Genomic DNA, 52,249 nt, shown 5'->3' with positions numbered 1-52,249 from the left:
GCGACGCGCTCGGGTTCCGCGCAGTCGAAGGTGACCTGGACCTGTCTGATCGGTGGCATGGGCGCACCGTAGCAGCGGGGTTGTGTTGCTCAGTTCCTTTTTTGATCCGCACGTTGCAGGGGGTACGGCCCCTACTCAGTTCCCGCCGTCCGAGGTAGCTTCTCGGGCACCGACGCCTGGTTTTCTGGCGTGCTTGTCTGTGAGAGGCGTCTGTGCAGCTGGGGCGATCACCGCTGAGGAACGTAGCCCACGGAGGTACCGCGGCCGCATGCCCATCCTCAGCCACTGGCCGACCTGGACTCCACGTGCCTTGTAGTCGGCGGGGTGCTGGTGCTCTCGGCCTGCTCCCGATTCGTTGGCGAGTACGGCTTGACCTTCGCTGATGGGGGCCAGGAGGTCCCGGACACGATGGCTGGGGTTGCCGACGCACACTCGCGGCGGCCGCGGCCGCACTGCGAGGATCGGTGAAGCGGGGTTCGTGGGTGAAGCGCTCGAAGAGCGCACGGCATCGTGCCGGGCGATCAGCGATGCCCGCATGTCCATGACGCCGTCTCATCCCGGGCCGCTCGGGGAGCCACCGGTACTGGAACGTCGGAGTGGCCTTCCCCTCGCCGTACACAGAGCCACGCGAAGAATGGACTGCTACGCCCCCGCCCAACGTCTTGTCTCTGCGAGGCACGGCTGATCCACATGTGCTCAGCCACAGCAGCGGTGTCGCGCAGATCCCCCTTCGCCCGCTCAGCCGACTTCCCCCACAACACCCCAACATCCGTCATCCCGCCCACCGTTCACCCTTCGCTCCTGCAATGGGGCGGAGCCACCGACCTACCGTCCCCAAGAAGCTGACAGTGAGTCAAGATACGAGAAGAAGACGTCAATACAACCAAACGAAAACGGCCCACCCCCCGAACAAACCCCCAGCTCAACAAGTGTCGTCCCCGCGAGCGTGGGGGTGTTCCGCCGGTCACCTCCCATTCGGCGGAGTCGAGCTGATCGTCCTCGCGAGCGCGGGCACGGTGGAGATGTTGCACCCACCAGGCGACCTGGCCGGCCAGCGCGTGTGCGACCAAGAGGACGTCACTGGGCGGCAGTTCGGAGCTGGACGTGTCCACCACGGCGTCCCACGGTCCCGTCGCCCCGAGGCGCGCAAGGTCCGCCGGTTGCGTCCGATTGACGTGGACCGTCGCCACGTCGGAGGCGTCGGGACCGGACCGCCCCCGGTTGAACGTCGCCACCCCTCCCAGCCCCGTCGCCGTGCGCCAGCGGCAATCTCCTTGCCGAGGAACCACGTTCCGCCCAGTACGAGAACGCACATGCGCCCGATCATCCCGCCTGCCATCAGGGCATTCCCGGAGGTGACCGCGCGCCAAATGTGTTGATCTTGCAGCACCCGCACCCCCTACACTCCGCCCACATGACGACCTCGCCCCACGCCTCCCTCCGCCCCTTCCGCGTCGCCGTCCCCGAAGCGGACCTCGACGACCTGCGGCAGCGGCTCGACCGGACCCGGTGGCCGGATGAACTGCCGGGGGTGGGGTGGGAGTACGGGGTGCCCGGGGACTATCTGAGAGAGCTCGCCGGGTACTGGCGGCACACGTACGACTGGCGCGCCGCCGAGGAACGGCTCAACGCGTGGCCGCAGTTCATGACCACCGTCGACGGCGCGGACATCCACTTCGCGCACATCCGGTCCCCCGAGCCGGATGCCACGCCGCTGATGATCACGCATGGCTGGCCGGGGTCCGTCGTGGAGTTCGAGAAGGTTGTCGGGCCGCTCACGGATCCCGTGCGGTACGGCGGTGACCGGGCCGACGCGTTTCATCTGGTGCTGCCGAGCATTCCGGGGTTCGGGTTCTCCGGGCCGACGCGGGAGACCGGCTGGGAGTACCGGCGGGTGGCGGCCGCGTTCGGGGAGCTGATGCGGCGGCTGGGGTACGAGCGGTACGGGGTGCAGGGCGGGGACTGGGGGGCGGCCGTCTCACGGGAGTTGGGCCGCATCCGCCCCGGGGAGGTGCTCGGCGTGCATCTGAACCTGGTCCCCGGGGCCGCCGCGACCGCCGAGCCGACCGAGGAGGAACTCGCGCCGCTCAGCCCCGCCGAGCGCGAGCGCACCCGGGCGTCCTGGGAGAGGACACGGGCGTGGAACCGCGACCGGCAGGGCTACGCCGACATCCAGTCCACCCGCCCGCAGACGCTCGCCTACGCCCTGACCGACTCCCCGGTCGGCCAACTGGCCTGGATCGCCGAGAAGTTCAAGGAGTGGACCGATTCCCGCGACCGTCCCGAGGACGCGGTCGACCGGGACCACCTGCTGACCAACGTGATGCTCTACTGGCTGACCGGCACGGCCGGTTCGTCCGCGCGCCTCTACTACGAGCGGGCGCACGCGGACTACTGGGGCGCCCCTCCAGAGCCCTCCGAGACCCCCACGGCGGTGGCGTTGTTCCCCCGGGAGAACTTCATCGTCCTGCGCCACATCGCCGAGCGCACGAACAACATCGTCCGGTGGACGGAGTTCGACCGCGGAGGCCACTTCGCCGCGATGGAGGAGCCCGACCTGCTCGTGGAGGACATTCGGAGCTTCTTCCGGGACCTGAGCGGCCGGTAGACGGAGGGGGCGCGTTCCGGGAAACGAGTTCCCGGAACGCGCCCCCGTCCCACTCAGCGCCCGTCCGTGAACACCTCGCCCCTCTCCGCCTTCTCCACCAACAGCGCGGGCGGCGCAAAGCGGTCGCCATAGCGCTCCGCCAACTCCCGCGCCCGGGCCACGAACCCGGGCAGGCCGCCCTCGTACCCGTTGATGTACTGGAGGACACCGCCCGTCCAGCCGGGGAAGCCGATGCCGAGGATCGAGCCGATGTTGGCGTCGGCGACGGACGTCAGGACGCCCTCCTCCAGCAACCGCACGGTGTCGAGGGCCTCCGAGAAGAGCATCCGCTCCTGCATGTCGCGGAAGGGGATCTCGTAGCCCGGCTTGGTGAAGTGCTCGCGCAGGCCCGGCCAGAGGCCCGCGCGCTTGCCGTCCTCGTAGTCGTAGAAGCCCGCGCCGCCGCTGCGGCCGGGGCGGTGGAACTCGTCGACCAGGCGGTCCACCACCACGTCGGCCGGGTGCGGGGTCCAGGTGCCGCCCGCCTCCTCGACGGCACGGCGGGTCTCGGCGCGGATCTTGCGCGGGAGGGTGAGGGTCAGCTCGTCCATGAGGGAGAGGACCTTGGCGGGGTAGCCGGCCTGGGCCGCCGCCTGCTCGACCGAGGCGGGCTCGACGCCCTCGCCGACCATCGCGACGCCCTCGTTGATGAAGTGGCCGATCACCCGGGAGGTGAAGAAGCCGCGGGAGTCGTTGACGACGATCGGGGTCTTGTTGATCTGGCGGACGAGGTCGAAGGCGCGGGCCAGGGTCTCGTCGCCGGTGCGCTCGCCCTTGATGATCTCGACCAGGGGCATCTTGTCGACCGGCGAGAAGAAGTGCAGTCCGATGAAGTCGCCCTGCCGCTCGACGCCTTCGGCCAGCGCGGTGATGGGGAGCGTGGAAGTGTTGGAGCAGAGCAGCGCGTCCGGCTCGACGACGGACTGGATCTCCTGGAAGACCTTGTGCTTGAGCGCGGTGTCCTCGAAGACCGCCTCGATCACCGCGTCGCAGCCCGCGAGGTCGGCCACGTCGGCGGTCGGGGTGATGCGGGCCAGCAGGGCGTCGGCCTTGTCCTGGCTGGTACGGCCCTTGGCGACGGCCTTGGCGCACAGCTTCTCGGAGTAGCCCTTGCCCTTGACGGCCGCCTCCAGGGCGACGTCCTTGAGCACGACCTCGATCCCGGCCCGCGCGCACGAGTAGGCGATGCCCGCGCCCATCATGCCCGCGCCGAGGACGGCGACCTTGCGGACCGTGCGGGGCTCGATGCCCTTCGGGCGGTTGGCGCCGGAGTTGACGGCCTGGAGGTCGAAGAAGAACGCCTGGATCATGTTCTTGGAGGTCTGCCCGGCGGCCAGCTCCGCGAAGTAGCGCGCCTCGATGACCTGCGCGGTCTCGAAGTCGACCTGGGCGCCCTCGACGGCGGCCGCGAGGATGTTGCGCGGGGCCGGGTAGGGGGCGCCGTTGGTCTGCTTGCGCAGGGAGGCCGGGAAGGCGGGCAGGTTGGCGGCGAACTTGGGGTTGGCCGGGGTGCCGCCGGGGATGCGGTAACCGGGCTGGTCCCAGGGCTGCCTGGACTCCGGGTGGGCGTCGATGAAGGCGCGGGCCCGCGCGGTCAGCTCCTCCGGCGTCTCCACCACCTCGTGCACGAGGCCGTTCTCCAGGGCGCGGCGTGGGTTGTACTGGGTGCCCTGGAGCAGCACCTTCAGCAACGCGTCGGTGATGCCGAGCAGTCGTACCGTACGGACCACGCCACCACCGCCGGGCAGCAGGCCGAGGGTGACCTCGGGGCAACCGATGCGGGAGCCGGGGGCGTCGAGCGCGATCCGGTGGTGGCAGGCGAGGGCGATCTCGTAACCGCCGCCGAGGGCCGCGCCGTTGATCGCGGCGACGACCGGGATGCCCAGGGTCTCGATGCGGCGCAGGTTCCGCTTGATGGCGAGGCCGCCGTCGAAGAGGTCCTGGACGGTCTCGGGGGTGACCCGGATCAGGTCGCGCAGGTCGCCGCCCGCGAAGAAGGTCTTCTTCGCCGAGGTGAAGATGACGCCCCGGATCGAGTCCTTCTCGGCCTCCAGGCGGTCGGTGACCGCGGCGAGGGAGTCGCGGAACGCCTGGTTCATGGTGTTCGCGGACTGGCCGGGGTCGTCGAGGACGAGGGTGACGACACCGGTGTCGTCCTGTTCCCAGCGGATGGTGGTGCTCTCGGTCATGACAGTCGTCTCCGTAGAAGTCGCTTGGTTCCGCTGATTCCGCTGATTCGCTGATTCCGCTGATCCGCCGGGAGTTCAGATCCGCTCGACGATCGTGGCGATGCCCATGCCGCCGCCCACGCACAGGGTGGCCAGGCCGTACCGCTTGTCCTGGCGCTCCAGTTCGTCCACGAGGGTGCCGAGGATCATCGCGCCGGTGGCGCCGAGGGGGTGGCCGAGCGCGATGGCGCCGCCGTTGACGTTGACCTTGTCCAGGGACAGGCCCATGTCCTTGACGAAGCGGAGCACGACGGCGGCGAACGCCTCGTTGATCTCGACCAGGTCGATGTCGTCGATGGTCAGCCCGGCCTTGGCGAGCGCCTTGCGGGTCGCGGGGGCGGGGCCGGTGAGCATGATGGTGGGCTCGGAGCCGGAGACGGCGGCGGAGACGATCCGGGCGCGCGGGGTGAGACCGTACCGCTCGCCCACCTCGCGCGAGCCGATGGCGACCAGGGAGGCGCCGTCCACGATGCCGGAGGAGTTGCCCGCGTGGTGGACGTGGTCGATCTTCTCCACCCAGTGGTACTTCTGCAGCGCGACCGCGTCGAAGCCGCCGAGTTCGCCGATGTCCGCGAAGGACGGCTTGAGCTTCGCGAGGGAGTCGGCGGTGGTGCCGGGGCGGGGGTGCTCGTCGTGGTCGAGCACGGTCAGGCCCGCGCGGTCCCTGACCGGGACGAGGGAGCGCTCGAAGCGGCCCTCCTTGATCGCGGTGGCGGCGCGCTCCTGGGACAGCGCCGCGTACTCGTCCACGTCGCGGCGGGAGAATCCCTCGATGGTGGCGATGAGGTCGGCGCCGATGCCCTGGGGCACGAAGTTGGTGGCCAGGTTGGTCATCGGGTCGTTGAACCAGGCGCCGCCGTCCGAGGCCATCGGCACCCGGGACATCGACTCGACACCGCCCGCGAGCACCAGGTCCTCCCAGCCGGAGCGGACCTTGGCGGCGGCCATGTTGACGGCCTCCAGACCCGAGGCACAGAAGCGGTTCTCCTGGACGCCCGCCACGGTGTCCGGCAGGCCCGCGGCGACGGCGGCGATACGGGCGATGTCCGAACCCTGGTCGCCGACCGGGCCGACGACGCCGAGCACGATGTCGTCGATGGCGGCCGGGTCCAGGTCCGGGTACCGGTCGCGCAGTTCATGGATGAGGCCGGTGACGAGGTCGACGGGCTTGGTGCCGTGCAGGGCGCCGTTCGCCTTGCCGCGGCCGCGCGGGGTGCGGATCGCGTCGTACACGTACGCTTCGCTGCTCACTGGGGTGCCTTTCGGGAGGGTGGGCCGGTGGCCGGGCGGGGGTGTCGCGGGGGTCGCCGCTGTCAGTCGGCGCCTGCGAGGCGGTCGTCGTCGAGTGTGGGAATCCCCCACTCCCGGGCCACTTCGGACGTTCCGCTGCCCGGCAGCGCGGGCCCCGTGCGGACGGCGGTGGGAGTGGCGGAGAAACGGGGCGCGGGGGCGGGCTGGGTGAGCCCCGCGTGGTCGGTGAAGGTGCCGCGCGCGGCGAGGTGGGGGTGGTGCGGGGCCTCGGTCAGGGAGAGCACGGGGGCCACGCAGGCGTCGGAGTCCGCGAAGACGGCCGTCCACTCCTCACGCGTACGGGACTTGAAGCGGGCCGCGATCCGCTCGCGCAGCTCGGGCCAGCGGGTGAGGTCGTGGTGGGCGTCGGCGAGCCCGTCCAGGTCCAGCAGGCGCAGGAACTCGCCGTAGAACCGGGCCTCCAGGGCGCCCACCGCCATGTACCGGCCTTCGGCGGTCTCGTACGTGCCGTAGTACGGGCAGCCGCCGTCCAGCAGGTTGGCGGCGCGGCGGTCCTGCCAGGCGCCCGCCGCGAGCATCCCGTGGATCATGGCGGAGAGATGGGCGGTGCCGTCCACGATCGCGGCGTCCACGACCTGCCCGGTGCCGCTCCCGCGCGCGTGGTGGAGGGCGGCGAGGACGCCGACGACGAGGTAGAGCGCGCCACCCGCGTAGTCCCCGAGGAGGTTGGCGGGCAGGGCCGGGGGCTCGCCGGGGCGGCCGATCATGCCGAGGGTGCCGGTGAGCGCGATGTACGCCGCGTCGTGGCCCGCGCGCTGGGCGAGCGGGCCGTCCTGGCCCCAGCCGGTCATACGGCCGTAGATCAGCCGGGGGTTGCGGGCGTGGCAGTCGGCGGGGCCGACACCGAGGCGCTCGGCGACGCCGGGGCGGTACCCCTCGATCAGGACGTCGGCGCGCTCGGCGAGGTCGAGCACGCGCGCGGGGCCCTCGGGGGCCTTGAGGTCGAGGACGACGGAGCGCTTGTTGCGGTTGGTCACGTCATACGCCGGGTCGACGCCGAGGCCCGCGCCGCCCGGCCGGTCCACCCGGACCACGTCCGCGCCGAGGTCGGCGAGCAGCATCGCGGCGAAGGGGCCGGGGCCGATACCGGCCAGCTCCACCACGCGCACACCGCTGAGCGGGCCCTGCCCCGGCGTCGTTGCCGTCGTCATGCCGTCAGCCCCCAAGCGTGTGTGACACAACCGATGTAACACCGGTGATGCTAGGAAGACGTGCCACCGGGCACAAGACCTGAACGAGCGAGCGCTTAGCCGAGTGCCCGACGGGCTTCGCCCGCTTCTTCCGGGTATTCCCGGGCGCCCGCGCCGCCGCCTCCGGCCCGCCGGTCGTGGTCCGTACCGCTCACGCTAGCCTCGGCCGACCGGCGCGGCGCGGGCTGTACCACCAAGGGGTGGCACGGGCAGGAATGTCATCGACAGGGGTGTCATGAGCAGGCTGAAGACAACGGACCGTCCCCACGACACGGACCGTCCCTACGACATCGTGCTCTTCGGAGCCACCGGCTTCGTCGGCACCCTGACCGCGCACTACCTCGCCGCGCACGCCCCCGCCGGACTGCGCTGGGCCGTGGCGGGCCGCGACGAGTCCCGCCTGGAGCGGCTGCGCGCGGAGCTGCCGGGCGGCGAGGGCGTAGGGGTGCTGCGGGCGGACGTACGCGAACCGGCCACCCTCCGCTCCCTCGCCGAGCACGCGCGCGTGGTGGCGACGACGGTCGGCCCGTACGTCACCTACGGCGAGGACCTCGTCGCCGCCTGCGCGGAGGCGGGCACCGACTATCTCGACCTCACCGGCGAGCCGGAGTTCGTGGACCTGGTGTACGTACGGCACGACGCCCGCGCACGCGAGACCGGCGCCCGTCTGGTGCACGCGTGCGGCTTCGACTCGGTGCCGCACGACCTGGGCGCCTACTTCACGGTCCGGCAACTGCCCGAGGGCGTGCCGCTCACCGTGGACGGCTTCGTGACCGCGGACGCGTCCTTCTCCGGCGGCACCCTGGCCTCCGTGCTGGGCCAGTTCGCCCGCGGCGGCAGGATGCTGGCCGCCGCCCGCGACCGCGCCCGCCACGAACCCCGCCTGCTCGCCCGCCGGGTGACGACCCCGCTGGGCGCCCCCCGCTACGCCGGGGAGATCGGCGCCTGGGCGCTCCCCCTCCCCACCATCGACCCCCAGATCGTCCGCCGCTCCGCCCGCTCCCTCGACCGCTACGGCCCCGACTTCCGCTACCGCCACTACGCCGCCGTACGCCACCTGCCCGTCGCCGCGGGCGCCATCGCCGCCACCGGCGCCCTCGCCGGTGCCGCCCAGCTCCCGCCCGTCCGCCACTGGCTCTCCTCCCGCCTCCGCCCCGGCGACGGCCCCACCCCCGAACGCCGCGCCCGCAGCTGGTTCCGCGTCCGCTTCATCGGCGAGGGCGACGGCCACCGCGTCTACACCGAGGTCACGGGCGGCGACCCCGGCTACGACGAGACGGCGAAGATGTTCGCGGAGGCGGCCCTGTCGCTGGCCTTCGACGACAATCCCCCGGTGTCCGGGCAGGTGACTACGGTGACGGCGATGGGGGACGCGCTGACGGAGCGGTTGCGGGGGGCGGGGATCGGGTTTCGGGTGGTGGCTGAGCGGTAGGACAGCGGCCCTCAGCTCCCGGACCGGCCCCTCCACTACGCGGCGGCTACAAGTTGTCGGGCACGCTCGTTGAAGTCGGCGACGAGGGCGTGCCCTCCGAAGGGGATCATGCGCCGCTGTACGTCCTGAACCGCTTCGACGCTTCGTGAGGACTTCACGCGCCTTGCGAGTTCGAGCGTGCGGACGCCCGTCGCGTGTGCGGCTTCGAGGTCGCCGCGCTGGAGGTGCGACACGGCGAGGGCTGCGTGGGACATTGCTCCCCGTCGCGCTCGGTTCTGGGCGCGGGCATAGTCGATGGACCGTCGTGCGTGCTCCGCGCTGTGCCTGGGCTGCTGAAGATCGCGGAACGCGTTGGCGTGCTCGCCGTGCAGATAGGCCCCGTCGATGAACTTCGCCCACTCCGGCTCGTCCTCCCGCACCACGCGGGCGAACGCTGCTTCCGAATGCAGCACGGCCCACGCAGTCCCCGGCTCATCCCCGAGCGCGGCAAGCGCACGGGCCTCCAGAGCCCAAAGGTCCGCGAGACAGGCGGGTGACTGCGTCTCTCGTAGTCTTTGCCTCCCGGCCTCTGTCAGCCTTCGCCCCTCCACAGGGTTGCCGAGCAGGGTCGCTTGGTCGGCCATTCCTGCGAGAACGTGCGCTCCGAGCGCCACGTCCCCTGACTCTTCCGCGAGTCGGAGCGCCTGAATCAAGTAGCGCTGTGCGATGTGGTGTTCGCCGTTGTCGAAGGTCATCCATCCGAGCAGGTAAGTCTGTTCAGCAGCCGCACCACACAACGCCCTGCGTACGACGCCCGAGTGAGTACGCCGCAGGAGTGGATAGACGTGCTGATTCATGTACTCCGTGAGCACCAGGCGACCTGAGCCGCCACCTTGCATCACGTCCATTTCCTGGAAAGTCCCGAACATGTTCCGGACCTTCATCACGTCCTCCAGCCTGACGCGAGGGCCGGGCTCGGGCTCATCCCGGTCGAGCATGTTCAACAGCCAGTCGCGCGACGGCCCGACGCTGGCTGCCGCCAGGAAGGGTGTGGTGGCGAGAAAACTCCTGCGGTCCATGTCCACTCTCCCCGGCTCGACCACTGACTCGACCGTCTCTTGGAACGATGAGTCGTATGTCAGTGGCCGGTCAAGGTCGGGCGAGTCCCCCAAGCCCAGGACTACGGGCGTCCGTCTCCGCGCACGGCATCGGCCGCCGTACGCAGGTATTCCGTCAGCTCCCGGACCAGTACGGTCGGGCGTCGACGGTGGACGACGGCGATCTCGCGCGCCGGGGTGAGCCCGCGCAGCTCACGCACCGCGACCCGGCTCAGGTCCGCACCGGCGAGCACGCTTGCGGGGACGAGGGCGATACCGAGACCGGCGCCCACCAGGGCCAGGATGACGTGATAGTCGGCGGACTCGTAGGCCACGCGGGGCTCGAACTGCGCCTGGTGGGCAAGGTGTTGCAGGCAGACCCGGTTGGGGATGCCCGGGGCGCCGGAGATCCAGGTCTCGTCCGTGAGGCGGTCGAGGGTGATCCCCTCGCGTCTTGTGTCCCGGGCGAGTTGGTGGCTTGAGGGCAGTACGAGTCGTAGTGGGTCCGCGAGCAAGGGGCGCCGTTCCAGGCCCGGGTGAGGGACCTGCGGCAGGCCGGGATAGCGATGGGTGATCAGTACGTCGAGGTCGCCCGAGGTCACCAGGCCGTAGCCGTCCGGCGGTTCGATGTCCACGAGGGACAACTCGGCTTTCGGGTAACGGCTCTTGAGTTCCGCCAGCGCCCTCGGGACCAGCGCCTGGGCGGCGGTGGCGAAGGAGCCGAGCGCGAGGTGCCGCGGCTGGACGCCGAGCGCGGCGTCGACGGCGGTGCGGGCCTGGCGCAGCTCGCCGATCACCCGTTCGCCGTGCTCGACCAGGACCGCGCCGACCGGCGTCGGGACGACACCGCCCGGGCGGCGCTCCAGGAGTCGGGCGCCCAGCTCCGTCTCCAGCTTGGCGATCTGCTGGGACAGCGCCGACGGCGTGAAGGCCAGCGTGCGCGCCGCCTCCGCGATGGAACCGGCGTGCGCCACCTCGACCAGGACCCGCAGACGGTTCACGTCCAGCTCTCGCACCATGGGGCCATCGTAAGCAGTACTAACGGCGGCTTACCGATCGCCGCTTGTGCTAACGGGAGCGGCCCGCGAAGGATGGACCGTATGAAGACCCCCACCCTGGGCCCGGCCCCCGTACCCTCCGTCTCCGACGTACACGCCGCCGCCGACCGCATCCGCCCCTACATCCGCCGTACTCCCCTGCTCGACGTGGAGACCGGCGGCCGTCGCGTCCTGCTGAAGCTGGAGTACCTCCAGCGCAGCGGCTCGTTCAAGCTGCGCGGCGCGCTCAACGCGATGCTCTCCGGGCCCTCGGACGACCACGTGGTGGCCGCGTCGGGCGGCAACCACGGGTTGGCGGTCGCGACGGCGGCCTCCCTGCTCGGGATGTCCGCGACGGTCTACGTGCCCCGGACGGTTCCGGAGGCGAAGGCCCGTCGCATCGAGGCCACCGGCGTACGGCTGGTCCGGCACGGCGCCACCTTCGCCGAGGCCGCCTCGGCGGCGGAGGAGGTCGCGGCGCGGCCGCGGCACCGGTTCGTGCATCCCTACGACGATCCGGCCGTCGCCGCCGGTCAGGGCACGGTGGCGGCCGAGATCCTGGCCGACGCCCCGGACGTCGACTCCGTCGTGGTGGCGGTCGGCGGAGGAGGACTGGCGGCCGGTACGGCCCTCGCCCTCGGCAAGCCCGAGTGCGCGCCCGGCACGCCCCGCGCCACCTCCGGCGGACGCCGTGTCGTCGCCGTCGAGCCGGAGCACTGCCGCTGTCTGCACGACGCGCTCGCGGCGGGCGGTCCGACGGACTCGGCGGTGGACTCCGTCGCCGCCTCCGCGACCGGCGCGAGCCGGGCCGGAGCCCTCCCCTACGCTGTCCTGGCCGCCCACGACGTGGCGTCGGTGCTGGTCAGCGACGAGGAGATCCTTGCCGCCCGCGACCTGCTGTGGGAGGAGTGCCGGATCGCCGCAGAACCGGCCGCGGCGATCCCGTTCGCGGCCTGGCTCGCCGGCCGGGTTCCCGGAGAGCGGCCCTGCCTGGTGGTCTGCGGCGCGAACGCCGACTGGGCCCCGACAGGGTGAGGCCGGGGAGGTCCCGGTGTCATCCGGCGGAGCCCACCGCCTCCCGCAACGCCCGCCGGCACAACGCGTCCGCCCTGCGGGTCGTCTCCGGGAGCCGGTACTTCGGGGTCAGCGCCAGGGTGTGGGCGACGGCGGTGGGGAGAGTGACGCGGTGGCCCGCCGAGACGTAGACCGGTTTGACGGCCTCGCGGGTGCGGAGGGCCTGCCCGACCTCCTCCGTGCCGTCCAGGAGGGGTGCCGTGCTGCCGCGCGGGGCGGCGGGATCGGGGTGGGTGAAGGCGAAGGGGTTCTTCGCCACGCCTATCGCGGGGAGGCCGGTCAGGACGCCGAGGTGGCAGGCGAGGCCGAAGCGGCGGGGGTGGGCGAGGCCGTAGCCGTCGCAGATCAGGAGGCCGGGTGGGCAGGGGAGGGCCGAGAGGGCGGTCAGGAGGGTCGGGATCTCGCGGAAGGCGAGGAGGCCGGGGACGTAGGGGAAGGAGACGCGGCCGACGGCCGTGGACTCCGCGACCGTCTCCAGCGTGGCCGCGTCCAGGACTACGGCCGCCGCTGCCACCAGGTCGCGTGCGTCGTCGTAGGCGACGTCCAGGCCCGTCACGTGGCCCGTGCCCGGCGGCGGGCCGGGTTCGGAAAGGATCACCCGGTCGCGCAGCACGTCCTGGACCGCGCGGGCCTCCGTCTCCGTGGTGGGCCAGTCCTCGGGCACCGATGCGATGGTCGTCATAACGCAGCCGACCCTACGGCGCCAGGCGGTACGCTCGCGATCATGTTCGTGCTCGAATTGACCTACACCGCCCCGCTCGACGCCGTCGACGCCGCTCTCGCCGCGCATGTGAGCTGGCTGGACGAGCAGTACGACCAGGGGATCTTCCTCGCCTCCGGGCGGAAGAACCCGCGGGACGGCGGGATCATCCTGGCCGTCGGTGCGGACCGGGCGGTCGTCGAGGAGGTCGTGGCGGGCGATCCGTTCGTCACCGCCGGGGTGTGCGAGTACCGCGTCACCGAGTTCACCGCGACGAAGACGGCGCCCGGGCTGGAGCGGTACCGGGAAACGCTGGGCTGATCCTCAGCTCTTCTTCTCGTCCAGGGCCTGCCGCAGCTGCTCCTTGTTCATGTCGGAGCGGCCGTGGATGTCGCGCTGCCTGGCCTCGTTGTAGAGCTGGTCGTAGGTCGGGCCGCCGGAGCCCCTGCCCGACCGCTTGCCGCCGCGCTCGCCGGAGGACATGTCCTCGGTCGAGCTGCGGCTCGCGCTCTTGGACTCGCCGGTGCGGGCGCGCTCCTTGTTGACCGTGCGTGCGGCGATCTCCTCGGCCCGGTCGGTGCTCGCGCCCCGCTCCAGCTCGCTCTCCTTGATGTGCTCGTACTGGCGCTCGCGCTTGGGGCTGGAACCGGCAGGCATGGTCACTCCCGTCGTCGTGCCGTCGTCGTCATCCACACATCCCCACCCTTAGGGGGACACCGCCCCGCCCTTAGGGGGACACCGCTCGGGTACCCAGTTCGCGCGGGCCCACCGGATGCACCCTTACGGTGACCGACGTCACGTTCCCTCCATGTGCACGGAACGGCCGCTTCCGTCGTCTCTCCGGGTATCAGGTCGCCGGACGCCCCGAGGACGTCCGGCCGTCACGAGGGAGCAAGGTGTTGTCCACCATCGAGCAGATAGCGGAGGCGCGGCTGGTCGCGGCCGCCCCGCGCATGCCGACCATTCCCGTCACGCTGCACTACGACCGGCAGGACCCCTTCGCCGTCCGCATGACCTTCCCTGCCCCGGCCACCCTCGCGGGCGTGGAGATCTGCTGGACCTTCTCCCGTGAACTGCTCTCCGCCGGGCTGACCGGCGCGGAGGGTCAGGGAGACGTCCGGGTCCGCCCCTACGGATACGACCGGACCGTGCTGGAGTTCCACGCCCCCGAGGGCATGGCGGTGGTGCATCTGCGCTCCGGCGACGTACGGCGTTTCCTCGCGGCCACCGCCGAGCTGGTGCCCGTGGGTCTGGAGCACCTCCAGCTGGACCTGGACGACGGTCTGGCCGAGCTGATGCGGGACGCCTGCTGAGCAGCGCGCCTGCTGAGCACCACGCCTGCTGATCCCAGGGGCGCCGGTGCCGTGCGCTCGGGGCGCCGGTAAATCCTTTGACAGTCCTCCCGGCCGCTCCTACGGTGTACAGCGGTTCTGTTGTCGTCGATCGGAGTAGGACGTTGCTCGTCTGAGGTTCTGAGACCCCGCGTTCACACCCCCTGGGGTGTCCGTGGCGTACGACCTCGGCGTCCGAGCCGTCCTCCAGACACAGGCCCTTTCTCCCGCCTCCCCTGGTCCCCGGTCTCCGGTTTCCGCCTCGCGGTGTCTCGACACGCGCCCACCGACCGCACCGGCATTCCGCGAGGCTCCATGTCATCCGCACCCGCGTCACTCATCTGCACCTCCCTCTCCTTCGCCTGGCCCGACGGCACCACCGTCCTGGACGGCCTCGACATCGCCTTCGGCCCCGGCCGAACCGGCCTCGTCGGCACCAACGGGTCAGGAAAATCAACCCTGTTGAAGCTGATCGCCGGTGAACTCACCCCAGCCGACGGCACCGTGAAGGCGGCCGGCGAGATCGGCTACCTCCCACAGCACGTCACGCTCGACACCGCCCTGCGCGTGGACGAGGCCCTGGGCATCGCCGCCCGGCGGGCCGCCCTGCACGCCATCGAGGCGGGCGACGCCGCCGAGGAGCACTTCGAGGCCCTCGGCGACGACTGGGACGTCGAGGAGCGCGCCCTGGCCACCCTCGGCGAACTCGGCCTCGGCCACCTCGATCTGGACCGCACGGCAGGCGAACTCTCCGGCGGCGAGGCCGTGTTGCTGCGGCTGGCCGCGCTTCTGCTGCGCCGCCCGGACGTCCTGCTCCTGGACGAGCCCACCAACAACCTCGATCTGTACGCCCGCGGACGCCTCTACGCGGCCGTCGCCGCCTGGACCGGCGTCCTCGTCGTCGTCAGCCACGACCGTGAACTCCTCGACCTGGTCGACCGGATCGCGGACCTGCGCTCCGGCACGGTCACCTGGTACGGCGGCAACTACACAGACTACGAGGAGGCATTGGCCGTCGAGCAGGAGGCGGCCGAACGCACGGTGCGCGCCGCTGAGGCCGACGTGCGCAAGCAGAGGCGCGAACTGTCCGACGCCCAGACCAAGTTGGCCCGCCGCAAGCGGTACGGGCAGAAGATGTACGACTCCAAGCGCGAGCCGAAGATCGTGATGGGCGCCCGCAAACGCGCCGCCCAGGAGTCGGCGGGCAAGCACCGCATCCTGCACGAGGAGCGGCTCGCCGAGGCGCGCGACCGGCTGGACGAGGCGGTGGAGGCGGTACGGGACGACGACGAGATCCGCGTCGACCTGCCGTACACCGCCGTGCCGCCCGGCCGCCAGGTGCTCACCCTGGAGAAGCTGGAGACGGCCTTCGGGGCGCGCGTCGAGGGCATCCTCGATCTGCGCGGCCCGGAGCGGATCGCGCTCGTCGGGCGCAACGGCTCGGGCAAGACGACCCTGCTGCGGACCGTCGCCGGGGAGCTGGCGCCGGTGGCGGGCGAGGCGCGGGCGCACGTCCCGCTCCGCTTCCTGCCGCAGCGGCTTGACGTGCTGGACGACACGGCGACGGTCGCGCAGAACGTGGCCCGGTTCGCGCCGGACGCCACCGCGAACCGGGTCCGGGCCCGGCTCGCCCGCTTCCTGTTCCGGGGCGCGCGGGCCGACCAGCTCGCGGGCACGCTCTCCGGCGGCGAGCGCTTCCGGGCGGCGCTGGCCGCGCTGATGCTCGCCGAGCCCGCGCCCCAGCTGCTGCTCCTGGACGAGCCGACCAACAACCTGGACATGGCGAGCGTCCGGCAGCTGACCTCGGCCCTGGAGTCGTACGAGGGCGCGCTGCTGGTCGCGAGCCACGATCTGCCGTTCCTGGACTCGGTGGGGATCACCCGCTGGCTGCTCATGGCGGACGGCGTACTGCGCGAGACGAGCCGGGAGGAGGTCGAGTCAGGCCCGATCGAGTGACAAGCTCACCCCAATGGCCCCGGAATCGGCGGTTCCGGGGCCATTCGGCGTACGTGTTGCCACGACTGCGAAACGCCCTCCCACCTGCTGCGCAGCCGTCCTTACGCCACCCTTAACCTACGGGTTCGTAACCTACGGAGACGTAGCCTACGATCTCGTAGGTTCACGGCGTCGGCCCGTCATCGGCCTGCCGCCCCCTTTCACTTCATTTGTGCTCCCCGCTCGGCATTTCCTGGAGTTCCCGTGACGATCACTTCCCCTCACCTCGGCAGCCCGTCCGTATGGACCGACGCCCGGCTGCTGTTCGCGCTGGAGGAGGTGGTGGAGACGGAGCTGAACCGGCATCTGAAGGTCGCCAAGGACTGGATGCCGCACGAGTACGTGCCCTGGAGCGACGGCCGCAACTTCCCCGGCCTGTTCGAGGACGGCGAGGCGTGGGACAAGGGGCAGTCGAAGGTCACCGATGTCGGCCGCATCGCGCTGGTCGTGAACCTGCTGACCGAGGACAACCTCCCGAGCTACCACCACGAGATCGCCTCGCTCTTCGGCCGCGACGGCGCGTGGGGCACGTGGGTGCACCGCTGGACCGCCGAGGAGGGCCGGCACGGCATCGTCATGCGCGACTATCTGCTCGCCTCGCGCGCGGTCGACCCGGACGAGCTGGAGCGGTTCCGCATGTCGCACATGAGCGAGGGCTTCGAGTCGGACAACCGGCACTCGATGCTGCACTCGATCGCGTACGTCGCCTTCCAGGAGCTGGCCACCCGGATCTCGCACCGCAACACCGGGCACCAGTCGGGCGACCCGGTCTGCGACCGGATGCTGGCGCGCATCGCCACCGACGAGAACCTGCACATGGTCTTCTACCGGAACCTGCTGAAGTCAGCCTTCGAGCTGGCCCCCGACCTCACCATGCAGGCCGTGCGCGACGTCGTCGTCAACTTCCGCATGCCCGGTCACGGCATCCCCGGCTTTGAGCGGGCCGCCGCGCAGATGGCCATCGGCGAGGTCTACAACCTGCGCATCCACCACGACGACGTGCTGCAGCCGGTGCTGCGCTTCCTGAAGGTCATGGAGATCGACGGCCTCGGCCCCGAGGGCAGCGCGGCGCAGGAGGAACTCGGCCTGTACATGGGCGGTCTGGACGCCCAGGCGACGATCTTCGACGAGCGTCTCGCGGCCCGCAAGGCGCGGATGGCGGCGCGCGCGGCGGGCTGAGCCCGAACGGAACCGACGATCTGCCTGCGGCGCGCCTCCCCGGTTCAGCGGGAGGCGCGCCGCAGTGCCATGCGTTCCTTCTCCGACAGCCCGCCCCACACGCCGAAGCGCTCGTCGTGGGTGAGCGCGTACCGCAGGCAGGCGGAGCGGATCGCGCACATGCCGCAGATCCGCTTCGCCTCGCGGACGGAGCTGCCGGGCTCGGGGAAGAAGAACTCGGACCCGGTCTGCGCGCACAGGGCCTGGTTCTGCCAGTCGGTGTCGGCCGGGGTGATCGTCTCGGTGTGCATGGAACGGATCGTGCCGGGCCGCGAAAAACGTTCCATCAACGCGGGTTCAACACGCCGTCCGAGACCGGCGCCCGCCCCATGCTCCCCCGCCGGTGGTCTCCTGGCACGGCGGCGCGCGCGGACGCGCTCCGGCGGCGCGTGCCGGTGCGCGGTGCCAGACTCGGCAGTGCCACGCGTCCCCGGGCCCCGCGAGGAGGGCAGGCCATGCTCAGCACCCGTGCCCTGGAGGGCGCGCCGAACTGGATCGACCTCGCCGCCCCGGACCTCGACGGCGCGCTCGCCTTCTACGGCGCCCTCTTCGGCTGGCGCTTCCGCCCGCTGGGCCCGGACGCGGGCGGGTACGGCTTCTTCCAGCTGGACGGCAGGACGGTCGCCGGTGCGCTGCCGACCGGTGCGGGGCGTGAGCTGCCGGGCTGGACGGTGTACTTCCGGACCGAGGACGCCGAGGACACCGCGGAGACGGCCGAACGGGCGCACGGCAGCGTCCTGTTCGCGCCCGGCGACGTCATGGGCCTCGGGCGGATGGCGGGCCTCGCCGACTCCGCCGGGGCCGTGTTCCGCGTCTGGCAGCCCGGCGAGGTCGAGGGCCTGGACGCGGCGAGCGAGCCGGGCGCGCTGTGCTGGGTCGAGCTGCACACCCCGGACGTGGCGGCGGGCGCCGCCTTCTACCACCGGGTGCTCGGCCTGGAGACCTCCGCCACCGCCTTCCCCGACGGCATGTACACCTGCGTCAGCCCGCCCGGCGCCGGGGAGGACGCGATGTTCGGCGGAGTCGTCCGCTCGGCCGACGACCCCGCGGACGCGGGCGCGGGCGCGTACTGGCTGCCGTACTTCGCGGCGACGGACCCCGACGCGGTGGCCGACCAGGCACGGAAGGGCGGAGGCACGGTCCTGCTGCCTCCGGTCACGGTCGCGGGCGTGGGCCGCATGGCACGGCTCACGGACCCGTACGGCGCCCGCTTCGCGGTGATCAGGGGCGAGCGGCCTCAGGGCTGAGCCAGGTCTGCTACGCCGTCGCCCGGTGGACCAGTGTCGTCGGCAGGACGACCGAGGGCGGGGCGTCGTCGGGTGCCGCGCGCCCGCGCAGGAGCAGGCGGGCCATCAGGCGGCCCATTTCCTCGATGTCCTGGCGGACGGTGGTCAGGGGCGGGTCGGTCTGTTCGGCGACGGGGGCCATGTCGTCGAAGCCGATCAGGGCGATGTCCTCGGGGACGCGGCGGCCGTGTTCGCGCAGGGCGCGGAGGGCGCCGAGGGCGGTGAGGTCGTTGGCGGCGAAGACGGCGTCGACGTCCGGACGGCGGTCGAGGAGTTCGCGCATGGCGTGCTCGCCGCCGGAGGGGGTGAAGTCGCTGTGGGCGACGAGGTCCGGGGCGTCGGTGCCCATGACGTCGCGGTAGCCGTCCAGGCGGTCCACCGCCGAGGTCTGGTCCAGGGGACCGGTGATGTGGGCGATCCGGGTGCGACCGAGGGCGACGAGATGGCGTACGGCCGCGCGGGCGCCGCCCCGGTTGTCGCTGTCGACGTACACCGGGCCGCCCCGGCCGTCGCTCCAGTCGGGGCGCCCGCCGAAGACGGTGGGGACGCCCGCGTCGTGGATGAGGCCGGGCAGCGGGTCGTCCAGGTGGAGGGAGAAGACCAGCGCGCCGTCCACGTGACCGCCTGCCAGATAGCGGGCCACGCGCGCGTGGTCGTCCCGGCCCTCGGTGAGCAGGAGCACCAGTTGGTTGTCGTGGGCCGTCAACTCCTTGCTGATCCCGCGCAGTTGGGCGGCGAAGAAGGGGTCGGCGAAGACGCGGGTGCCGGGTTCGGCGATGACGACGGCGACGGCGTCGTGCCGTCGGGTGACGAGGCTGCGGGCGGCGCGGTTGGGGACGTAGCCCAGTTCCTCGACGGCTTCCCGGACCCGGGCGACGAGCGGGGCGCGCACTCCGTCGCCGCCGTTGACGACGCGGGAGACGGTGGCCCGTGACACCCCGGCCCGCTCGGCGACGGCCTCCAGCGTGGGGCGCGACACTGCCTCGGTCACTCGGTGCTCCTCATCGGGCGGCTGCCGCCCAGGATAGCCGCGCGGCGGCCACCGGCACCGGGGGCGATCGTCAGGAAGAGGCCTGGTCCTTGCGGGCGCGGCTCGGCTGGACCCGCTTGGGCTCGCCGGGCATCTTCGGATACTCCGGCGGGTACGGCAGATCGCCCAGCCCGTGGTCGTTCTCGTCCTTGCGGGCCAGCTCCAGGAGGGCGTCCAGGGAGTACGCGTGGTCGTCCATGTCGGCGTGCACGTCCCCGATCTCCGCGAACCGCACCGGCATGGTGGCCAGGTCGAAGTCGCGCGGCCGGGCGTCGGCCACCTCGTCCCAGCGCAGCGGTGCGGAGACGGTGGCCTCGGGGCGGGGGCGCACGGAGTAGGCGGAGGCGATGGTGCGGTCGCGGGCGGTCTGGTTGTAGTCGACGAAGATGCGCTCGCCGCGCTCCTCCTTCCACCACTTCACCGTCACCTGGTCCGGCATCCGGCGGGCGAGTTCACGGCCGACCGCGATGGCGGCGCGGCGGACCTGGGTGAAGGTCCAGCGCGGTTCGATGGGCACGAAGACGTGCAGTCCCCGGCCGCCGGAGGTCTTGGGGAAGCCTCGCAGTCCCCCGAACTCCTCCAGTACGGCGCGGAGTTCGAAGGCGGCGCGCACCGCGTCCGCGTAGTCGGTGCCGGGCTGCGGGTCGAGGTCGATGCGCAGTTCGTCGGGGAGGTCGACGTCGTCGCGGCGCACGGGCCAGGGGTGGAAGGTGAGCGTGCCGTACTGCGCGGCCCACACCGCCGCGGCCTCCTCGGTGGGGCACATCTCGTCGGCGCTGCGCCCGCTGGGGAAGGTGATGTGGGCGGTGGGGATCCAGTCGGGCATGTTCTTGGGCGCGCGTTTCTGGTAGAACCACTCGCCGTCGAGGCCGTCCGGGTAGCGCTCCAGGGTGGTGGGGCGGTCGCGCAGGGCGCGCAGGATGCCGGGGCCGACGGAGGCGTAGTACTGGGCGACGTCCAGCTTGGTGAATCCGCGCTCCGGGAAGAAGACCTTCTCCGGGTGGGTCAGCCGTACGGTCCGGCCGGCCACCTCCAGTTCCACCGCATCGCCCATGCGGCCACCGTAGGCGTCCCCCGCACACCGCGCACACCGGGCGCGTTCGGTGGGGTGCGCGCAGAATCGGAGCCATGGATCTGCCGGTGATGCCGCCCGTGAAGCCGATGCTCGCCAAGTCGGTGGCCAAGATCCCGCCGGGCATGCACTACGAGGCGAAGTGGGACGGCTTCCGGGCGATCGTGTTCCGCGACGGGGACGAGGTCGAGCTGGGCAGCCGCACCGGCAAGACGCTGACCAGGTATTTCCCCGAACTGGTGGCGGCGCTGAAGGAGCGGATTCCGCAGCGGTGCGTGCTGGACGGGGAGATCGTGATCGCGCGGGAGGGGCGCCTGGACTTCGACGCGCTGACCGAGCGCATCCATCCGGCCGAGTCGCGGGTGCGGACGCTGGCCGAGCGGACGCCCGCCTCCTTCGTCGCCTTCGACCTGCTGGCCCTGGACGACCACGCCCTGCTCGACGTGCCGCTCTCCGACCGGCGGGCCCTGCTCGACCGGGCACTGGACGGGGTGACACCGCCGGTGCATCTGGCCCCGGCGACGACCGACATCGAGGTCGCCCGGGAGTGGTTCGAGCGGTACGAGGGCGCGGGCCTGGACGGGATCGTGGCCAAGCCGCTCGCGCTGCCGTATCTCCCGGACGAGCGGGCCATGTTCAAGATCAAGCACGAGCGGACGGCGGACGTGGTGGTGGCGGGCTACCGGCTGCACAAGAGCGGCCCGGTGGTGGGCTCGCTGCTGCTGGGCCTCTACGACGACCACGGCGTCCTCCAGCACGTGGGCGTGGCGGCCGCGTTCACCATGAAGCGGCGCGCGGAGCTGATCGAGGAGCTGGCGCCGCTGCGTATGACGGACGTGAGCGGGCATCCGTGGGCGCGCTGGGCGGAGGAGTCGGCGCACGAGGAGGCTCGGCTGCCGGGGGCGCCGAGCCGCTGGTCCGGCAAGAAGGACCTGTCCTGGGTGCCGCTGCGCCCGGAGCGGGTCGCGGAGGTGGCGTACGACCACATGGAGAACGGCGCCCGCTTCCGGCACACGGCGCGTTTCCGCCGCTGGCGCCCGGACCGTACCCCGGAGAGCTGCACCTACGCCCAGCTGGAGGAGCCGGTGCGGTACGACCTCACGGAGATCCTGGGGAGTACGGGGTAGCCCGTCACTCCGTACCCGCGCGCCGTGCCTGTTCGGCGCGGGCCACCAGGCCGTCCGCACCGCAGGAGCGGGCCAGTTCCAGGCCCCGGCCGAGGTCGGCCGTCGAGCCCGCCGCGATGCCGTACTCCACGAGGGCGGCCGCGTGCTCGTACTGGCAGGGGGACGCCTCCAGATAGGCGACCGCCTTGCGCGCGAGACGTACCGCTTCCTCGCCGGTGGCCAGCGCGGCGGCGCAGCGCAGGGCCTCACCGATGGCGGTGTCGGTGCCGAACCGCTCGGCCTGGCGGCGGGCTTCGGCCGCGAGGGTCCGGGCGCGGGCGGGGTCCTGGACGGCGAGGGCGCGGGCGAGGTCGACGGCCCAGGGGGCGAGGACGGGGTTGTGTCCGCCGCGGGCGACGGCGGTCTTCTCGGCGGCCTCCAGCTCGTTGATCCCCTCCTCGGTGCGGCCGACGGCGAGGAGCAGGCGGCCGCGCACGGAGTGGAGGTCGGGCAGCACGATCGTGGACGGGTACGGCGGTGCGAAGCCGCTCCGCTCGGCCACGGCCCATGCCTCGTCGTAGTGGCCCCGGGCGAGCAGGGTGTCGACCAGGCCGCACATCGCGGACCAGTACAGCGGCAGTCGGCGGCCGACCCGTTCGGCGAGTGCCAGGGCCTCGCGCAGGGTGGCCTCGGCCTCCTTCAGCTTGCCCTGGCGGCGCAGGGCGAGGCCCAGATAGGAGTTGGCCAGGGGAGAGATGGCCGCCGTGCCATCCGGCGCTCCTGTAGGCGCGCAGGGCCTCGGCGAACAGGCTGTCGGCGAGGTCGAGCCGGTCGGTGTAGGCGTAGGTGCTGCCGAGCATCATCAGCAGCTCGACGCCCCACTCCTCGTCGGTCCAGCCGAGACCGGGCGCGAGGCGGTTGTTGACCAGGGCCCGGTCGCACAGCTCCACGACGGCCTCGGCGTTCTCGCCGTGGGTCATGGCGTCGAAGCCGCGCAGGATGAGCAGCGCGCGTTCGGAGTTGTCGCGCCCGGTGCAGGTGCCGGCGAGTTCGGCCAGGCGCCGGGAACGCTCCGGGGAAATCGTCTCGCGGTGGATGGCCTCCCACATGAACCGCACGGCCTCCAGGCGCATCCGCACCGGTCCCGGCCGGTACTTCGCGGCCTCGGCGCCGACGGTGCGGACGGCCTCCTCCAGCTGGTCGTTGTGGAGCAGGGCCTGGGAGAGGCGGATGACGGCCTCGATGCGCTCGGCGTGGTCGAGGCCGGGCGTGGCGAGCGCGGCCCGCAGGTGCTCGACGGTGACGGCGGGTGCGGTCAGGCGGGTGGAGCAGCCGAGTTCGTAGAGGACCTTGGCGCGGATCTCCGGGCGGGGCGGTTCCTCCAGGGCGCGTTCCAGGCAGCGGCAGGCCGCGTCGGGCGCCCCGACGGCGAGGTGTTCGCGGGCGGCCTCGCGCAGTTGGGCGACCAGTTCCTCGTCGCCCTCCGGCTCCACCTTCAGCAGATGCCGGGCGGCCTCGGCGGCACCACGGCCGCTCTCGGTGACGGTCTTGGCGGCGATGCTGTGCAGGAACCCGCGAATGCTGACGGTCATGGAGTCGTAGACGGCGCTGGCGACGAGCGGGTGGGCGAATTCGAGGACCCTGCCGTGCGGCCCGTCCAGGGTGGGGTCCGGGATGCCCTCGGTCAGGATGCGGGCGCCGCAGAGGAGTTCGGCGCACTCCTCGGCACCCTTCAGACTCATCCGGCTGACGCGGGCGACGAGTTCGACGGTGCTGCCGGTGCCGAGGACGGCGGCCGCCCAGGCGAACCGGGTGGCCTCGTCGCCGAGCACGGACAGGCGCTCCACCACTCCCCCGCCGCGCCCGGAGCGGTTCAGGCCGCGCAGTTCGGCGGCCCGGCCCTCGACCGGCTGGAGTTCGCTGTCGCGGACCTTGGCGAGGAGTTCGACGGTGTCGTAGGGGTTGCCGCCGGTGACGGCCCAGACCTCGCGGCAGAAGGGGTCGTCGGCGTGCGGCCCCACGGTGGCGCGGGTGAGCTCGGCGGTGGCCTCCGGGGTGAGGGTGTGCAGGCCGTCCAGGCGCTGCCCGGCGCTCTCCACCGCGTCGAGGTGGCGGGCGCTGCCCTCGGGCAGGGCGCCGGAGCGGCGGGTGACCACGACGAGCACCGACAGCTCGCCCAGGTCGGCGGTGAACGCGGCGAGCCAGCGCAGCGTCTCCAGGTCGGCCCAGTGGGCGTCGTCGACGAGCAGGACCAGCGGCCACTCGCGGGTGGCGAACCGGCGTACGGTCGCGACGAGTCCGTCGCAGACGTACTGCGGGTCGGCGGGGGCCGCGCCGGGTTCGACGATGCCGAGGGCGGGGCCGGAGATGTCGTACCAGTCGCCGAGGTACTCGCGGGCCTCCTCCGGCAGCAGCGAGGTGAGCATGGGCTGGAGGAGCTGGCGCAGGACGTGGAAGGGGACCGTGCGCAGGGTCTCGCCCGCGCGGGCCGACCAGACGGTGCAGTTCTGGCGTTCGGCCAGGCGTCTGGTCTCGTCGAGGAGCGCGGTCTTGCCGAGTCCGGCCTCGCCGCGGATCACGAGCACGTTCCCGCCGGAGGAGCGGTCGGCGCGCAGCTCGTCGATGGCCTGCGTGATGGCGGCGAGTTCCGCGTCCCGTTCCCACAGGTGGGCCGAGTCGGCCGCCGACGGCCGTGCCCGCGTCATCCTGTTCCCTCCCCAGGTCGCCCGGACGGCGTGCAGACCCCGAGCGTAGCCGTCTCGGGGGAGGGTTGGTGGTCCGACCGGGCAGTGTCGTATCCCCATCGGGGACTGGTTACCGGCCAGTCGACCCCACTCCGGCCCGACCGGTCGGTCTGCGCCCGATGAGGCGTCAATAATGCCTGGATTGATGCGAGTTGGGAACAGGAGAGGGCTCTTCGGGTGTGACGCACATCACTTGTGAACGACGTCGGGTCCGGCGCGTCGGGCATCTCTGACGGGGTGCTCTCATCACGCTTTCACCGATGCCTCATACGGTGTGTCCATGACGCAGGTGACTCCTCCCGGCTGGTACCCCGATCCCGGGCAGCCGCACAACGCCCCGCCCGCCGAACGCTGGTGGGACGGCACCGCCTGGACGGCCCAGGTCCGCCCGGCCGGCCACGGCACGTACCCCGCTCCGCCGTACTACCCGGCGGGCGCCCCCTATCCGCAGCCGCCCGCGCCCCGGCGCGGACTGCGCATCGGCATAGCCGTGACGGCGGCGGTCGTGGTACTGGCGAGCATCGGGGTCGGGGTGTTCGCCCTGGCCAGGAACGCGGACGGCGGCCACGACCGCGCGGGCGCGGGACAGGAGCAGCGGGGCCGGGGCGGCCCCGAGGACTCCGCGCCCGAGGACCGGGGCGGTCCGGGCGGCCCCGGGGAGTCGCCGTCGCCGCGCCGCTCCGCGATACCCAAGGTCGAGGGCGGCGGTACGCTGCCCGACCCGTTCAACGGGATCAGCATGCCGGTGCCGCAGGGCTGGACCGGCGAGGTCATCAGCATCGGCGCGCAGGTGACGTCCGACACGTCCTACAAGTGTCCGGGCAACGCCTCGCAGAGCTGCACGGCGGGCGGCGCCTACACCGCGTCCGCCTCCGCGCTCGGCACCAAGGGCGACACGGCCGAGGCGGTCGCCAAGGCGGACATCGCGGCCAACGCCAAGCAGTCGTACGGCGGGACGACCTACGGCAGCATCACCTCGCACGAGGTGCTGGCCGCCAAGGCTGTGACGGTGGCCGGACAGAAGGGCTATCTGGTCCGCTGGAAGGCGGTCACCAGCAAGGGCGCCGACGGCTACGTCGAGTCGGTCGCGTTCCCCTCGCCCAACGACGCCCACGAGATCCTGGTGGTCCGCTTCGGCCTGGACGTGGGGCAGCGGGTCGCGGTGATCGACGAGATCCTGAAGGGGATCAAGGTGTGGTCGGGCGGCGGCAGCGGCCAGAACGTGTGAACGAAATCGGCCGGGTGGGGCGCCCCTCCGCTCAAGGGGCACCCCACCCGGCCAGGGGGTGTGCGCCGCCCCCGTCCCCACGGTGCGGCGCGTACAGGTCACCGTTCAGTCATCCCGTGAACGGCGGCCTGGGTCTCAGGTGAGTCCGAACGCGGGCAGCACGGCGGCCTCCACGAAGCGGACCAGATAGTCGGCGTCGGCGTACTGGCCGCTGAGCACCGGGCGTACCCGCAGCACGCCGAACATCATGGCGGGCACGAACTCCAGCGCGGGATGCCCGGCGGGGACCTCGCCCCGCGCCACACCGCGCCGGATCATCTCCTCCAGGGCGGCGATCTCCGGAGTGACCAGCGCGTCGCGCAGCGCCTCGGCCAGCTCCTTGTCGGCGGTGGCGGCGGGCATGAGCGCCTGGAGGAGCCGGGTGTCCTTGCCCGACCAGTCGCCCGCGGCCCGGGCGGCCTGGCGCAGGTCCTCGGCGAGGGAGCCGGTGTCGATCCCGGCGAAGCGCACCCGGCGGTTGGCCCGCAGGGCGGCCGCGACGAACTGCGGCTTGGTCTTCCACTGGCGGTACAGCGTGGACTTGCTGCACCGGGTACTGGAGGCGATGCCCTCCATGGTCAGCGAGTCGTAACCGCACTCGCGGACCTGGTCGAGCACGGCGTCGAAGAACTCCCGCTCACGCTCCGGCGTGATCTTGGAACGGCGCGAGGCGGCGACCATGTCCGGTCCGTCCGCGGCCTGCGACGTCATGCGCGCTTCCCCTCACTTCGTCACCCGGGTACGACCGCGTCCGTGCGGTCCGCTCCCAGTGTTGCCCCAGTTCAAGCGATACGCAAGCGTACCGGAACTCGACCGTATCGGTACACTGTCGTATCGGTACATGGTCGTTTCGGTACACTGACGTTTCGGTACGGAGACGTATCGCATCGCTGAGCTCCGGGCATCCGGTCCGGGACCGGCAGCACCACCGTCAAGAAGGGGGCCGGGGGATGAACGCCCGCACCGAGCCTTCCCCAGCGGAGCCGCCCGCGCCGGCGAAGCCCCCGCTGCTGCGCGAGTTCCTGCTCGTCGCGGGGCTCTTCCTCGTCTACAAGTTCGGCCGGCAGCTGGCCGTCGGCCACACCGCCGAGGCGTTCCGGGACGCCCACCGGGTGTGGGACCTGGAGCGGGCCGTCCATCTGCCGGACGAGACCGATGTGCAGTCCCTGCTGCTGCACGGCACGACCCCGGTGCACCTGGCGAACACCTACTACGCCACCGTCCACTTCCCGGCGACCGTGGCCTTCCTGGTCTGGCTGTACCTGCGCCGCCCCGGGCACTACGTGTGGGCGCGCCGCGTCCTCGCGCTGGTGACCGCCGCCGCGCTGGTGCTGCCGTTCACGTTCCCGCTGGCCCCGCCCCGGATGGTGACCGGCACCGGCCTCCTCGACACGGCCCGGGTCTACGGCCCCTCGGTCTACGGCCCGCCCGCCCGCGACCACCTCTCCAACCAGTTCGCCGCGATGCCCTCGCTGCACTTCGGCTGGGCCCTGATGGTGGCGGTCGGCCTGATCGCGGCCACCCGCTCGCGCTGGCGCTGGCTCTGGCTGCTGCATCCGCTGATCACGCTGGTCGTCATCGTGGGCACCGCCAACCACTACTGGCTCGACTCGATCGTGGCGACCGCGATGCTCGGCGTCGCCCTCGTCGTCGTCCACCCGCCGCACCGCGCGGCGGGGCGCGGCGCGGGCCGCCCGCTCGCCTTCGGCCGTCCCGCGCGGCTCGCTCCGGAGGGGTCCGTGCTCATGGGTGCCGCCCGATGAACGGCGCGATCCTGGTCGCCGTCGGCCTCTCGCTGATCTCGGCCGTCGCCTACGCGGCCGCCGCCGTCGCCCAGGAACGGCTGGCCTCCCGCGACGCGGGCGCGGGCCTGCTCCACATGCTCCGCACCGGCGCGTGGTGGTCCTCGGTCTGCCTGAACGCGGGCGCCGCGCTGCTGCACGTCGTCGCACTGCGCTTCGGTCCGCTGACCGTGGTCCAGCCGCTGGGCGCCCTCACCCTGGTCGCGGCGGTGCCGCTCGGGGCGCGGGCGGCGGGGCGCCGGGTCACCCCGGCGGAGTGGCGGGGTACGGCGCTGACGCTGCTCGGGCTCGGCGCGCTGCTGATCACCGCCTCGGGTCCGGCGCCGCACCGGGTGCTGAGCCTGACGGCGGCGCTCGCGGTGGCGGGGACGACCATCTCCGTGATCGGTCTGCTGTCCCGGCCCGGCACCCGTCCCGGGCTGCGGCACGCGGCCGCGTCCGGCTTCGCCTCGGGTGTCGCCTCCGCGCTCACCCAGACCGCCACCGTCGCGGCCACGGACCACTCGGGCCCGGCGCTGAGTCCCCGGGTGATCGTGGTGGCCGTGCTGGTCGCGGCGTTCGCGACGGGCGGGCTGCTGCTGTCCCAGACGGCCTACCGGGGGGGTCTCGGCGCCCCGCTGGCGGTGGTCACCCTGGCCAACCCGGTCGCGGCGGCGGTGATCGGACTGACCCTGCTCGGCCAGGGGCTGCGGGGCGGCACCGGCGGGATTCTGCTGGGCGTGACGGGCGCGCTGCTGGCGTCTTGGGGCGTGGTGGTGCTGACCCGGGTGACGCCACACGGCACACCGGACCCGGCTTCGGCTTCGGCTTCGGCTTCGGTCGACGACGAGCATCCCGTCGCCGCCGTACTCGCGCTGGACGCGCAGACGGCGACGGCCGAACCGGCGCTCGTGCCGCGCCAGCCGGGGCCGCGCCAGCCGGGGCCGAACCGGCTGACGCCCCTGTGACGACAGGCCCCCTGCGAAAGGCGGCGGCCGCGTGTCCCACCGGACACGCGGCCGCCGCCTTTTCGCTGCGCGGGGAGCGGATCAGCCCAGGCCCCGGGCGTCCTGCTTGAGCGCGGTGTCCACGGTCAGGGCCGCCGCCACCACGAGGCTCAGCAGCGGGTCGGACAGCGGACGGTGGATCTGGAGGACGTAGTTGTCCGCCGTGGTGAAGAGGGTCTTGGCCAGGCCCTCCCAGGTCTTGGTGATCCGCGCGACCTCGGTGTCCTCGTGGTCGGTGATCGCGAAGTTCCAGGCGCGCCAGTTCTCGGCCTTGATCGCGCCGATCTCGCGGCCTTCCGCGGTCATCGCGAAGTTGATCTTGCCGATCATGTTCTTCTGCACGATCTCGCCGACCGGCGAGCCGTCGGGGCGCGTGACGACGACCCGGGACTTGAAGATCTTCGCGGGGCGGACGAGCAGCAGCACCGGCTGCCCCTCGGCGTCCCGGATCTCCAGGCGGTGGGTCAGGTACTGGTCCCAGCTCGTGAGCAGGCGCACCATCTTGCGCAGCACGCCCTGGCCGACCTCGACGACCGAGCCGAGCCGGCCGCCGTTCTGGTCCATCACCGTGTACTCGTTGGTCAGCTCTATGAGCTTGGCCTTCTGGTTCACGACGAGCACCGGCTCGGTGAACAGGGTGCCGTCGCCGGTGGCGGTCGGAGCCACTCCGGCCTGCTTCTGCACCTGACGCTGCACCTTCGGGTCGGCGTCGGAAGGGATGTTCGATTGCGTGGTCACCGGGGCACAGTAGGGTGATTGACCCGTACCTGACCAGCCCTTTTCCGAATCGTGGCCGAACGGACGCACAGGCGGCCGCCCGGTCCTCCCGGACGGCCGCCCGCACGCCTCCCGTCAGGGAGTCTGGTACGCCTCCACCTCACTGAACTGTCCGGCCGGCCACCCCGTGTTGGCGCTCACGGTCAGCCGCAGGTAGCGCAGGTTCGTGCCGCTCGGCAGGGAGACGGTCGTCGTGTTGCCCGAGGCCGGGTCGAAGCGGTAGTCCTTCGCAGCGGCCACGGTCGAGAAGCCCGAGCCGTCCGTGCTGCCCAGGACCGCGATGGTCTGCGTACGGGCGCCCCAGGCCGGGGACGGCGGCAGCTTGAGCACCAGCCGCCGCACCCCGTACGACGAGCCGAGGTCGACCGTCCAGGACTGCGGGAAGGCGTTGTTGGCGGACTCCCAGTAGCTGTTCGCGTCGCCGTCCACCGCCTTGCCCGGGGTGTAGACGTCCTGCGAGCCGGTCGCCGACGCCGGGCGGCCCTTGGCCAGGTTGCGGTTCGGGTCCGGGTCGGGGTTGCCCTGGCCCGGCTGGGGCCAGGAGGAGCAGTCCGCCCAGGTGCTGGACCAGCCGGAGTTGCCGCCCCCGTCGGTGAGCGCGAAGACGCCGGAGTTCGCCGGGTAGGGGCAGTTGTAGATCCCGGCGACGCCGACCTGGGTCGCGGTGACGTTCCTGAAGGCGGCCGCGCCCTGCGCCTCCGCCTGGACGACGACCGTGCCGGTGTTCCGCACGGTGGCGCCGGTCACGTTGACGTTGCGCACCGGGTAGCCCTGGCCGCCCCCGGAGACGAACTCGAAGGCGGAGTACGGGCTGTCGGTGATCGTCGTGTCCGTGATGTTGACGGTCGCGTTGATCGCGCTGTCGTAGGAGTCCACGCGCAACGCGCCCATGGGGTGGTTCCAGTTGGGGTTCATCGCGCCCGCGCGGACCAGGGTGTTGCCGCTGACCGTGATGGTGCCGGAGAGCGGGGAGAAGGGGTCGAGGAACTTCTGGTTGGAGATCGCGATACCGCTGCCGAGGGCGTTGGTGTCGGACACCAGGTTGTTCTTGACGGAGATGTCGGTGCCGCCGTAGATCGCGATGCCGTTGGCGAGGTTGGGCTGCGAGATGGTGTTGTTCTCGAAGCTGGAGTTGGTGTCGGGGGCGTAGAGGGACCACATGGCGAGCGAGTCGTCGCCCTGGTTGCGCAGGAAGTTGTCGCTGACGCGCACGCCCCGGGCGTTGCCGTTGAGGTTGAGGCCGTCGGCGGTGGTGTCGAGGATGCGGTTGTTCTCCACGACCAGGTTGTCGTTGTTGCCCATCAGCCAGAAGCCGACCTTCAGGTGCTGGAGCCACATGCCGGAGACCGAGGAGCCCGGGCCGAGCGAGCCGTTGACGAAGTTGTCCGGGTTGGAGTCGACGCGCTCGGTGACCTCGCCGATGACGGCGAAGTCCTTGATGTGGACGTTGCCGGAGGAACTCGACTGGTCGATGAAGCGGGAGGTGTGCACGACCGAGTGCCAGCTGCCCGCGCCCTGGAGGGTCACGTTCTGCACCCCGCTCAGCGAGGAGGTGATCCGGTAGTCGCCCGGCGGGATCCACACCGTGCCGCCCTGGGCGGCGGCGATGGCGTCGCGGAACGCCTGGGTGGAGTCGCCGCCGCCACTCGGGTCCGCGCCCTTGGAGACGACGGACACCGATCCGGCCGGCTGCGACGCGGCCCCGCCGACCTGCTCGAAGTCGGCCACGTCCACGGTGACTTGGGTACCGGTCGACTGGAACGCCACCTTGTCCCCGGCCTGGAGGTTCTGGCCGAACAGCAGGCGGGCGTTGTCGAAGAAGTGGTGCGTCTTGGCGCCCGGTATCCAACTGGTGTCGATGTAGGAGTACTTGGAGGTGACCGGGAGCGTCCTGGAGATCCTGGTGCCGTTGACGTACACGTCCAGCGAGCCGGACTGGCCGTCCGGGACGCTGTAGGAGAGGTTCACGGCGTTGGCCGCGCGCGGCACGGTGAACTCCACGCGCTGCCCGGAGGTGAGCCGAACGGCCTGGCGGCCGGACGCCTCCGAGGCGAGGGTGCCCTGGGTGTAGTCGGGGCCGATCTTGCTGCCGGTGCTGGTCGCGGATTCCGCCTCGACGGAGGTGAAGGGCAGGTTCGCTCCCGAGGCGGCGTGCGCGGCGGGGGCCACGGCGACGATCATGCCCGCGGCGAGGGCGACGGCCGCGCCAGCGGCGGGCAGTCGCAGATATCTGGCGGTGCTGCGGTCCATGTGCTGATCCCTTCGTGGGGGGGTGCCGGGGATAGCAGGGATGTGCGGGTGCGGTCAGGCGCGCAGCCAGACCGCGGTGTCCTGCGGAAGTCGGCCCTCGTCGTCCAACGGGCCGCTGCCGAGCAGGAGTTCGGAGTGCGCGGGCAGGCCGACGGATGCGGTGGAGAGGTTCACCACGCACAGCGCGCCGTCCGCGCGGGCGAAGGCGAGCACGCCTTCGGGGGCGGGAAGCCAGGTGAGCGGTCCTTCGCCGAAGGCGGGGCGGGCGGCGACGGCCTCGCGGTAGAGGGTGAGCATGGAGTGCGGGTCGTCGCGCTGCCGGTCGGCGGCGTACGCCTCCCAGCCCGCGGGCTGCGGCAGCCAGGGCTCCTCGCGCGAGCCGAAGCCCGCGTACGGCTCCGCCGCCGCCCACGGCAGGGGGACGCGGCAGCCGTCGCGGCCCGGATCGGTGCCGCCGGAGCGGAAATGCATCGGGTCCTCGATGCGTTCGCGCGGGATGTCGGCCTCGGGCAGGCCCAGTTCCTCGCCCTGGTAGAGGTAGACCGAGCCGGGCAGCGCGAGCGAGAGCAGGGCGGCGGCGCGGGCGCGGCGGGTGCCGAGGGCGAGGTCGGTGGGAGTGCCGAACTCCTTTGCGGCGAAGTCGAATCCGGTGTCCTCGCGGCCGTAGCGGGTGACGGTGCGGGTGATGTCGTGGTTGCAGAGCACCCAGGTGGCGGGGGCGCCGACGGGCGCGTGTTCGGCGAGGGTGGAGTCGATGGCGGCGCGCAGGCGCGTGGCGTCCCAAGGGCAGGACAGAAAGGCGAAGTTGAAGGCGGTGTGGAGTTCGTCGGGGCGCAGATAGCGGGCGAAGCGTTCGGCGTCGGGGAGCCAGACCTCGCCGACGAACATCGCGTCGTAGGAGTCGGCGACCGTGCGCCAGGAGCGGTAGATCGCGTGGAGTTCGTCGCGGTCGACGAAGGGGTGCGGGTCCGGAGCGGCGGCCAGGTCCGGGAGTTGGGGGTCCTTGGCGAGCAGGGCGGCGGAGTCGATGCGGACGCCCGCGACGCCGCGCTCGAACCAGAAGCGCAGGATGTCCTCGTGTTCGCGGCGGACGGCGGGGTGGGCCCAGTTGAGGTCGGGCTGTTCGGGGGTGAAGAGGTGGAGGTACCAGTCGCCGTCGGGGAGCCGGGTCCACACCGGTTCGGTGGAGCCGACGAACTGTGACGGCCAGTCGTTGGGCGGGAGTTCGCCGTTCGCGCCGCGTCCGGGGCGGAAGTGGAACAGCTCGCGCTCGGGGCTGCCGGGTCCGGCCGCGAGGGCCGCGCGGAACCAGGGGTGCTGGTCCGAGACGTGGTTGGGCACGATGTCGACGATGGTGCGGATGCCGAGTTCACGGGCCTCGGAGATGAGCTTCTCGGCCTCGGCGAGGGTGCCGAAGGCGGGGTCGACGGCACGGTAGTCGGCGACGTCGTAGCCGCCGTCCTTCATCGGGGAGACGTACCAGGGGTTGAACCACAGGGCGTCCACGCCGAGTTCGGCGAGGTGGGGCAGCTTCGCGCGGACCCCGGCGAGGTCGCCGGTGCCGTCGCCGTCGCCGTCCGCGAAGCTGCGGACGTAGACCTGGTAGATGACGGCCGAGCGCCACCAGTCGTCGGTCGCGCGGGCAGGGGTGGGCTGTGCCACGGTGCGTGCCTTTCTGATCGAGGGCCGGGTCAGCCCTTGCGTCGGGCCCGGGTCAGCCCTTGGTGCTGCCCGCGCTGATCCCGGCGATGATGTGCCGCTGGAAGACGAGGAACAGGGCCACCATGGGGATGCTCGCGATCACCATCGCGGCGACGAGCACGGTCAGTTGGATGTTCTGCGACAGCTGGACCAGGGCCACGCCGATGGGCTGCTTGTCGGTGTCGGAGAAGACCATGAGCGGCCACAGGAAGTCCTGCCAGACGGCGACCAGCGCGAAGATCGACACCACGCCGAGGACCGGCCGGGACATGGGCAGCACGACCGACCACAGGATGCGCAGCTTGCCCGCGCCGTCGATCTCGGCGGCCTCCAGCACGTCGCGCGGGAGCTGGTCGAAGAACCGCTTGAGCAGATAGAGGTTGAAGGCGTTGGCGACGGCGGGCAGCCAGATGCCGAGCGGGTCGTTGAGCAGGCTGGTGTGGATCAGCGGCAGATCGGCGACGGTCAGGTACTTCGGTACGACCAGGGCCTGGGCCGGGACCATGAGCGTGGCGAGGATGCCGCCGAGGATCACCTTGCCGAAAGCGGGCCGCAGCTTGGACAGGGCGTAGGCGGCGGCCGTGCAGAACACCAGCTGGAACGCCCAGGCGCCGGCCGCCTGCACCACCGTGTTCCACAGGTGCTCCGGGAGCTGCATCAGGTCCCAGGCGTCGGTGTAGCCGGTGAGGTGCCAGTGCTCGGGGACGAGGGTGGGCGGGGTGCGGGCGATCTCGTCCGGGGACTTCATCGCGCCGGAGGCCATCCAGTACACCGGGAAGAGGAAGGCGAGTGCGAAGAGGACGACGACGGCCGTGAACACCGTCCAGTAGACGGCCTTTCCGCGCGGGCGGGCGAGGGTGGCCGGGGAGACGAGGGTGCGGGTGCTCATGTTGCCCCCTCGGTGCGGGTGCTCATGTGCCCTCCTCGGTACGGGTGTTCACGCGTCCCCCTCGGTGCGGGTGAGCCGCAGATAGACGGCGGAGAAGACGCCGAGCAGGACGAGCAGCATGAAGCTGAGGGCGCAGGCGCCGCCGAAGTCGTTGTAGAGGAAGGCGTATTTGTAGATCAGGTAGAGCACGGTCACGGTCGCGCTCTCCGGTCCGCCGCCGGTGATCACGAAGGGCTCGGTGAACACCTGCATGGTGGCGATGATCTGAAGGAGCATCAGCATCAGGATCACGAACCGGGTCTGCGGGACCGTGACGTGCCGGATGCGCTGGAGCAGGTTCGCCCCGTCGAGTTCGGCGGCCTCGTACAGCTCGCCGGGGATGGACTGGAGGGCGGCGAGGTAGATGAGGACGGTGCCGCCGAGGTTGGCCCAAGTCGCCACGATCACCAGGGAGATCAGCGCGGTGTCGGTGCCGTTGGACCAGTTCGAGGTGGGCAGGTGCAGGAAGCGCAGCGCCTCGTTGGCCAGGCCCGCGCCGGGGTCGTAGAACCACTTCCACAGCAGGGCGCTGACCACGGGCGGGATCATCACCGGCAGGTAGACGACGACCCTGAAGAAGGCTTTGGCGTGCCGGAGTTCGTTGAGGACGAGGGCGAGGACGAAGGGGACGGCGAAGCCGAGGAGCAGGGCGAGCAGGGTGAAGGTGAGGGTGTTGCGCCAGGCGGCGCCGAACTCCGGGTCGTCCAGGACGTGGGTGAAGTTGGCGGTGCCGACCCACTCGGGCGGGGAGCCGGGGGTGTACTTCTGGAAGGCGATGACGACGGCGCGGATCGCCGGGTACCAGGAGAACAGGGCGAAGCAGACGAGGCCGCCGAGCAGGAAGGCGTAGGCGCGGGCCTGGTCGAGCAGGATGCGGCGGCGCCGACCGCCGCCCGGGTGCGGGCCGGGCAGGGCCGGGAGGGCGGCGGCCCCGGTGGGCCGCCGCTCGGCCGTCTTCGTCATGGCGTCAGCTCCGGGCGAGGATGCCGTCGATCTTGCCGGACGCGTCCTTGAGCAGTTGGTCGATGTTCGCGTCCTTCTTGGTGAGGACGGCGGAGACCACGCCGTCGAGGACGGAGTAGATCTGCTGGGCGTGCGGCGGCTCGATCTTCAGCTCCAGGCTGTGGTTGCCGTCCAGGAACGCCTGGTAGTTCTCCACCGGGACGTTGGCGTTGGCCTTCTTGACCTCCTGGTCCTTGGCGTCGGCGGCGCCGGTGAACAGGCGCGGCTCGGGCAGGCCCACGGGGGCGTCGTGCTGCTTGGCGCGGGCGTAGTCGCCGAGGAAGCCCTTTCCGGGGGTGAGGAACATGTGGTCGAGCCACTGGAGTCCGGCGCGGATCTGGGCGGGGGTGTCCTTCTTGTTGAACATGTAGCCGTCGCCGCCGATGAGGGTGCCCTTGCCGCCGGGCATGGGGGCGAGCGCGAGGTCCTTGTAGGAGCCGCCCTTCTCCTTGACCAGGATCGGGATGTTGTCCGGCGCCGAGAGGTACATGCCGAGCTTCCCCGAACCCATCAGCTGCTGCGCGTCGTTGATGATGAGGAGCTGCTTGCTGCCCATGGAGTCGTCGCCCCAGCGCATGTCGTGCAGGTTCTGCAGGACGGCGTGGCCCTCGGGGGTGTCGACGGTGGCCTTCTTGCCGTCGGCGCTGACGACGTCGCCGCCCTGCGAGTACAGCTCGGCGGTGAAGTGCCAGCCGCCCTGGTTCTGGGCGCTGTAGTCGGCGTAGCCGACGGTGCCGTTCCCGAGCGCGGCGATCCTCTTGGCGGCGGCGCGGACCTCTTCCCAGGTGGCCGGGGGCTTGTCGGGGTCGAGTCCGGCCTTCTTGAAGAGGGCGCGGTTGTAGAGCAGGCCCATGGAGTAGCCGGTGCGTGGGATGCCGTAGACCTTGCCGTCTACGGTGTAGATGTCCCGGAGCTGCTTCTGGATCGAGTCGTAGTTCTTCAGTTCCTTCAGGTACGGCGTGAGGTCCGCGGCCTGGTGGATGTCGACCACATGCCGGGCGTCGGTGAAGTAGGTGTAGAACACGTCCTCCATCTGGCCGCCCGCGAGCTTGGCGTCGAAGGTCTTGGGGTCCTGGCAGGGGAAGGCGTCGTGGGCGACGACGTCGATGTCCGGGTTCTGCTTCTCGAAGGCCGCGATGTCCTGCTCGAAGAAAGAGCGGTCGACCTTGGCGCTCTTGGGCGGCTCGCAGTTGACGGTGATGCGGGTCTTCCCGCCCGCCGAGCTGTCGTCGTCGCCCGATCCGCACGCGGCGGCGGTGAGCGCGAGGGAGGAACAGACGCCGATCGCGGCGAGGGTGCGGCGGAACCCGGTGCTTGTCATCGGTGGACCCCTCATGGCGGGAGCCATGGGTGCCGCGCACATGTGTGGCGGGCACTCACGGCGGGAGCAGTGGGCGCCGCACACTCAAGCACCGCCGACAGGGGGCCGCAAGATGTCGTGCAGAATCTGTAATTATTCGACAGCCGCGTGATCGCAGGCGCTTTCAGTCGCGCGGGGCTTGCGCGGTGGAGCCCCGGACCACCAGCTCGGGCTCGAACAGCAGCTCCTCGGCGGGGACGGCGGTGCCGCCGATCTGGGCGTTCAGCAGTTCCACGGCCGCGCGGCCCATCGCCTCGATGGGCTGGCGGACGGTGGTGAGCGGGGGCTCGGTGCAGTTCATGAACGCCGAGTCGTCGTAACCGACCACCGAGATCTGCCCCGGTACGTCAAGTCCCTTGCGCCGGGCGGCTCTTACGGCACCGAGGGCGAGGGGGTCGCTGGCGCAGATGATGCCGGTGACGCCCTGGTCGATCAGCCGGGAGGCGGCGGCATGGCCGCCCTCGATGGAGAAGATGGCGCGCGCCACGCGGGAGTCGGGCAGGCCGCCCGCCAGGGCGTGGGCGGCGGCGAGCTTGCGGGCGGAGGGCACATGGTCGCCGGGGCCCAGCAACAGGCCGATGCGCTCGTGGCCGAGGGAGGCCAGATGGCGCCACGCCTGCTCGACGGCGACCGCGTCGTCGCAGGAGACGCCGGGGAATCCCAGGTGTTCTATGGCCGCGTTGACCAGCACCACGGGAACCTTGCGGTCGGCGAGCCTGCGGTAGTGGTCGTGCGGGGCGTCGGCCTGGGCGTACAGCCCCCCGGCGAAGACGACCCCCGACACCTGTTGCTGGAGCAGCAGTTCCACGTAGTCCGCCTCGGAGACCCCACCCTTGGTCTGGGTGCAGAGCACCGGAGTGAGCCCGAGCTGCGCCAACGCGCCCCCGATGACCTCGGCGAACGCGGGGAAGATCGGGTTCTGCAGCTCGGGCAGCACCAGTCCGACCAGCCGGGCGCGCTCGCCGCGCAGCTGGGTCGGCCGCTCGTAGCCGAGCACGTCGAGGGCGGTGAGGACCGACTGCCGGGTGGCTTCGGAGACTCCGGGTTTGCCATTGAGCACCCGGCTGACCGTGGCCTCACTGACCCCGACCTTCTTCGCCACTTCCGCAAGTCGTCGCGTCATGCGCGCAAGGGTAGCGCAAGTTACGCAAGCCGCTTGCGTAACGGAGCGCACGGTCTCGGGTGCGGGAGAGAAGTGACCCGGGTGCAGTGGCCCGCCTAAGGGCGCGCACTGTCGCGCGTGCGGATGACCCGGCGCCGTCGGTGACCTGAACACCGACGGGGCCGGGTCAGGTCTGCGGGGTCGCGACGACCGTCAGATGGGCGCGGCGGGTGCGGGCGGAGGGCTCCCGGGGGATCATCGTCAGCCGACGGTGGCCCAGCTCGCGCAGGAGGGGCGGCGTCTCGTCGACGATGCGGCACTCGGCGGTGCCCCGGCGCGGATCGGGGTGGTGCAACAGGCGTACGGCGCCGTCGAGTCGGGCCGCCGACTCGCCCACCGCCCGTATCCAGTGCGGCAGGCCCTGCCGGTAGGCGGCCTCCATGATCGGGTCGTGGGCCACGTCCCGGCGTATCGCCTGGAGTTCGTGGTCGTGCCCGTACCCCTCCATCGCGGACTTCAGCTGGGCCAGCATCGGCAGGCACCAGCCCGGCTCGTGCTCGCCGAGCACCCGGTCCGCGTCGGGGTGGAAGAGGACGAACCGCAGGAAGTTGTCGCCGGGCATGGCGGTGGGGTGGGGGCGTACGTCCCCGAAGAGCGTGCCGAAGGCGCCGTTGGCCAGCAGTACGTTCCAGCGGAGGTCCACGACGAGCGAGGGGAACGGGGCAGCCTCCACCACGGCGGCGTAGTCCTCGAGATACGCCCGCGTTTCGGAGCTCTCGGGGACGGGCCGCGCTGCCGGCCGCCGCCCTCCTGCCTGGTGTGCCATCGAGAGGTCACCCCTCTTGCCTCGGCCGCCTTCAAGCGGCCCTGCGATCCTGGGGCCCGGACGAGAGCCGTGTCAACTATCGTGGCATTCCATGCCTGTTGACGGCTGAAATTCGCCACAGTTGTGGCGAGACCTGGATGCGAGTTCGAACGACCGGCTACTCTCCGGGAAGTTCACTCGCGGCCGGCGGTGACGGAAGCGGACGCGGACGCGTCGGTCGACGGCCCCGGAGACTTGCCTTGAGAGACGTAGGAGTTCTGTCGGTGACGGATGGCTACGCGAATCCGGGCGCCGCGGCGACCGCTCGGCTGCCGGCCGTCGTCGCCCGCGTCACCGCCCTCGCCGACCGGCTGGGCGTGCCGCACGCCGAGGTCTTCGGCACCGGGCGGCTCTCGGTCGCCAGCGGTGTCCCGGAGCCGGTGGTCAAGGCCCTGCTCGGCGGGCGCCCGGCGGGCGAGCCGGATGTGCAGGCCCGTTTCCTCCAGCGTCTCGACCTCCTGCGCCGTACCCGGCTGAAGCCGGGCGGCCGCAAGTACACCCAGCAGGAGATCGCCGACGGCGCGGGGATGTCCCGGCAGCAGGCCGGTGCCCTCATCAACGGCGACCGGCGCCCCACCATGGAGCACTGCGACGCGCTCCAGCGGTTCTTCCGGGTGCACGCGGGCTTCCTCACCGCCGAGGACCCCGAGGCGCTGGCGAGCGCGCTCCAGTACACCGAGCAGGAGTTGCTGCAGCGCCTTGCCGACCGGGAGCGGGCCGCGGCGAGTACGGCCGAGGACCCGCTGGAGCGGCTGCTTCAGGACCACGGGGTGCGCGGGATCGCCTGGCGGGCCGCCCAACTCCCCACCGACCAGCACCGGGACAAGGTCGCCGAGTGGCTCGACATGCTCCTGGAGAGCGTCCGGCAGCCCGAGTCGTGAGCCGCGTGAGGGGCATCGGCAAGGACATGCGGCGGCTCTGTGCCGAGCTGGTCGGGCAACTCGCCCTGCCCGCACCGGTTCCGCCGCCCGAGCTGTACCGCGCGCTGTGCACGGCGATGAGCCGCAGACGCGGCCGCCCGGTGCAGTTCCGTACGGCCGTCTTCCCGCCCGGCACGGCCAGTGGGCTGTGGCTGGACATGACCGACCGCGATCTGGTCGTGGTGGAGGAACGCACCGCCCCCGACCACCAGTTGGTGATCCTCGGGCACGAGCTGTGGCACATGCAGGCCGGACACTGCGATCACCACGCGGAGGGCATCGGCGTGGGCGTGGCCACGCGGCTGCTGGCCGACGACCCCGACCCGGCCGCGCTCCAGGCGGCCGTGCAGCGGGTGGCCGCCCGGACCCGCTTCGACCTGGACGCGGAGCGCGACGCGGAGACCTTCGGACTGCTCCTCGCCAGCAAGTGCCGCACGCGGATGAGCGGTTCACCGCTGAGCGGTCCGGTGATCCGGGACGACGTGGCGGGCCGCATCAGCACCTCGCTCGGCTACCCGGGCCCGCAGAGCTGACCCCGCGAGTCTCCGGCTCCCCCGCGCACAGGTCCGCGCCCTCTCGCCCACAGGTTCCCACTCCCCGCCCACATGGCCTACGGCACCGCCCGCGCCCTGCGCCGACCGGGCGACACCCGCGCTGCGCGAGACGGGGCGTTGTCAGTGGCGGACGGCAAGCTGGATACGTGCGCCGCAGCGCGCGTGATCCATGACGCCGAGCCGGGGAGAGCCGACCGATGGCCACCGCCGTACTGACCGACCCTGAGCGCACCGCCGTCCAGGCGTATCTACGGCTGCTGCACACCGTGCGCGCCGCGTTCGACGGCCCGGCGGCGGCCGGGACCAGGCCCGCCGTCGTACCGCCGACGGTGCTGGCGGAGGCGGAGCGGGCGCTGGCGGGCGCCGGGCTCGCGGGGAACGAGGCGGAGTTCTTCCGGCTGGTGGGGACGTGGTGCCCAGAGGGGTAGCGGGGTTCAGCCGCGCGGCACCGGCACCGCCGTCAGCGCCAGCCCCTCCCCGATCACCCACCGCCCTTCGAACCCCGCGAGGCGTACGCCTCCCACCACCGGCCCCGGCACCAGCAGCCGGACGTGGAAGGTGCCCCGCGTTCCGTCGCCGGGGACCGGCACCAGCTCGATGTCCGCCTCCGAGAAGTCCAGCCACGCCCGCGTCAGCGGGAACCACGCCTTGTACACGGACTCCTTGGCGCTGAACAGCAGCCGGTCCCAGTGCACGCCGGGCCGGGCGGCGGCGAGTACTCCGTGCCGTGCGCGCTCACCCGGCAGGGCGATGGTGTCGAGGACGCCGTCCGGCAGGGCCGCGTGGGTCTCGCCGTCGATGCCGAGGGAGGCCAGGTCGCCGGTGCGGACGAGGGCCGCGGCGCGGTAGCCGTCGCAGTGGGTCATGCTGCCGGTGAGTCCCTCGGGCCAGAGCGGGGCGCCGCGCTCGCCGGTGAGGACGGGCGCGGGGGGTACGCCCAGCTTCTCCATCGCGTGCCGCGCGCAGACCCGTACGGAGGCGAACTCGCGGCGGCGCTTGACCACCGCGCGGGCCACCAACGGCCGCTCCTCGGGGTACAGCGCGGTGTCCGCGTCCTCCGGTTCGCCGAACGCCTCCACGGCCACCACGGACTCCGGAAGCAGTTCCTCGATCACCGGACCGGACCTCCAGGGGCAGGGGCGCAACGCGGATTTCACCCCAGCACATCCGCCCCCACCGGGCAAGACCGGACCGGCGCGCGAGGCCGCGGCGGGGGCGGCCGATCCGTAACACGCGCGTTGCACGCGCACACCGTCCGAGGCCGTATGATCGCCCCAACATCAGCGCCCAACCTCCCCTTCTCCAGGGCGTTTTGGTGACCCTTCCTCCTCCCTGCCCGGGCACGGGCCGCTGAGTCGTGCCCGAAAACCCCGAAAGGCGGCCCGCATGGTCTCTCGCGTACGCGTATGGCTCAACCGCACGTACGCGGAGAACGTGTTCTTCATGGATCAGCTGCGCAGAAACCCGAGCGACCGCGCGGTGGAGATCCACGCCACGCACGGCGACCCGGACTCTCCCGTGCTGGCCGCCGCCGACACCGCCGACCTGGAGCCGGAGGGTCTGTCCCCGGCCGCGTACGTCGAGTTCGCGCTCGACCAGTGCGCGCGGCGCGGCATCGACGTGTTCGTGCCCCGGCTGCACCAGTCGGCGATCGTCGCGCACCGCGCGGAGTTCGAGGCGGCGGGCACCGCGCTGCTCGCGCCGACGCCGGAGGCGGTGGCCGTCTTCGAGGACAAGGCGACGGCGTACGAGGCGGTCACGTCGGTGGGCGTCGCGGTGCCGCCGTGGTGGCGGGTGCGTACGGCGGACGAACTCATCGCGGCTGTCGACGAGTTGGAGGAGGCCGGGCACAAGGCGTGTTTCAAGCCCGCGGCCGGTGCGGGCGGGGTCGGCTTCCGGGTGATCACGCGGTCGCCCTTCTCGCTCACGCACCTCAGCGGGTTCCCCGGGCCGTACGTCCAGCTCGATCTGGTGGTCGAGGCGCTGCGGCAGGCCGAGGAGTCCGTGGACTGGCTGGTGATGCCGAGGCTGGAGCAGCCGGAGGTGTCGGTGGACTGCCTGACCGGTACGGACAACCGCATCCGGCTGTCGATCGGCCGCACCAAGAACGGCAGGCGGCGCGGGTTCACGCTGGACGAGCGCTGGCTGGAGCCCGCCCGGCTGATCGCGGAGGGCTTCGGGCTGCACCATCTGTCCAACATCCAGTTCCGGATGTTCGGCGACCTTCCGGTGCTGCTCGACGTGAACACGCGCGCGGCGGGTGGCCTGCACCAGCTGGCACTGTGCGGGGTCAACGCCCCCTGGGCCGCCGTGCAGTTGGCGATGGGTGAGGACCCGGGCGTGATCGAGCCGCCGTTCCTGGGTCAGGACTACACGACGGTGTCCGGGCCGCGTCCGCTGCGCCCGGTGTCGGTGCCCCGGCAGCGCGCGGAGGAGACGGAGGTGCTGCTGCCCGCCGTACCGGCGCCCGCCGAGCAGACGACGGCCCGCGCCGAGGCGCTGCCGCTCCTCTGAGCCCCCCCCGGTCTCTCCCCGAGGTCTCTTGGTATGGGCCAATTCGGTTCAATGGCTTGACAGTTGAATTGGTCCATACCACTTTGGACGACGCACCTCGTTCGCACTCTGTGCACTCCCGGACACCTCCATCCCCACAGGGAGATCGCGTGCGTCATCCATTCGGGCGTCCCAGACGCCGGCTTCTCGCCCTGCTCGGTTCCGCCGCCCTCGCGCTCGGCGGGGCCATCGCCCTGCCGGGCACCGCCCAGGCGGCCAACATCCTCACCAACCCCGGCTTCGAGTCGGGGAGTCTGTCGCCGTGGACCTGTACGGGCAACCTCGGCTCGGTCGTCTCCTCCCCCGTGCACGGCGGCTCCCGGGCCCTCCAGGGCGCGGCGAGCGACAGCGACAACGCCCAGTGCAGCCAGACGGTCGCGGTCAAGCCGAACACGACGTACTCGCTGAGCGGCTGGGTCCGCGGCTCGTACGTCTACCTCGGCGTCGACGGCGGCGCCTCCACCTGGACCACCTCCCCGTCGGCGTACAGCCAGCTCAGCCTCTCCTTCACCACGGGTGCCTCGCAGACCAGCGCCAAGATCTATGTGCACGGCTGGTACGCGCAGGGCACCTACTGGGCCGACGACATCAGCCTGGACGGCCCGGGCGGCGGAGGGGGCGGTGACACCCAGGCGCCGAGCGCGCCGAGCGGGCTCGCCTCGACCGGCAAGTCCTCCTCCAGCGTGTCGCTGAAGTGGAACGCCGCGACCGACAACGTGGGGGTGACGGCGTACGACATCTACAGCGGGTCCAACCAACTCCTCAGCGCGGCGGGCACGTCGGCCACCGTCAGCGGGCTCTCGCCGAGCACGTCGTACACCTTCACCGTGAAGGCGCGGGACGCGGCCGGGAACGTCTCCGGGGCGTCCAACTCCGTGACGGTGACGACGGACGCGGGTGGCGGAGGCGGCGGCACCGGCTTCAAGCAGGCAGCGCCGTACCTCTACGAGGGCTGGGGCGATCCGCCGAACCCGCAGACCGTGATGAGCGCGACCGGGATCAAGTGGTTCACGATGGCGTTCGTGCTGGACTCCGGCGGCTGCAACCCCTCCTGGGACGGCAGCAGGCCGCTGACCGGCGGCGCCGACCAGACCGCGATCAACCAGATCCGCTCGGCGGGCGGTGACGTCGTCCCCTCCTTCGGCGGCTGGCAGGGCAGCAAGCTCGGCGCCAACTGCTCCTCCGCGAGCGCCCTCGCCGGAGCCCTCCAGAAGGTGATCGACGCCTACGGTCTCAAGGCGATCGACATGGACGTCGAGAACACGGACGAGTTCGAGAACGAGGCCGTGCAGGCGAAGATCCTGACCGCGCTGAAGACGGTCAAGGCCAACAACCCGGGCCTGAAGACCATCGTCACCTTCGGCACCTCGACCACCGGCCCGACCTACTACGGCAACCGGCTGATCGAGCAGGCGCAGTCGCTCAACGCCAACATCGACGTCTTCACCATCATGCCGTTCGACTTCGGCGGCGGCTCGGACATGTACGGCAACACCGTGAACGCGGCCGAGGGCCTGAAGAACAAGCTCAAGTCCACGTTCGGCTGGGACGACGCCACCGCGTACTCCCACCTCGGCATCTCCGGCATGAACGGCCTGTCCGACCAGCAGGAGAACACAAGTCCCGCCATCTGGCAGCAAATTCGCGACTGGTCCAACTCCCACCACATCGCCCGCCTCGCCTACTGGGCGGTCAACCGCGACCGCTCCTGCCCCGGCGGCGGCGTGGTGAGCAACTGCTCCGGCATCAGCCAGAGCACGTGGCAGTTCACGTCGATCACGGCCGGTTTCACCGGCTGAGATCACGTCGCACACCACGGAGGGCCACTCGGCGGAGCGGCCCTCCGTTCAGTTCAGGTACGCCAACTCCGGGTGCACCGCGATATATCCGTCGAGCAGCCGACGGGCGACGTTCACCGAGTCGACCAGCGGGTGCAGGGCGAACGCCTTGACCGCGCTCGCCCGGGAGCCGGAACCGGCGGCGGCCAGTACCTCGCGTTCGACGGCCTTGACCGCGCAGACCAGGCCGGTGGCGTGGCCGGGCAGGGGGGTGGTGGTGAGGGGGTGGGCGCCGTCGGCGTCGACGAGGCAGGGGACTTCGATCACCGCGTCCTCGTCCAGCGCCGAAAGGGTGGTGCGGTTGCGGACGTTGAGGATCAGGGTCGTGCGCTCGTCGCGGGAGATGGCCCGCATCAGGGCGAGGGCGACCTGTTCGTAGCCGCCGGACAGGTCCTCCTCCTCGCGTTCGCCCGCCCCGGCGCTCTCGCGGTTCTCCGCCATGTACGTCGCCTCGCGTTCGGCGCGGGTGCGGTCCCAGGCGGCGAGGGCGGAGACGTCGGGGTCGGCGGCCTCGGTGTAGAAGCGGGCCTGTTGTTCGCCGAGGAAGGCGCCGCGCGTCAACTCGGCTTCCTGGTAGGCGCGTACGGTCTCGCGGTTGAAGTAGTAGTAGTGCAGGTACTCGTTGGGGATCGCGCCGAGGGACTGGAGCCAGTCGGTGCCGAAGAGGCGGCCCTCCTCGAAGGAGCCGAGCAGTGCCGGGTCGGCGAGCAGGCGCGGGAGTTCGTCGCGTCCGGCGACGCGCAACGCCCTTACCCAGCCGAGGTGGTTGAGGCCGACGTAGTCCACGAACGCCTCGGCCGGATCGGCGCCGAGCACGCGGGCGATACGGCGGCCGAGGCCGACCGGGGAGTCGCAGATGCCGATGACGCGGTCGCCCAGGTGACGGGACATCGCCTCGGTGACGAGCCCGGCCGGGTTGGTGAAGTTGATGACCCAGGCGTCCGGTGCGAGCCGGGCGATCCGACGGGCGATGTCCACCGCGACGGGCACGGTCCGCAGCCCGTACGCGATGCCCCCGGCCCCGACGGTCTCCTGTCCGAGCACCCCCTCGGCCAGCGCGACCCGCTCGTCCTCCGCGCGCCCCCGCAGCCCTCCGACCCGGATCGCGGAGAACACGAAGTCGGCCCCGCGCAGCGCCTCGTCGAGATCGGTGGTGGCCGTGACACGCGGCGCGTCCGCCACCCTCGCCGCCTGCTCCCCCAGCACCCGCGCGACGGCCCGCAGCCGCGCGGCGTCCGTGTCGTACAGCACGACGTCGGTGACCCGCCCCGCACCACGGTCGCCGAGCAGCGCGCCGTACACGAGGGGCACGCGGAACCCACCGCCGCCCAGAATCGTCAGCCTCACGTCCGTACCCTTCCCGCACCGCCGCCCCGCGTCCGGCGCCGTCCCACGTCCAGCGCCGTCCAACGTCCGGCCCCGTCCCGCGATCATGACACGGCCGACGCCCTCGCCAACGCCCGATCCGGGCAAACCCGTACCCGTCGGCGCGAAGGACCAGTACCGTCCGGCGGGTGACGATCAGACGACATGCTCTCCTCATCGGGGTCGGCGAGACCCCGAAGGCAGCAGGGCGGTTCGACGCCCTCACGGAGGTGGTGACGAAGGATCTCGAGGCGCTCGCCACGCAGTTGGCCGCCTCCGGCTACGAGGTCTTCCGGCTCGACCCGGCCGAGGGCCCGGTGGACAAGGGCGACATCACCACCGCCCTGGAGACGGCCGCCGCACGGGACTGCGACCTGCTGCTGATCCACTTCACCGGGCACGGCGTACGCCTGGACGGCCGGGACTACCTGGTCCCGGGCGACGCCCTCGCCCCCGCCTCCGGTACCGCCTGGACGGCGGGGCAGCGGGGTTCGCTGCTGGAACTGGACATCACCGGATTCCTGCGCGGGTGCCGCGCCCCCTCGGTCGTGCTGACCGTGGACGCCTGCCGGGACGCCCAGGACTCCGGGGACGGAGACGCCTTCGGCGCGGCCACCCTGCACGCCCCGTCCGAGCGGCTGGCCCTGTTCGTCGGCTGCGGCCGCGGCCAGCGCTGCCACTACGGCCCCGACGGGAGCCACTTCTCGCAGGCCCTGGCCGAGGCACTGGACCCGCTCACCCCGGAGCGGACGCTGGAGGGGGTCGTCCTCAAGGCCAAGGCCCGCACCGAGGAGCTGGCCGGGCGCCACGACGACCGCGAGCAGCGGCCGGTGCTGAGCGTGGCCCCCGCCGACGAGGCGCTGGCGTCGTTCCCGGAACCGTGCGCGGGCACGGATGTGCCGCTGCGCTGGCGCGAGGCCGTCCGCAAAGCGGGCATATGGGCGGCGCGGGAGGGCGAACCCGGACCCGACGCGGCGATGCGCCGGAGGATCTCGGAATTCGCGCACCGCTGCGCGGTGTCCGTGCTGCGCGACCGGCGCCGCTTCGACGACCCCTGGCAGGACCCGGGGCTGCCCGAGCGCGTGCTGCGCCGGGTGCTGCCGGTCCTGCTCCGGGGAAGCCCGGAACGCTCTCCGGTGGAGACCGGGCTGCTGGCCGGACTGCCGCTGCTGCGCGAGGCGATGTGGGCCCGCAAGCTGAGCAGGCTCGCCGAGGCCGACCCCTTCGACCTGGACGCCGTGGCGGACCCGGAGCGGCCCCCGACCGGGATGCGCACCGAGCTGCGGTACGTGCACGAGAGCCACCCCCAGTTGCTGCGCAAGGCGCGCGGCCACCTCAGGCGCGGGGAGGAGGCGGAATATCACGCCCTCGCGGCGTGGCTGGCGCATCGCTGGGTGGCCGAACAGCTCGCGGAGAAGCCCGACCCGGGCTGTCTGGAGCTGGCGCGCGACCTGGCCCGGGCCCTGCTGGGCCCGGACAAGGAGCACCGGGTGGACGACATCGCCACCGTGCTGGTGGGCGCGGTGCGTTTCCTCGCCGACGAACCGGTGAATCTGGACGTCCACGACCTCTACCTGCGCAACGCGCCCGCCGCCCTCCCCACCACCGACGGCCTGCTGCCCGTCCACTGGTGGAGCGTGCTGGGAGCGGTACGGCTCGCCGGGCTGCTCGCGGCCGACCCGCGCCTCTTCCCCGATGTGCTGGCCGAACACGTGGGCGTCACGGACCCGGTGGTGCCCGCCGCCGTGGTGGAGACCCTGCAGCAAAGCCTGGAGTGGGCCCGCGAGGGCGACGGCCTGCACCTCAACATGGCATGCCCGCACCCGGCCCTGTACGAGAGCCTGCTCGACGTCACCCGGCGCGCCGACGGAGTGCTGCGGGCGGTGACCGCCGAGCGGCGGCTCGGGCAGGGCGACCTGATGGCCGCGCTGCCCGCCCGGATCACCTCCCGCGAGCTGCTCGCGGCCCGGCCGCCGGACTCGGAGGACCGCGCCTTCAGCGTGCCGCTGCTGCGCTTCACGCTGGCGCAGGACGAGATCCGCGAACTGCTGATGGGCCACCAGCTCTACGGCGACCGCGCCCTCGCCGTCCGCGAGCTGTACCAGAACGCCGCCGACGCCTGCCGCTACCGCGCGATGCGCTGGGACTATCTGAAGCGGTTCAAGGACTTCCCCATCGCCTGGTCCGGGGAGATCAGGATCACCCAGGGCCGGGAGACGGGCCCGGACGGGCGCCCGGGGCGGGCGTACATCGAGTGCCGGGACAACGGGGTCGGCATGAGCCGGGCCCTGCTGGAGCAGACGTTCAGCCGGGCCGGGCGCCGCTTCTCGCAGACCCGGCCGTTCCGGCGTGAGCAGGCGGAGTGGCTGATCAGGGACAAGTCCCTCCAGCTGTACCCGTACAGCCGGTTCGGGATCGGCGTGCTCAGCTACTTCATGATCTCCGACGAGGTGTCGTTGGTGACCCGGGAGGTCGGGCCGGACGGCGCGATCGCTCCGCAGGCCCTGGCGGTGGACATCTCCAGCAGCAGCGGTCTGTTCAACATCCGCCCCTACGAGCGTCCGGACGACCCCCTGCACGAGGGCGGCACCCGGGTCCGGCTGATGCTCAGCGAGCCGGAGGAGGGGCAGGAGCCGGTCTCGGTCACGGACGTCCTCGAACAGCAGGTCCGGCTCAGCGAGCACCGGCTGCTCCTGCGGGAGGAGGGCCGCGAACACGTCGAGCGGAAGGCGGGCCGCCTGTACCACCGTGACGGCGGTCCGAAGGAGCGGGTGGCCAGGCCTCGCGAGACCGGCGGCTCGGTGTGGTGGGTCCGTGGCGACGGAATGCTGCTCGCCGACGGCATCGTCAGCTCGCGGACGCCGTTCGGGTACGTCGTGAACCTCTCGGGAGCCCAGGCGCCCAAGCTCAGCGTCGACCGCAACAGCCTGCTGGACTGGAACGAGGAGTGGACGGCGGAACGGCTCCTCGAAGCGGCCGAGGCCCTGCCGGGCTGGGACGGTCTCGACCTCGACTGGCTGTGGCGCCTGGAGAACAGCGACGGTGCGCTCGCCGCGGGCATCGCGGAACGCCTCGCCGGGCGCGGACTGACCCTGCCCGTGTACCGCGTGGACACGTTCGCGCGGCCGGACGTCTCCCTCGACGAGGTGGGCTGGTTCCCCGACGACCGGCGGCACCTGCCGTCCGGTCCCGGCGAGATCGGCGGCTCCAGAAGGGGGTTCGCCGAACCCTGGCGGCGCGCCGTCCTGCGTGACCAGGGCGTGGTGTCCGGCGCCAAGGAAGACGGTGGCGTCCTGCCCAGGGACGTCAGCGGCCATCCCGTACCCGCCCCCGGCGACAACGCCCTGCTGGACAACGCCACCGCCGGGACCGGCGACCTGGTCCACCACGCCGCGCAGACCGGCCGGACCGTGGCCACCGTGCTACGCCGCGCCCGGCGGTTCGCCCTGCTCGGCACGGGCCCGCGGATTCCCGCGGTCGCGGCGGCGGCCACACCGGAGCTGGACTTCGTCCCCCATGACCTGGACCTGCCCCTGGTGTCGTGGATGACGGACTGGTCCGATCCGGAGCGGGCCCGGCGGCAGCCCGCCGTGGGCGGGCTGATCTCCATCTCGGCCCACACCGGCATGAGCCTGGGAGTGTTGCTGGACCGCTGCCGTCGCTACGCGCCCCTGGGACTCACCCCGCCACCCGTCCCCGCGCACTGTCTGGAGCACCGGGCCTCGGCCAGGGACGCCGAACTGCTGGCCGGGTGGGCGGAGAACCGGCGCCACTACTCCAACGACGGTCTGCCCCGGGAGGTGCTCCCGGTCCATGTGGCGCGCCTCGCCAAGCAGTTGGGCATGAGCGGTGCGGACGTCCTGGCCGCGCTCCGGGAGCGCGAGCACTTCGGCTACCTGCTCCCCTCCGAAGAGGATCTGCTGCCGACGGCGCCGACGGACACGCAGTGGAACGTGTTCCGCAGCTTCGTCGCGGAGGCGGGCGAGGAAGGCGACCGGAGTCTGCAGTCCGTGCTGGCCCTGGCCGCCCGGCACGAGATCCCGGTGGACGAGGTGCTGCGGTCCGTCGACGGGCTCGCCGGTCCGCGGACCACTTCATGGCTGCCCGAGGTGCCCGCCGGGCTGCCCGCGCTCGCCCGGGCCGACCTGAAGCTGCTCACCACGGACAACGGCAGCGGCGAGGTGCTGCCCTACCGGTCGGTCCCGCTGGACCTCCTGGCGCTGTGCTACGCGCCGGGCGGGAAGTTCCCCGGGCACGGCTCGGACCTCGACTTCGAGCCCTGGGACGCGTTCGCCGCCCGGGTACGGCGGCTGGAGCGCTTCGGCATGAAGGTGCCCGGGGACCTGGAGCCGCTGCGGCGCTGGATCGACCTGTCGCCGCGTGACCGCATGGCCCTGATCATCGGCAGCCTCGATCCCACCGTGCCGTGGACCGCGGCCACCCTGGTCTGCACGGCGGGCGAACTCGGGGAGTCCCTGGTGGAGAGCCGGGACCGGCTCGCGGCCCACGCGCCCTGGGTCGGGAAGGAGGCGCCCCGGCTCCCGGACGAGGCCATGGCGTTCAAGCCTTCCGAAGCCGACTCCGAGCTGCTGACCGAGGTCCACGACCTCGATGTCGGAACCTGTGTCCGGGCCGACTGGGCGACGATCACCCCGCTGGCCCTGGCCCGGTACGCCGACGGTGCCGCTCTCTCGATCCCGCAGGCGCTGGAACGGCTCGCGCCGTACCGGCTGCTCGGCGCGCCGGTCCCCGAACTCACGGCGGAGCAGGCGGAGCGCGCCCGCGACGTCAAGCCCGACCAGTTCGACGTGCTGGCGCTGTCGGAGGACATGGACGGGAAGAATCCGCCCAAGTTCGTCTTCTCCGCCCTTGACCTGGTCGCGGTCGCCGCCCGGGGCGGCCGCCCGGTCCGCGAGGTGTACGAACGGCTGCGCTGCTACGAGCCGTTCGGCGTGGTCGTCGAGGCGGACGGGGCGCCGGACGTGCTGCCCCTGTGGCAGGACATGGTGCTGCTGAGCGAGGGGCTGAACGGTCGGGCGCCCGCTCTGTCGGGCAGCCCCCCGCCCGAGCTGATCGCCGACCTGGCACGCGAACTCGACACCGACGAGGCGTGGGTGGGGGAACGGCTGCGGACGTACGCCCCGCTGTTCGGGCTGTACGGGGAGCCGGGGACCTCTTCGGAGGCACCCGGCCCGACCGCCGTCGCGTCTTCTGCCGCGGCCGAGACGCCCGGCGCCACCGGAGGACAGGAGTCCATGGCATGACGACACCCGAACACGACCTCGATCTCAAGTACGCGAAGACCGACTGCGGGACGCGCGGCGAGGCCGAGTTCACTCTCGGCGCGGACCCCCACCGGGTGACCGTGAGCGGCCGGTGCCCGCGCTGCGAGGGGGAGACCGGCACGGACTTCCCCAGGGGCGTGGCGGGCACCAAGGGGTGGCGGTTCTGGGCGAAGGAGGAAACTCCCTCCCCGGCCGGGCGGTCCGCGGTGGTGGGCGCCGAAGTGCTGTACTGCGAGTGCGGGTTCGCGCACGAGGGCATGCCGGAGACGACCGGGTTCGAGGGCTGCGGCGCCTACTGGCGGATCGGTCCGGGTACGGGCGGCACGCCGTGAGCGCCGGGACGGACCGCCGGTGGGCGGAGCTGGCGCGGGAGCTGGAGTTCAGCCAGCTCGACGTGTTGCGCAAGCAGGCCGAGGGATGGCGCAACGGGCTGCTGGGCCTGACCGCCCTGGTCGCGGTGGTCACCGCGGTGAAGGGCCGCGACGATCTGTCCGCACTCGAAGCGCCCTGGCGCACCGTGGCGGTGTCCCTCCTGGGCGGCGCCTTCGTGCTGCTCCTCGTGGGCTCGCTCTTCGCGGTGCGGGCCTCCTTCGGCAGGCCGGGGCAGCGGATCACGCTCGGCGGTCAGGCGCTGCGGGCGTGGACGCTGCGGGAGATCGCCGAGGTGCGGCGGGCCGTGTACGTGAGCGCGTTCGGCCTGGCGGGCGGGGTGCTCCTGGTCGCCCTCGCGCTGGGCACCGCCTGGACCCACACCGAGGAACCGGCCGCCGACCAGGTCAAGGTGTCCACCCCCACCGGCACGCTGTGCGGGGAGCTGGTGGCGTACGTGCCGTCCGGGGTGACCCTGCTGCGCGACGCGGGGCACGGCGAGCGGACGGTGACCGTGCGCGCCGCCGACATCCGGAAGATCACCCCGGCCGCCTCCTGCTGACCCGCTCGCCCACCGGCCCGCGCCGCCTCCGTGGCGCGGGCCGGTGTTCTGCACCGGTACGCGGCTTCGGCGCCTGAACTCCCTTGCCGCGCAAGCACATTGTTTGCTTCAACCCTTGACGCCCGGAGAGCCGCGGAGCACATTGGCCGCATCTTGAGAGCGCTCTCAAGCGCACCCGCAGCACTTACTCCCCGTACCCGGAAGGCACCCCCATGAGCGAAACCTCCGGCATACCGCGCGCGGTCGGCAGACGCGGGTACTCGGTCCGCCGGGCCCTCGTCGCGGC

40 protein-coding genes and 2 pseudogenes are annotated in these 52,249 nt (G+C 72.0%); 20 read left to right on the top strand and 22 right to left on the bottom strand.

Features of this window, described 5'->3' with window-relative positions; genetic code table 11:
* The first annotated feature begins 1,414 nt into the window (after positions 1-1,414).
* Complete coding sequence (locus tag GTW40_RS17760; RefSeq protein ID WP_161181183.1) at positions 1,415-2,608, top strand: epoxide hydrolase family protein; 1,194 nt, start codon at positions 1,415-1,417, stop codon at positions 2,606-2,608.
* A 53-nt stretch (positions 2,609-2,661) separates the two neighbouring features.
* Here the strand turns inward: GTW40_RS17760 and GTW40_RS17755 are convergent, their stop codons facing one another.
* From GTW40_RS17755 to GTW40_RS17745, 3 genes are all read right to left on the bottom strand, one after another.
* The gene (locus GTW40_RS17755) at positions 2,662-4,836 is read right to left on the bottom strand and encodes a 3-hydroxyacyl-CoA dehydrogenase NAD-binding domain-containing protein (protein ID WP_161181182.1); all 2,175 of its coding nucleotides are present in this window, start codon (positions 4,834-4,836) and stop codon (positions 2,662-2,664) included.
* 75 nt (positions 4,837-4,911) lie between these two features.
* A complete protein-coding gene (locus tag GTW40_RS17750) occupies positions 4,912-6,126 on the bottom strand; it encodes an acetyl-CoA C-acetyltransferase (RefSeq protein ID WP_161181181.1) in 1,215 nt (404 codons plus the stop codon).
* 62 nt (positions 6,127-6,188) lie between these two features.
* On the bottom strand, positions 6,189-7,337 hold the full coding sequence (locus tag GTW40_RS17745) for a CaiB/BaiF CoA-transferase family protein (protein ID WP_161181180.1): 1,149 nt from the start codon (positions 7,335-7,337) through the stop codon (positions 6,189-6,191).
* A 274-nt stretch (positions 7,338-7,611) separates the two neighbouring features.
* On the opposite strand from GTW40_RS17745, the gene GTW40_RS17740 reads away from it, so the two are divergent.
* Positions 7,612-8,808 carry a saccharopine dehydrogenase NADP-binding domain-containing protein gene (locus GTW40_RS17740; protein WP_161181179.1) on the top strand — a complete coding sequence of 399 codons (1,197 nt, stop codon included), beginning with the start codon at positions 7,612-7,614 and terminating at the stop codon, positions 8,806-8,808.
* A 35-nt stretch (positions 8,809-8,843) separates the two neighbouring features.
* On the opposite strand, the pseudogene GTW40_RS17735 reads toward GTW40_RS17740, so the two are convergent.
* Positions 8,844-9,965, bottom strand: a pseudogene (locus GTW40_RS17735) (transcriptional regulator); the annotation flags it as partial.
* A 2-nt stretch (positions 9,966-9,967) separates the two neighbouring features.
* On the bottom strand, positions 9,968-10,903 hold the full coding sequence (locus GTW40_RS17730) for a LysR family transcriptional regulator (protein ID WP_161181177.1): 936 nt from the start codon (positions 10,901-10,903) through the stop codon (positions 9,968-9,970).
* An 81-nt stretch (positions 10,904-10,984) separates the two neighbouring features.
* Here GTW40_RS17730 and GTW40_RS17725 point away from each other — a divergent pair, with 81 nt between their 5' ends.
* Positions 10,985-11,956 carry a serine/threonine dehydratase gene (locus GTW40_RS17725; RefSeq protein ID WP_161181176.1) on the top strand — a complete coding sequence of 324 codons (972 nt, stop codon included), beginning with the start codon at positions 10,985-10,987 and terminating at the stop codon, positions 11,954-11,956.
* Positions 11,957-11,975: 19 nt separating this feature from the next.
* Here GTW40_RS17725 and GTW40_RS17720 read toward each other — a convergent pair whose 3' ends face one another.
* A complete protein-coding gene (locus GTW40_RS17720) occupies positions 11,976-12,677 on the bottom strand; it encodes an endonuclease V (protein ID WP_161181175.1) in 702 nt (233 codons plus the stop codon).
* Positions 12,678-12,719: 42 nt separating this feature from the next.
* Between GTW40_RS17720 and GTW40_RS17715 the strand changes: the two genes are divergently transcribed.
* Positions 12,720-13,016, top strand: a complete 297-nt coding sequence (locus tag GTW40_RS17715; protein ID WP_161181174.1) for a YciI family protein — start codon at positions 12,720-12,722, stop codon at positions 13,014-13,016.
* A gap of 3 nt (positions 13,017-13,019) precedes the next feature.
* Here the strand turns inward: GTW40_RS17715 and GTW40_RS17710 are convergent, their stop codons facing one another.
* On the bottom strand, positions 13,020-13,352 hold the full coding sequence (locus GTW40_RS17710) for a plasmid stabilization protein (protein ID WP_161181186.1): 333 nt from the start codon (positions 13,350-13,352) through the stop codon (positions 13,020-13,022).
* A gap of 239 nt (positions 13,353-13,591) precedes the next feature.
* Between GTW40_RS17710 and GTW40_RS17705 the strand changes: the two genes are divergently transcribed.
* From GTW40_RS17705 to GTW40_RS17695, 3 genes are all read left to right on the top strand, one after another.
* Positions 13,592-14,008, top strand: coding sequence for an SsgA family sporulation/cell division regulator (locus GTW40_RS17705; RefSeq protein WP_161181173.1), 417 nt, complete (start codon positions 13,592-13,594; stop codon positions 14,006-14,008).
* Between the two features lie 333 nt (positions 14,009-14,341).
* Entirely contained in the window at positions 14,342-15,982 is a 1,641-nt protein-coding gene (locus GTW40_RS17700; RefSeq protein ID WP_161181172.1) for an ABC-F family ATP-binding cassette domain-containing protein, read from the top strand.
* Positions 15,983-16,225: 243 nt separating this feature from the next.
* Positions 16,226-17,200: an acyl-ACP desaturase gene (locus GTW40_RS17695; protein WP_161181171.1), complete on the top strand. Its 975-nt coding sequence runs from the start codon at positions 16,226-16,228 to the stop codon at positions 17,198-17,200.
* Positions 17,201-17,244: 44 nt separating this feature from the next.
* On the opposite strand, the gene GTW40_RS17690 is transcribed toward GTW40_RS17695, so the two are convergent.
* Complete coding sequence (locus GTW40_RS17690) at positions 17,245-17,490, bottom strand: WhiB family transcriptional regulator (protein WP_161181170.1); 246 nt, start codon at positions 17,488-17,490, stop codon at positions 17,245-17,247.
* A 204-nt stretch (positions 17,491-17,694) separates the two neighbouring features.
* On the opposite strand from GTW40_RS17690, the gene GTW40_RS17685 reads away from it, so the two are divergent.
* A complete protein-coding gene (locus GTW40_RS17685; protein WP_161181169.1) occupies positions 17,695-18,486 on the top strand; it encodes a VOC family protein in 792 nt (263 codons plus the stop codon).
* Between the two features lie 10 nt (positions 18,487-18,496).
* Here the strand turns inward: GTW40_RS17685 and GTW40_RS17680 are convergent, their stop codons facing one another.
* Both GTW40_RS17680 and ligD read right to left on the bottom strand, forming a co-directional pair.
* The gene (locus GTW40_RS17680; RefSeq protein ID WP_161181168.1) at positions 18,497-19,516 is read right to left on the bottom strand and encodes a LacI family DNA-binding transcriptional regulator; all 1,020 of its coding nucleotides are present in this window, start codon (positions 19,514-19,516) and stop codon (positions 18,497-18,499) included.
* Between the two features lie 70 nt (positions 19,517-19,586).
* Positions 19,587-20,609 (bottom strand): non-homologous end-joining DNA ligase, encoded by a 1,023-nt coding sequence (gene ligD, locus GTW40_RS17675; RefSeq protein ID WP_161181167.1) that lies wholly within the window; start codon positions 20,607-20,609, stop codon positions 19,587-19,589.
* 74 nt (positions 20,610-20,683) lie between these two features.
* Between ligD and GTW40_RS17670 the strand changes: the two genes are divergently transcribed.
* Positions 20,684-21,754, top strand: coding sequence for an ATP-dependent DNA ligase (locus GTW40_RS17670; RefSeq protein WP_161181166.1), 1,071 nt, complete (start codon positions 20,684-20,686; stop codon positions 21,752-21,754).
* Between the two features lie 4 nt (positions 21,755-21,758).
* Here GTW40_RS17670 and GTW40_RS17665 read toward each other — a convergent pair.
* Positions 21,759-24,438: pseudogene (locus GTW40_RS17665) on the bottom strand (AAA family ATPase).
* 319 nt (positions 24,439-24,757) lie between these two features.
* On the opposite strand from GTW40_RS17665, the gene GTW40_RS17660 reads away from it, so the two are divergent.
* Positions 24,758-25,705 carry a DUF2510 domain-containing protein gene (locus tag GTW40_RS17660; RefSeq protein ID WP_161181165.1) on the top strand — a complete coding sequence of 316 codons (948 nt, stop codon included), beginning with the start codon at positions 24,758-24,760 and terminating at the stop codon, positions 25,703-25,705.
* 135 nt (positions 25,706-25,840) lie between these two features.
* On the opposite strand, the gene GTW40_RS17655 is transcribed toward GTW40_RS17660, so the two are convergent.
* Positions 25,841-26,455 (bottom strand): TetR/AcrR family transcriptional regulator, encoded by a 615-nt coding sequence (locus tag GTW40_RS17655; protein WP_161181164.1) that lies wholly within the window; start codon positions 26,453-26,455, stop codon positions 25,841-25,843.
* A gap of 239 nt (positions 26,456-26,694) precedes the next feature.
* On the opposite strand from GTW40_RS17655, the gene GTW40_RS17650 reads away from it, so the two are divergent.
* Positions 26,695-27,507: a phosphatase PAP2 family protein gene (locus GTW40_RS17650; RefSeq protein ID WP_161181163.1), complete on the top strand. Its 813-nt coding sequence runs from the start codon at positions 26,695-26,697 to the stop codon at positions 27,505-27,507.
* Positions 27,504-28,493, top strand: a complete 990-nt coding sequence (locus GTW40_RS17645) for a hypothetical protein (RefSeq protein ID WP_161181162.1) — start codon at positions 27,504-27,506, stop codon at positions 28,491-28,493. Before GTW40_RS17650 ends, GTW40_RS17645 begins: the two co-directional genes overlap by 4 nt.
* An 81-nt stretch (positions 28,494-28,574) precedes the next feature.
* Here GTW40_RS17645 and GTW40_RS17640 read toward each other — a convergent pair whose 3' ends face one another.
* From GTW40_RS17640 to GTW40_RS17605, 8 genes are all read right to left on the bottom strand, one after another.
* The gene (locus GTW40_RS17640; protein WP_161181161.1) at positions 28,575-29,270 is read right to left on the bottom strand and encodes a phospholipid scramblase-related protein; all 696 of its coding nucleotides are present in this window, start codon (positions 29,268-29,270) and stop codon (positions 28,575-28,577) included.
* Between the two features lie 114 nt (positions 29,271-29,384).
* Positions 29,385-31,559 carry a discoidin domain-containing protein gene (locus GTW40_RS17635; protein WP_161181160.1) on the bottom strand — a complete coding sequence of 725 codons (2,175 nt, stop codon included), beginning with the start codon at positions 31,557-31,559 and terminating at the stop codon, positions 29,385-29,387.
* A 54-nt stretch (positions 31,560-31,613) separates the two neighbouring features.
* Positions 31,614-33,221 (bottom strand): glycoside hydrolase family 13 protein, encoded by a 1,608-nt coding sequence (locus tag GTW40_RS17630; RefSeq protein WP_161181159.1) that lies wholly within the window; start codon positions 33,219-33,221, stop codon positions 31,614-31,616.
* Between the two features lie 52 nt (positions 33,222-33,273).
* Positions 33,274-34,149, bottom strand: a complete 876-nt coding sequence (locus GTW40_RS17625; RefSeq protein ID WP_161181158.1) for a carbohydrate ABC transporter permease — start codon at positions 34,147-34,149, stop codon at positions 33,274-33,276.
* Between the two features lie 48 nt (positions 34,150-34,197).
* Positions 34,198-35,151, bottom strand: coding sequence for a sugar ABC transporter permease (locus GTW40_RS17620; RefSeq protein WP_161181157.1), 954 nt, complete (start codon positions 35,149-35,151; stop codon positions 34,198-34,200).
* Positions 35,152-35,155: 4 nt separating this feature from the next.
* The gene (locus tag GTW40_RS17615; protein ID WP_161181156.1) at positions 35,156-36,511 is read right to left on the bottom strand and encodes an extracellular solute-binding protein; all 1,356 of its coding nucleotides are present in this window, start codon (positions 36,509-36,511) and stop codon (positions 35,156-35,158) included.
* Between the two features lie 163 nt (positions 36,512-36,674).
* The gene (locus GTW40_RS17610) at positions 36,675-37,673 is read right to left on the bottom strand and encodes a LacI family DNA-binding transcriptional regulator (protein WP_202486040.1); all 999 of its coding nucleotides are present in this window, start codon (positions 37,671-37,673) and stop codon (positions 36,675-36,677) included.
* A 166-nt stretch (positions 37,674-37,839) separates the two neighbouring features.
* Positions 37,840-38,478 (bottom strand): hypothetical protein, encoded by a 639-nt coding sequence (locus GTW40_RS17605; RefSeq protein ID WP_161181155.1) that lies wholly within the window; start codon positions 38,476-38,478, stop codon positions 37,840-37,842.
* 263 nt (positions 38,479-38,741) lie between these two features.
* Here GTW40_RS17605 and GTW40_RS17600 point away from each other — a divergent pair, with 263 nt between their 5' ends.
* The 3 genes from GTW40_RS17600 to GTW40_RS17590 all read left to right on the top strand — a co-directional run bounded on the left by GTW40_RS17600 (position 38,742) and on the right by GTW40_RS17590 (position 40,419).
* Positions 38,742-39,398 carry a helix-turn-helix transcriptional regulator gene (locus GTW40_RS17600; RefSeq protein ID WP_161181154.1) on the top strand — a complete coding sequence of 219 codons (657 nt, stop codon included), beginning with the start codon at positions 38,742-38,744 and terminating at the stop codon, positions 39,396-39,398.
* A 26-nt stretch (positions 39,399-39,424) separates the two neighbouring features.
* Positions 39,425-39,970 carry a toxin-antitoxin system, toxin component gene (locus tag GTW40_RS17595; protein WP_161181184.1) on the top strand — a complete coding sequence of 182 codons (546 nt, stop codon included), beginning with the start codon at positions 39,425-39,427 and terminating at the stop codon, positions 39,968-39,970.
* Between the two features lie 218 nt (positions 39,971-40,188).
* Positions 40,189-40,419 (top strand): hypothetical protein, encoded by a 231-nt coding sequence (locus GTW40_RS17590; RefSeq protein WP_161181153.1) that lies wholly within the window; start codon positions 40,189-40,191, stop codon positions 40,417-40,419.
* Positions 40,420-40,425: 6 nt separating this feature from the next.
* Here the strand turns inward: GTW40_RS17590 and GTW40_RS17585 are convergent, their stop codons facing one another.
* Positions 40,426-41,106, bottom strand: coding sequence for a 4'-phosphopantetheinyl transferase superfamily protein (locus tag GTW40_RS17585; RefSeq protein WP_161181152.1), 681 nt, complete (start codon positions 41,104-41,106; stop codon positions 40,426-40,428).
* A 271-nt stretch (positions 41,107-41,377) separates the two neighbouring features.
* On the opposite strand from GTW40_RS17585, the gene GTW40_RS17580 reads away from it, so the two are divergent.
* Positions 41,378-42,505 carry an ATP-grasp domain-containing protein gene (locus GTW40_RS17580; RefSeq protein ID WP_161181151.1) on the top strand — a complete coding sequence of 376 codons (1,128 nt, stop codon included), beginning with the start codon at positions 41,378-41,380 and terminating at the stop codon, positions 42,503-42,505.
* A 149-nt stretch (positions 42,506-42,654) separates the two neighbouring features.
* Positions 42,655-44,343: a carbohydrate binding domain-containing protein gene (locus tag GTW40_RS17575; RefSeq protein WP_161181150.1), complete on the top strand. Its 1,689-nt coding sequence runs from the start codon at positions 42,655-42,657 to the stop codon at positions 44,341-44,343.
* A gap of 48 nt (positions 44,344-44,391) precedes the next feature.
* Here the strand turns inward: GTW40_RS17575 and GTW40_RS17570 are convergent, their stop codons facing one another.
* The gene (locus GTW40_RS17570; protein WP_161181149.1) at positions 44,392-45,729 is read right to left on the bottom strand and encodes a 6-phospho-beta-glucosidase; all 1,338 of its coding nucleotides are present in this window, start codon (positions 45,727-45,729) and stop codon (positions 44,392-44,394) included.
* Between the two features lie 167 nt (positions 45,730-45,896).
* Between GTW40_RS17570 and GTW40_RS17565 the strand changes: the two genes are divergently transcribed.
* The 3 genes from GTW40_RS17565 to GTW40_RS17555 are packed head-to-tail and all read left to right on the top strand — an operon-like array spanning position 45,897 to position 51,963.
* Positions 45,897-51,011, top strand: coding sequence for a caspase family protein (locus GTW40_RS17565; protein WP_161181148.1), 5,115 nt, complete (start codon positions 45,897-45,899; stop codon positions 51,009-51,011).
* On the top strand, positions 51,008-51,364 hold the full coding sequence (locus tag GTW40_RS17560; protein WP_161181147.1) for a hypothetical protein: 357 nt from the start codon (positions 51,008-51,010) through the stop codon (positions 51,362-51,364). Before GTW40_RS17565 ends, GTW40_RS17560 begins: the two co-directional genes overlap by 4 nt.
* On the top strand, positions 51,361-51,963 hold the full coding sequence (locus tag GTW40_RS17555) for a hypothetical protein (RefSeq protein WP_161181146.1): 603 nt from the start codon (positions 51,361-51,363) through the stop codon (positions 51,961-51,963). Before GTW40_RS17560 ends, GTW40_RS17555 begins: the two co-directional genes overlap by 4 nt.
* The last annotated feature ends 286 nt before the right edge of the window (positions 51,964-52,249 follow it).

Origin of the sequence: Streptomyces sp. SID4985 (assembly GCF_009863025.1) — a bacterium.
Lineage (GTDB): Bacteria > Actinomycetota > Actinomycetes > Streptomycetales > Streptomycetaceae > Streptomyces.
The sequence above is the reverse complement of the archived record's forward strand: the minus strand, read 5'-3'. Positions and strand labels throughout refer to the sequence as shown.

Excerpts from the sequence above, each read along its gene's own strand:
- GTW40_RS17700 (WP_161181172.1), top strand. The coding sequence starts at position 14,342 with ATGTCATCCGCACCCGCGTCACTCATCTGCACCTCCCTCTCCTTCGCC.
- GTW40_RS17610 (WP_202486040.1), bottom strand. The coding sequence starts at position 37,673 with ATGACGCGACGACTTGCGGAAGTGGCGAAGAAGGTCGGGGTCAGTGAG.
- GTW40_RS17745 (WP_161181180.1), bottom strand. The coding sequence starts at position 7,337 with ATGACGACGGCAACGACGCCGGGGCAGGGCCCGCTCAGCGGTGTGCGC.
- GTW40_RS17710 (WP_161181186.1), bottom strand. The coding sequence starts at position 13,352 with ATGCCTGCCGGTTCCAGCCCCAAGCGCGAGCGCCAGTACGAGCACATC.
- GTW40_RS17605 (WP_161181155.1), bottom strand. The coding sequence starts at position 38,478 with ATGGCACACCAGGCAGGAGGGCGGCGGCCGGCAGCGCGGCCCGTCCCC.
- GTW40_RS17690 (WP_161181170.1), bottom strand. The coding sequence starts at position 17,490 with ATGCACACCGAGACGATCACCCCGGCCGACACCGACTGGCAGAACCAG.
- GTW40_RS17645 (WP_161181162.1), top strand. The coding sequence starts at position 27,504 with ATGAACGGCGCGATCCTGGTCGCCGTCGGCCTCTCGCTGATCTCGGCC.
- GTW40_RS17620 (WP_161181157.1), bottom strand. The coding sequence starts at position 35,151 with ATGACGAAGACGGCCGAGCGGCGGCCCACCGGGGCCGCCGCCCTCCCG.
- GTW40_RS17615 (WP_161181156.1), bottom strand. The coding sequence starts at position 36,511 with ATGACAAGCACCGGGTTCCGCCGCACCCTCGCCGCGATCGGCGTCTGT.
- GTW40_RS17755 (WP_161181182.1), bottom strand. The coding sequence starts at position 4,836 with ATGACCGAGAGCACCACCATCCGCTGGGAACAGGACGACACCGGTGTC.
- GTW40_RS17670 (WP_161181166.1), top strand. The coding sequence starts at position 20,684 with ATGGATCTGCCGGTGATGCCGCCCGTGAAGCCGATGCTCGCCAAGTCG.
- GTW40_RS17715 (WP_161181174.1), top strand. The coding sequence starts at position 12,720 with ATGTTCGTGCTCGAATTGACCTACACCGCCCCGCTCGACGCCGTCGAC.
- GTW40_RS17760 (WP_161181183.1), top strand. The coding sequence starts at position 1,415 with ATGACGACCTCGCCCCACGCCTCCCTCCGCCCCTTCCGCGTCGCCGTC.
- GTW40_RS17635 (WP_161181160.1), bottom strand. The coding sequence starts at position 31,559 with ATGGACCGCAGCACCGCCAGATATCTGCGACTGCCCGCCGCTGGCGCG.
- GTW40_RS17685 (WP_161181169.1), top strand. The coding sequence starts at position 17,695 with ATGCTCAGCACCCGTGCCCTGGAGGGCGCGCCGAACTGGATCGACCTC.
- GTW40_RS17730 (WP_161181177.1), bottom strand. The coding sequence starts at position 10,903 with ATGGTGCGAGAGCTGGACGTGAACCGTCTGCGGGTCCTGGTCGAGGTG.
- GTW40_RS17720 (WP_161181175.1), bottom strand. The coding sequence starts at position 12,677 with ATGACGACCATCGCATCGGTGCCCGAGGACTGGCCCACCACGGAGACG.
- GTW40_RS17595 (WP_161181184.1), top strand. The coding sequence starts at position 39,425 with ATGCGGCGGCTCTGTGCCGAGCTGGTCGGGCAACTCGCCCTGCCCGCA.
- GTW40_RS17625 (WP_161181158.1), bottom strand. The coding sequence starts at position 34,149 with ATGAGCACCCGCACCCTCGTCTCCCCGGCCACCCTCGCCCGCCCGCGC.
- GTW40_RS17650 (WP_161181163.1), top strand. The coding sequence starts at position 26,695 with ATGAACGCCCGCACCGAGCCTTCCCCAGCGGAGCCGCCCGCGCCGGCG.
- GTW40_RS17580 (WP_161181151.1), top strand. The coding sequence starts at position 41,378 with ATGGTCTCTCGCGTACGCGTATGGCTCAACCGCACGTACGCGGAGAAC.
- GTW40_RS17740 (WP_161181179.1), top strand. The coding sequence starts at position 7,612 with ATGAGCAGGCTGAAGACAACGGACCGTCCCCACGACACGGACCGTCCC.
- GTW40_RS17655 (WP_161181164.1), bottom strand. The coding sequence starts at position 26,455 with ATGACGTCGCAGGCCGCGGACGGACCGGACATGGTCGCCGCCTCGCGC.
- GTW40_RS17660 (WP_161181165.1), top strand. The coding sequence starts at position 24,758 with ATGACGCAGGTGACTCCTCCCGGCTGGTACCCCGATCCCGGGCAGCCG.
- ligD (WP_161181167.1), bottom strand. The coding sequence starts at position 20,609 with ATGGGCGATGCGGTGGAACTGGAGGTGGCCGGCCGGACCGTACGGCTG.
- GTW40_RS17560 (WP_161181147.1), top strand. The coding sequence starts at position 51,008 with ATGACGACACCCGAACACGACCTCGATCTCAAGTACGCGAAGACCGAC.
- GTW40_RS17725 (WP_161181176.1), top strand. The coding sequence starts at position 10,985 with ATGAAGACCCCCACCCTGGGCCCGGCCCCCGTACCCTCCGTCTCCGAC.
- GTW40_RS17590 (WP_161181153.1), top strand. The coding sequence starts at position 40,189 with ATGGCCACCGCCGTACTGACCGACCCTGAGCGCACCGCCGTCCAGGCG.